The 57671-nt window shown below is 36.2% G+C and carries 49 protein-coding genes, 11 tRNA genes, 2 rRNA genes, 1 other RNA gene and 1 riboswitch (1 of these 64 running past the window's edge); of the genes, 11 read left to right on the top strand and 52 right to left on the bottom strand.

What is annotated here, in order from left to right; translation table 11 throughout:
- Positions 1-4884, bottom strand: partial view of a diguanylate cyclase gene (locus tag ISU02_RS17080; RefSeq protein WP_323985057.1) — the 5' portion only. It extends 462 nt beyond the left edge of the window; the window shows 4884 of its 5346 coding nt (coding positions 1-4884); the start codon lies at positions 4882-4884; its stop codon lies off the left edge, out of view.
- Between the two features lie 70 nt (positions 4885-4954).
- The gene (locus tag ISU02_RS17075; RefSeq protein ID WP_194703056.1) at positions 4955-5380 is read right to left on the bottom strand and encodes a MarR family winged helix-turn-helix transcriptional regulator; all 426 of its coding nucleotides are present in this window, start codon (positions 5378-5380) and stop codon (positions 4955-4957) included.
- Between the two features lie 225 nt (positions 5381-5605).
- Here ISU02_RS17075 and ISU02_RS17070 point away from each other — a divergent pair, with 225 nt between their 5' ends.
- A complete protein-coding gene (locus ISU02_RS17070) occupies positions 5606-6607 on the top strand; it encodes a M23 family metallopeptidase (RefSeq protein ID WP_194703055.1) in 1002 nt (333 codons plus the stop codon).
- Between the two features lie 10 nt (positions 6608-6617).
- A complete protein-coding gene (locus ISU02_RS17065) occupies positions 6618-7199 on the top strand; it encodes a bactofilin family protein (RefSeq protein WP_194703054.1) in 582 nt (193 codons plus the stop codon).
- A gap of 58 nt (positions 7200-7257) precedes the next feature.
- Here ISU02_RS17065 and ssrS read toward each other — a convergent pair.
- The 4 genes from ssrS to ISU02_RS17045 all read right to left on the bottom strand — a co-directional run bounded on the left by ssrS (position 7258) and on the right by ISU02_RS17045 (position 10001).
- Positions 7258-7433: non-coding RNA, 6S RNA (gene ssrS, locus ISU02_RS17060), on the bottom strand.
- Positions 7434-7462: 29 nt separating this feature from the next.
- On the bottom strand, positions 7463-8371 hold the full coding sequence (locus ISU02_RS17055) for an RluA family pseudouridine synthase (RefSeq protein WP_194703053.1): 909 nt from the start codon (positions 8369-8371) through the stop codon (positions 7463-7465).
- Positions 8372-8387: 16 nt separating this feature from the next.
- The gene (locus ISU02_RS17050) at positions 8388-8975 is read right to left on the bottom strand and encodes a hypothetical protein (RefSeq protein ID WP_194703052.1); all 588 of its coding nucleotides are present in this window, start codon (positions 8973-8975) and stop codon (positions 8388-8390) included.
- A gap of 9 nt (positions 8976-8984) precedes the next feature.
- Positions 8985-10001 carry a threonine aldolase family protein gene (locus ISU02_RS17045; protein ID WP_194703051.1) on the bottom strand — a complete coding sequence of 339 codons (1017 nt, stop codon included), beginning with the start codon at positions 9999-10001 and terminating at the stop codon, positions 8985-8987.
- Between the two features lie 542 nt (positions 10002-10543).
- Between ISU02_RS17045 and ISU02_RS17040 the strand changes: the two genes are divergently transcribed.
- Positions 10544-12451: a type I glutamate--ammonia ligase gene (locus tag ISU02_RS17040; RefSeq protein ID WP_194703050.1), complete on the top strand. Its 1908-nt coding sequence runs from the start codon at positions 10544-10546 to the stop codon at positions 12449-12451.
- Positions 12452-12601: 150 nt separating this feature from the next.
- Here ISU02_RS17040 and ISU02_RS17035 read toward each other — a convergent pair whose 3' ends face one another.
- The 8 genes from ISU02_RS17035 to ISU02_RS17000 form a co-directional block, all read right to left on the bottom strand.
- A complete protein-coding gene (locus ISU02_RS17035) occupies positions 12602-13849 on the bottom strand; it encodes a DUF1015 domain-containing protein (protein WP_194703049.1) in 1248 nt (415 codons plus the stop codon).
- 16 nt (positions 13850-13865) lie between these two features.
- Positions 13866-14786 carry a D-2-hydroxyacid dehydrogenase gene (locus ISU02_RS17030; RefSeq protein WP_323985054.1) on the bottom strand — a complete coding sequence of 307 codons (921 nt, stop codon included), beginning with the start codon at positions 14784-14786 and terminating at the stop codon, positions 13866-13868.
- A 47-nt stretch (positions 14787-14833) separates the two neighbouring features.
- Complete coding sequence (locus tag ISU02_RS17025; RefSeq protein WP_194703048.1) at positions 14834-15904, bottom strand: pyridoxal-phosphate-dependent aminotransferase family protein; 1071 nt, start codon at positions 15902-15904, stop codon at positions 14834-14836.
- 259 nt (positions 15905-16163) lie between these two features.
- Positions 16164-17003 (bottom strand): DegV family protein, encoded by an 840-nt coding sequence (locus ISU02_RS17020; RefSeq protein ID WP_194703047.1) that lies wholly within the window; start codon positions 17001-17003, stop codon positions 16164-16166.
- Between the two features lie 349 nt (positions 17004-17352).
- Positions 17353-17970: a cyclodeaminase/cyclohydrolase family protein gene (locus tag ISU02_RS17015; RefSeq protein WP_194703046.1), complete on the bottom strand. Its 618-nt coding sequence runs from the start codon at positions 17968-17970 to the stop codon at positions 17353-17355.
- Positions 17971-18002: 32 nt separating this feature from the next.
- On the bottom strand, positions 18003-19274 hold the full coding sequence (hutI, locus tag ISU02_RS17010) for an imidazolonepropionase (protein WP_194703045.1): 1272 nt from the start codon (positions 19272-19274) through the stop codon (positions 18003-18005).
- Between the two features lie 3 nt (positions 19275-19277).
- Positions 19278-20171, bottom strand: a complete 894-nt coding sequence (gene ftcD / locus ISU02_RS17005) for a glutamate formimidoyltransferase (RefSeq protein ID WP_194703044.1) — start codon at positions 20169-20171, stop codon at positions 19278-19280.
- A gap of 179 nt (positions 20172-20350) precedes the next feature.
- Complete coding sequence (locus ISU02_RS17000) at positions 20351-20632, bottom strand: DUF1294 domain-containing protein (RefSeq protein ID WP_194703043.1); 282 nt, start codon at positions 20630-20632, stop codon at positions 20351-20353.
- A 177-nt stretch (positions 20633-20809) separates the two neighbouring features.
- Here ISU02_RS17000 and ISU02_RS16995 point away from each other — a divergent pair, with 177 nt between their 5' ends.
- Positions 20810-21481, top strand: coding sequence for an MgtC/SapB family protein (locus ISU02_RS16995; protein WP_194703042.1), 672 nt, complete (start codon positions 20810-20812; stop codon positions 21479-21481).
- A 10-nt stretch (positions 21482-21491) separates the two neighbouring features.
- On the opposite strand, the gene map is transcribed toward ISU02_RS16995, so the two are convergent.
- The 4 genes from map to asnS form a co-directional block, all read right to left on the bottom strand.
- Positions 21492-22244 carry a type I methionyl aminopeptidase gene (gene map, locus ISU02_RS16990; protein ID WP_194703041.1) on the bottom strand — a complete coding sequence of 251 codons (753 nt, stop codon included), beginning with the start codon at positions 22242-22244 and terminating at the stop codon, positions 21492-21494.
- Positions 22241-23431: a response regulator gene (locus tag ISU02_RS16985; RefSeq protein ID WP_194703040.1), complete on the bottom strand. Its 1191-nt coding sequence runs from the start codon at positions 23429-23431 to the stop codon at positions 22241-22243. Before ISU02_RS16985 ends, map begins: the two co-directional genes overlap by 4 nt.
- A 79-nt stretch (positions 23432-23510) precedes the next feature.
- Positions 23511-25466: a diguanylate cyclase gene (locus ISU02_RS16980; RefSeq protein WP_194703039.1), complete on the bottom strand. Its 1956-nt coding sequence runs from the start codon at positions 25464-25466 to the stop codon at positions 23511-23513.
- 206 nt (positions 25467-25672) lie between these two features.
- Positions 25673-27064, bottom strand: coding sequence for an asparagine--tRNA ligase (gene asnS / locus ISU02_RS16975; RefSeq protein WP_194703038.1), 1392 nt, complete (start codon positions 27062-27064; stop codon positions 25673-25675).
- Positions 27065-27246: 182 nt separating this feature from the next.
- On the opposite strand from asnS, the gene ISU02_RS16970 reads away from it, so the two are divergent.
- Positions 27247-28425 carry a GGDEF domain-containing protein gene (locus ISU02_RS16970; protein WP_194703037.1) on the top strand — a complete coding sequence of 393 codons (1179 nt, stop codon included), beginning with the start codon at positions 27247-27249 and terminating at the stop codon, positions 28423-28425.
- A gap of 65 nt (positions 28426-28490) precedes the next feature.
- On the opposite strand, the gene ISU02_RS16965 is transcribed toward ISU02_RS16970, so the two are convergent.
- On the bottom strand, positions 28491-29501 hold the full coding sequence (locus ISU02_RS16965) for a hypothetical protein (RefSeq protein ID WP_194703036.1): 1011 nt from the start codon (positions 29499-29501) through the stop codon (positions 28491-28493).
- Between the two features lie 309 nt (positions 29502-29810).
- Between ISU02_RS16965 and greA the strand changes: the two genes are divergently transcribed.
- Complete coding sequence (greA, locus tag ISU02_RS16960; protein ID WP_194703035.1) at positions 29811-30272, top strand: transcription elongation factor GreA; 462 nt, start codon at positions 29811-29813, stop codon at positions 30270-30272.
- Positions 30273-30304: 32 nt separating this feature from the next.
- Here greA and ISU02_RS16955 read toward each other — a convergent pair whose 3' ends face one another.
- Positions 30305-31558 carry an MFS transporter gene (locus tag ISU02_RS16955; protein ID WP_194703034.1) on the bottom strand — a complete coding sequence of 418 codons (1254 nt, stop codon included), beginning with the start codon at positions 31556-31558 and terminating at the stop codon, positions 30305-30307.
- A gap of 141 nt (positions 31559-31699) precedes the next feature.
- Between ISU02_RS16955 and ISU02_RS16950 the strand changes: the two genes are divergently transcribed.
- Positions 31700-32194, top strand: a complete 495-nt coding sequence (locus ISU02_RS16950) for a GAF domain-containing protein (protein WP_228727860.1) — start codon at positions 31700-31702, stop codon at positions 32192-32194.
- Positions 32195-32340: 146 nt separating this feature from the next.
- On the opposite strand, the gene ISU02_RS16945 is transcribed toward ISU02_RS16950, so the two are convergent.
- From ISU02_RS16945 to ISU02_RS16870, 16 genes are all read right to left on the bottom strand, one after another.
- Entirely contained in the window at positions 32341-33300 is a 960-nt protein-coding gene (locus ISU02_RS16945) for a polyprenyl synthetase family protein (protein WP_194703032.1), read from the bottom strand.
- Positions 33301-33321: 21 nt separating this feature from the next.
- Positions 33322-33849, bottom strand: a complete 528-nt coding sequence (locus ISU02_RS16940; RefSeq protein ID WP_194703031.1) for a Gx transporter family protein — start codon at positions 33847-33849, stop codon at positions 33322-33324.
- Positions 33850-33852: 3 nt separating this feature from the next.
- Positions 33853-34233 carry a NusG domain II-containing protein gene (locus tag ISU02_RS16935; protein ID WP_194703030.1) on the bottom strand — a complete coding sequence of 127 codons (381 nt, stop codon included), beginning with the start codon at positions 34231-34233 and terminating at the stop codon, positions 33853-33855.
- A gap of 234 nt (positions 34234-34467) precedes the next feature.
- Entirely contained in the window at positions 34468-36246 is a 1779-nt protein-coding gene (locus ISU02_RS16930; protein ID WP_194703029.1) for an FAD-dependent oxidoreductase, read from the bottom strand.
- Positions 36247-36450: 204 nt separating this feature from the next.
- Positions 36451-37308, bottom strand: coding sequence for an EamA family transporter (locus ISU02_RS16925; RefSeq protein ID WP_194703028.1), 858 nt, complete (start codon positions 37306-37308; stop codon positions 36451-36453).
- 94 nt (positions 37309-37402) lie between these two features.
- Positions 37403-38209, bottom strand: a complete 807-nt coding sequence (locus ISU02_RS16920) for a ZIP family metal transporter (protein WP_194703027.1) — start codon at positions 38207-38209, stop codon at positions 37403-37405.
- An 83-nt stretch (positions 38210-38292) separates the two neighbouring features.
- Positions 38293-39693 carry a cobyrinate a,c-diamide synthase gene (locus tag ISU02_RS16915; protein WP_194703026.1) on the bottom strand — a complete coding sequence of 467 codons (1401 nt, stop codon included), beginning with the start codon at positions 39691-39693 and terminating at the stop codon, positions 38293-38295.
- Between the two features lie 16 nt (positions 39694-39709).
- Complete coding sequence (cobS, locus tag ISU02_RS16910) at positions 39710-40432, bottom strand: adenosylcobinamide-GDP ribazoletransferase (protein WP_194703025.1); 723 nt, start codon at positions 40430-40432, stop codon at positions 39710-39712.
- Positions 40433-40441: 9 nt separating this feature from the next.
- Positions 40442-41002, bottom strand: coding sequence for a bifunctional adenosylcobinamide kinase/adenosylcobinamide-phosphate guanylyltransferase (gene cobU, locus ISU02_RS16905; RefSeq protein ID WP_194703024.1), 561 nt, complete (start codon positions 41000-41002; stop codon positions 40442-40444).
- Positions 41003-41048: 46 nt separating this feature from the next.
- Positions 41049-41825, bottom strand: a complete 777-nt coding sequence (locus ISU02_RS16900; RefSeq protein WP_194703023.1) for an ABC transporter ATP-binding protein — start codon at positions 41823-41825, stop codon at positions 41049-41051.
- Between the two features lie 9 nt (positions 41826-41834).
- Positions 41835-42878, bottom strand: a complete 1044-nt coding sequence (locus ISU02_RS16895; RefSeq protein ID WP_194703022.1) for a FecCD family ABC transporter permease — start codon at positions 42876-42878, stop codon at positions 41835-41837.
- A gap of 139 nt (positions 42879-43017) precedes the next feature.
- Positions 43018-44274 carry a helical backbone metal receptor gene (locus ISU02_RS16890; RefSeq protein WP_194703021.1) on the bottom strand — a complete coding sequence of 419 codons (1257 nt, stop codon included), beginning with the start codon at positions 44272-44274 and terminating at the stop codon, positions 43018-43020.
- Positions 44258-45352, bottom strand: coding sequence for a pyridoxal phosphate-dependent aminotransferase (locus tag ISU02_RS16885; RefSeq protein WP_194703020.1), 1095 nt, complete (start codon positions 45350-45352; stop codon positions 44258-44260). The genes ISU02_RS16890 and ISU02_RS16885 overlap by 17 nt, the downstream gene beginning before the upstream one ends.
- A gap of 93 nt (positions 45353-45445) precedes the next feature.
- Entirely contained in the window at positions 45446-46402 is a 957-nt protein-coding gene (gene cbiB, locus ISU02_RS16880; protein WP_207736374.1) for an adenosylcobinamide-phosphate synthase CbiB, read from the bottom strand.
- On the bottom strand, positions 46396-47907 hold the full coding sequence (locus ISU02_RS16875) for a cobyric acid synthase (RefSeq protein WP_194703019.1): 1512 nt from the start codon (positions 47905-47907) through the stop codon (positions 46396-46398). The genes cbiB and ISU02_RS16875 overlap by 7 nt, the downstream gene beginning before the upstream one ends.
- A 211-nt stretch (positions 47908-48118) precedes the next feature.
- A riboswitch (cobalamin riboswitch) is annotated at positions 48119-48307 on the bottom strand.
- 46 nt (positions 48308-48353) lie between these two features.
- The gene (locus tag ISU02_RS16870; protein WP_194703018.1) at positions 48354-48803 is read right to left on the bottom strand and encodes a peroxiredoxin; all 450 of its coding nucleotides are present in this window, start codon (positions 48801-48803) and stop codon (positions 48354-48356) included.
- A 393-nt stretch (positions 48804-49196) separates the two neighbouring features.
- Between ISU02_RS16870 and ISU02_RS16865 the strand changes: the two genes are divergently transcribed.
- Genes ISU02_RS16865 through ISU02_RS16850 form a run of 4 tightly spaced genes read left to right on the top strand, consistent with a single transcriptional unit; the run spans position 49197 to position 53096 of the window.
- Positions 49197-49637: an ACT domain-containing protein gene (locus ISU02_RS16865; RefSeq protein WP_194703017.1), complete on the top strand. Its 441-nt coding sequence runs from the start codon at positions 49197-49199 to the stop codon at positions 49635-49637.
- 21 nt (positions 49638-49658) lie between these two features.
- Positions 49659-50894, top strand: a complete 1236-nt coding sequence (locus ISU02_RS16860) for a homoserine dehydrogenase (RefSeq protein WP_194703016.1) — start codon at positions 49659-49661, stop codon at positions 50892-50894.
- Between the two features lie 59 nt (positions 50895-50953).
- Entirely contained in the window at positions 50954-51862 is a 909-nt protein-coding gene (gene thrB, locus ISU02_RS16855) for a homoserine kinase (protein WP_194703015.1), read from the top strand.
- Positions 51863-51872: 10 nt separating this feature from the next.
- A complete protein-coding gene (locus ISU02_RS16850) occupies positions 51873-53096 on the top strand; it encodes an aspartate kinase (RefSeq protein ID WP_194703014.1) in 1224 nt (407 codons plus the stop codon).
- 181 nt (positions 53097-53277) lie between these two features.
- On the opposite strand, the gene ISU02_RS16845 is transcribed toward ISU02_RS16850, so the two are convergent.
- The 16 genes from ISU02_RS16845 to ISU02_RS16770 form a co-directional block, all read right to left on the bottom strand.
- Positions 53278-54222: an aminoglycoside phosphotransferase family protein gene (locus ISU02_RS16845; RefSeq protein ID WP_194703013.1), complete on the bottom strand. Its 945-nt coding sequence runs from the start codon at positions 54220-54222 to the stop codon at positions 53278-53280.
- Positions 54223-54244: 22 nt separating this feature from the next.
- Positions 54245-54553, bottom strand: a complete 309-nt coding sequence (locus ISU02_RS16840; protein ID WP_194703012.1) for a hypothetical protein — start codon at positions 54551-54553, stop codon at positions 54245-54247.
- A gap of 160 nt (positions 54554-54713) precedes the next feature.
- Positions 54714-55733, bottom strand: coding sequence for an oxidoreductase (locus tag ISU02_RS16835; protein ID WP_194703011.1), 1020 nt, complete (start codon positions 55731-55733; stop codon positions 54714-54716).
- A gap of 347 nt (positions 55734-56080) precedes the next feature.
- Positions 56081-56156, bottom strand: a tRNA-Lys gene (locus tag ISU02_RS16830).
- An 18-nt stretch (positions 56157-56174) separates the two neighbouring features.
- A tRNA-Leu gene (locus ISU02_RS16825) sits at positions 56175-56258 on the bottom strand.
- Between the two features lie 3 nt (positions 56259-56261).
- Positions 56262-56337 (bottom strand) — tRNA-Val (locus ISU02_RS16820).
- 108 nt (positions 56338-56445) lie between these two features.
- Positions 56446-56522, bottom strand: a tRNA-Arg gene (locus ISU02_RS16815).
- Between the two features lie 7 nt (positions 56523-56529).
- Positions 56530-56604 (bottom strand) — tRNA-Cys (locus tag ISU02_RS16810).
- A gap of 5 nt (positions 56605-56609) precedes the next feature.
- A tRNA-Lys gene (locus tag ISU02_RS16805) sits at positions 56610-56685 on the bottom strand.
- A 9-nt stretch (positions 56686-56694) separates the two neighbouring features.
- Positions 56695-56768, bottom strand: a tRNA-Gly gene (locus tag ISU02_RS16800).
- Positions 56769-56776: 8 nt separating this feature from the next.
- Positions 56777-56851, bottom strand: a tRNA-Gly gene (locus ISU02_RS16795).
- Positions 56852-56854: 3 nt separating this feature from the next.
- A tRNA-Leu gene (locus tag ISU02_RS16790) sits at positions 56855-56938 on the bottom strand.
- A 3-nt stretch (positions 56939-56941) separates the two neighbouring features.
- Positions 56942-57017: transfer RNA gene (locus ISU02_RS16785), tRNA-Val, on the bottom strand.
- A gap of 72 nt (positions 57018-57089) precedes the next feature.
- Positions 57090-57164, bottom strand: a tRNA-Glu gene (locus ISU02_RS16780).
- Positions 57165-57215: 51 nt separating this feature from the next.
- Positions 57216-57332, bottom strand: a 5S ribosomal RNA gene (gene rrf / locus ISU02_RS16775).
- Positions 57333-57554: 222 nt separating this feature from the next.
- Positions 57555-57671: ribosomal RNA gene (locus ISU02_RS16770) — 23S ribosomal RNA — on the bottom strand; the annotation flags it as partial.

Here is a 57671-nt window from a genome sequence, read left to right as displayed (position 1 = left end):
GTCAGAAGAAATATTACCCGTGAGAATCCCTGCCAACTTATCATATCTATGTCCTGCTTTTACAAGCTTTTCATTCCAACCATTAGACTGATTCCGTCCGTTATTTTTTGAATAATACAGCGCTTGATCTGCCTTCTCCACAAGCTCTTCTTCATTAACGCCATCATCAGGGTAAGTGGAAACGCCAAGACTGACAGTTAGTGGCATCTCCTCCCCAAGCAATTTTTGATAATCCACTTTGAGCCTAATTTTTTCAGCAACTTTTAGACCGTCAGTTGCATTGGTTTCAGGTAAGATGATGATAAACTCCTCGCCACCATAACGTCCAACATAATCAGAGCTTCGTATAGAGGCCTTGAGCAAGTCCCCTATTTTCGTAAGGATTTCATCTCCCTTGCGATGTCCATACGTGTCATTGACATTTTTAAATTTGTCAATATCAAGCATGATCACAGACAAACAGGTATTATTTTGTCTTGAAAGATTGAGTTCTCGTGTAAAGGCGAGCTCAATCGATTTTCTGAGCTGAACGCCTGTGAGCTTGTCAACAGATGATATCAATTTTAAATTATAATTGTCCATCATCAGATAGGTTAAGTTCATGAACGACTTACATTGATTGAAAGACTGCTGATTAAATCGATTGATTACATTATTCGTATCTAGAAACACATATCCAACAGTCCTTTTCTTCACAATGAGCAAATCATCACGGCGTTTTTCAAGCATTTGTCCCTCATGAGCTGATTCATAGATTGGGAAGAAGATAATGCCCTTCTGATCATCCGAAAGCATTTGTACATTGGTATCTGTGTCCAATTTTGAAACGTATATCCCCTCTAAGTCATTGCCAATACTATTGATCAATTTAAAAACATCATAACTTTGAATATCATCTGAAGTTTTTATAATTTCTTCAATATTGTCATTTGCATCTAACATATAAATCATGCCACGTTCAGCTAGTGTCATATGAACAAGATATTTCAGAATCATTTGAAGATTTTTAAGGTCATCTCTTTGAAGGCTCTTAATTAAATCAGTTGGCGATTTGAAAGCGCCCACATGATTCAATTTATAATTTTCATAAACGGATTTTACGAATTTCTTATTCTGATAGAGCAAGTTGAGATGATTTAAATCGAAGTAATCATCAACTGTATCAATTCGATCTTCAAAATAAACTTGATGACCGGACTCACTTTCGAAGTACAAGAAATTTTTTATGATTTTATTGATTTTATTTTTTAGTGCCATCTTGGAATCATCATATAGGATATAAGTTTCTTTGTATTCCGATGCAATTTCTATTGATAAATCTGCAATAATATCCAATGACATTAAATAAAACTTTAATGCATTATATTGATTATTCGCATGGTACTCCTCATCACCCAAAAATTTGTATGCTCTCCAAAGCAATTCTTGTGACTCTTCTCTAAGTTGAGGTATCCTTTCTTTCACATTTATAAAACTATCCTCACCTCGGCAAGCATCCACAAAATCTCTTTTTAATCGCACATGTTTTGTGTTGTAAAAGCTTATGAGTTGATCATCCAATTCTATCAATCTCTCTACTTCAACAAAATCCGCATAATCTATAAAGTCCAGCATGATCTCTAAAAGAAAATTTCGAATGACCATTGCCTCTGTTGGATTCTTTACAGTGGATTCAAGAGCTTTAATAGCGTCATAAGGGACTTGTCTTCTGGAAAATACAATTGAACTTTCTCGATACTTTATGATGAGATCAATCACTTTTATCCTAAAGCGTCTAAAATCATCTTTAAGTGCATCGGCATCAAAATTATAACGCCATTTTTCAACTTGCATCACACTATTCATCGTAATAAAATATTCAAAATGAAGCATATAATAGTCAAATTTGTCAAACTCTTTATTTTTTATAGCATTTATTTCATGTTCAAGTCTATTAATGAGTGTGTGCGTCTTACCGTAATTCTCCGTCAGAAGAGAAACATAGCATAAGTTCATCAAGGATATGATGATCATGTTTTTATCACCAACATTTTCTGCTAGAGAATAGGCCTCCTCAAAATATTTTATGGCTGTTTGAAACTTGCCTTCAATCTTATAGGTTTCTCCAAGATTATTCAAATGCACCGGTATTGTGACGTATTGATTACGGGCGTTTGCTCTACTATATGCTTTTCTAAAGTAATCTCTTGCAGCTATATAATCTCCAAGTTCATCGAGGTAAATCACGCCAAAGTTATTGTATATTTTAATCATATACTCATCATCATTGATCTCCATAAAGACTTTCAGTGCATCATTAAGCGCTTTAAGGCTTTCATCGAATTGGTTTACATGGTGATAGTAACATCCAAGTTCACTTAAAAATGCCCCTGTAAAAAAAAGATTATTTACAGCTTTTGCCTTAGCCAAATAAATTTCTGTGATCTTAAGCACTTTATCCAGCTCACCTTTTTCTGTAAAGCATCGACATAGAAGCTTAGCAGATTTAAATTCACCTTCTAAATAATTGAGCTTTTGAGATTGATCAAAATAATAAGAAATATGTTCTGCCGCTTTATTGATATCGTTCTTATAATAATAGATGTCTGCCAGCTCAAGTTGAGCATCGATATAATCTTCTGGGTGACTGTCCTCAGTTAGTGAAATGAGGAACACGATTTTCTCGTACGCACTGCTAATCTTACCCACGCTGATATAATTTTTGATCAGACTTTTGGAAGTCGTGATGATATTGGTGACATCGTTTAGACGCTCATACAATTGGTTTGCCTGTTCAAGCAAGTCGATCCCCTTGTGACTGTTATTTTTTTCAATGTAATGATTTGAAAAAAGAACACAGTATTGAGCCGCCTTGACGAGGTCTTCAGATGCAATAAAATAATCAATGAGTGCTTCGTTGATTTCATGATATTTTTTGTACCGATTTTCATATATGGAAGCCGCTTTTCGAGAAAGAAGCTTTACTTCATTTAAGGTCAAAGAATTCGCAAAGTGTTTTTTGACTTCATTCTTGTAGAATCCAAAGACATATTCAATATCGCTAATGCGCTTGTTGAGGATCTTCTTGGTTTCCATTTCATATATAAAATAATAAGCGTGTTCTTCATCAATGTCCGCATACTGAAGCAGTACATTCAAGTTGAATGCACTTTTCAAAACAGATATCTTTCTTAAAATTTCTACATGCTCTGGAGCGATGCCTTGAACCAATTTAATGATTTCTAAGTCATTCTCTTCAAAATATTCAAACTTATAACTATCATCCACTTCTTCCAAATGCCATCTTAACTTTTCCTTATCCAAATAGATGATCTTTTCAGACCACAGCTTTCGAACAAGTTTTTTTGTACTGCTTGGTTTACCCATGGATTCAACCATAATTCTATGCGTAAATCTATAAGGTATTTTATCAATGCCCAGCGACTTTTGTACGATTTTACCCGTTTCTTCTAAATTTAAAAAAGGGAGTTTCAAAGCGTGTATGGTTCCCGAAAGATTCTGATAAGACCTCTCCTGTTCGGCGCCTGTAAAGATCAGCATAAAGTTGCCATACCCTTTATGATGCACTAATTGATCAAAAAAATACCTTTCATCTATGTGAATATACTCTTCATTATCCACTAGCAAAACCATATACTTATTATTGCTGTATTCTATAAAGAAATTAAAAGCTCTATTGAGAAGTCTCATCTTCTGGTTTTCTAAATTAAAAGGGCTCACTTCTTTTAAATTCCATTTAACAGCCAGTTCCGGGACTATTTTAACAAGCTCTTGTCCATATTTTTGAATGAGCAGTGGCGAAACATCCTCCTGCGTTAGAATAAATGAGAGGATCTCTTTAATTGCATAAAAGCAATCGTCGCTCGACTTCTTTGCATCGATTGTCACGTAAGCAATTCGATTAAATTTGGCCGTATATTCAAGTTCCTTAAGTACACGAGATTTTCCCATCCCATTTTCACCTTGAATATAGATGCCATTAAAACCATCCATTTTTTTCATTTTATCAAATATGATTTCTTTGCACTGGTTTATAATGGCATCTCGGCCCACAATAATCGTTTTTTCATGTACGCGATCATAGAATTCCGCATCATCATTATCGACTTCTATCCAAATTAATTTAGCCAATTCATCAATAAATTCTCTTATATTATTATGTCTTTCATCTTTTATATGATTAGACGCTTTCAGTATAAACTTGTGAATATCTGTACTGTTTACATTTTTAGATAGCGTTTGTAGAGATTTCAGCGTAAAATCCACTCGATAGTATAAATAATAAAACATCACACCAAGTGAATAGATATCTGCATGGTAATCAACCTCTTCGCCCCACAGTATTTCAGGCGCAATAAATTGCTGGTATCGTTCATGATCCAGCTTTAAAAAATAATCGTTTATATAATTGTTCGCAAGGTCTTTGAGCTTAAGCTTGATCTGCCCATTTTCTCTCAATAGCACTATGGAATTAAAATTGAGATATTTATAAATGACACCTCTGAAGTGCAAAAATCTTATCGCTTTACATAACTGTATAATGACACTATTGATTTCTGATTTATTGAGTTCATAATAGACAACTGTTGTGTTTTCGTCATAATGTTCATAAGTATAAAAAAACTGTTTACGAGTAACCCGACTACCATTGATTGTGTAAATCGGCTTAAATTCGTAAGCAGTCAAAATATTGTCATGAACACAGGTTGAGATATCTATAAAGTTTTTTTCCATCGATTTTACGAACTCATAATTGGATATTTCCGTATCAAATATTCGAATACGTTTAATCTGATGATTCTTTTTAATATCTTCAACCAAATATTCAACAACACTGCTTTCTCTAGTTAAGGTTTCCAAGACATGATATCGATCATTGATCACTTTCAATTTATTGCGCCTCCATTATAGATTGCTTTCAAGTGTCTTACAGCGTTATAGAGGAGAAGAAACTTTATAACTCTACTTTTTCATTGAAAATTCTAAAACTTTCATCGATCCCATTAATCGTCTCTTCACTGAGTTCAGCCATAATTTCAGCAACATATTCGCGCCTTGTTTCCATAACGCTCTTAAGCAAATTATGACCTTTATCAAGAACTGCAATTCTAACAATTCTGCGATCATTTTCATCTTTCACACGTTTAACGAGTTCATTTCTCTCCATGCGATCTAGTAGATCCGTCACTGTACTGCATGCCAAATACATTTTGGAACTCAATTCACCTATGGTTAGATTCTGTTCATAGATCAAGTATTGCAAAGCCTCAAACTGAGGTGGGGTGATATCAACATCATTTAATATCTCTCTTCCCTTTTTTTTGATTTTATAGCATACTCTTCTTAAATTTTCTTCAATTCTGACAGTTCTTTCATCCATTCCCAATAGGCCTCCATTTTTATCTCATTTCAACTCATCTAAAAAGTTGTTTAAAAGTTAATGATAGTGATATCTATATTACATCGGTAATTTTTAATATACTCCTGCATATATTCTATTTTACAGAATAATGGAACTTTGGTAAACTAATTTTTCTGGATTCATTGAATTATTGTAAAGTATTGTGCTAAAATGATGTATAATTTGCTATTTAACGGAGGCTGTATGAATAAAATCAAAGCTTACTTTAAAAAAAATAAAGTAACCATTATGATCATTCCCAAATCTCAGAAGAGCATCAAGCAATGGCATTTTAACCTAGCACTTGCATTTTCAATTTTAATTCTACTCATCCTCGTTAATCTTGCTTTGCTTACCACCACCGTATCCACTCGACTCCATTCTACCATTTTAATGGCGCAAAATGCCACTTTAAAGAAAAATATCACCATAAAAGATGACCAACTGCAGTCACTTGAAAATATAGGAGACCAACAACTTGAAGAGATTGAGGTGTTAAAAAATACTCTAGGAGATACTTTGGGTTACTTTAATTCCAGATTGAAAGAAATGGATACTGTAAACCAAAACGTCTCTCAACTTGTGGCCATGTTCAACAAAGAAACAAATTCAAATGTTGCTGCGCCTATCAGTCGTTCTTTTAACCGATTTATCGATACGACCTCTGATGTACAGTTGCCCAGAGAAAATTTATTGCTGAGTCAAGCTGAATCCTTGATCAATAACGATGAAATTTCGGAATTAATTCTCGATCAGGGCAGTGAATACTCAGAGCTGATCACTTCACTTCAATCTCAGATTGCCTATCTGGACTGTCGGCCTGATCAATACCCTACTGAAGGCATCTTATCTTCTAAATTTGGATTTCGGAGTGATCCAGTGACTGGTAAAACGGCTAGCCACAAAGGTATTGATCTAGCAAATGCAAGCGGCACAAGTGTGCATGCTGCTGGTGACGGGGTCGTCATCTATGCTGGCTGGAATGGCAGTTTTGGCAATGTCATCATTATTGATCACGGTTATAGTTATAAAACGGTTTATGGTCATTTAAAGGAAATTAAAACAAGTAAAGGTAACACCGTCACTAAAGGCGAGCTTATTGGAACAATGGGCTCATCTGGTAAGAGCACTGGTACACACCTACACTTTGAAGTGCGATTTAACGGCACACAAATCGATCCACTCAAAATACTAAAAGAAAACTAGGAGGTTCTTTATGTTTCCAAAAAAAGAGGTTGAATTTAAGTTTGACATTATCATTGGTCCGAGTTCTATAATCAAGGGAGATATTGAAAGTGAAGGCAGTATACGAATTGACGGGAAAGTTCTTGGTGACGTCAAATCGCTTGGAAATATTATTGTAACCGAGGAAGCTTATATTAACGGTAGTTTAACCTGTATAAATGCAGATATTTATGGTATTGCAGAAGGCAATGTTAAAACAAAAGGTAAAATCAATCTTTATCACAAAGCCTCTCTCAAAGGCGATATCATCTGTAAAAGCTTCAACACTGAAGAGGGTGCTACTTTCAAAGGGAACTGTTTCGTAGATCCAGAAGAAGAAATCATCATCGAAGTAGATGCCATGATTTCAGAAAAAAATATAGATACGATCAATAACAATCTCATTGACTTTAAGAAGACACAAGCCAATAAGAACAGAAACGATAAATCAGACGGCGATAAACCGAATAAGGAAAATCTTGCCTCTAATAGTGCCAATAACAACAATAATAATAATAACCATAGTAATAGTAACAATAATAATAACCATTCAAATCAAACTAAAAAAGCATAAAAAAAGCGACAATGTCGCTTTTTTTTATGTTTTTTATTTATGCACTTTATCTTTAAGTAATCTGCCCAGAATGCCGTTACCCGATAAATCTCACACCACACCCCAACTAGGTGGGTGGACTATCTTCTGTTTTTGACTTCTACCAAAATGCAGCTTGTCATACGCAGCAGAACACGTTCTCCCTACGATCAAACAGTGGTTGAATTTATCAGGTAACCAACACCCCAGAACACTTAACTCATTATACCATGAAAGTCGCCAAATTACAAATTTCTAAGCACTTCAATCAGTTTGCGAATGTCCTCTGGCAAAGATGCATTTACCACGATCCTTTCATTGCCACGCGGTTTTCTAAATGACATTTCAAAACAATGCAGTGCCTGTCTATCAATCCAGTCAGAGCATTTTCCATATAGGTGATCTCCAACAATACCATGACCGATATGTGCCAAGTGTACTCTAATCTGATGCGTTCTCCCCGTTTCCAGCTTGACTTTTAAAAGTGAATACCCATTAAATCTTTCGGCCACTTCATAATGTGTAATTGAAGGTAATCCATCCGGTCTGACTACTCTTAATATATCGCCATCTTCTGCTCTTTCAATAGGTGCATTTATAGTCCCTTTATCCTCGCTGACAACCCCTTCAACCACAGCATAATATATTTTATCCACCTCATCCTTTTGCATTTGTTCTGAGATGAACTGCTGTGCATAGGCACTTTTGGCAATCAGCACGATGCCTGAGGTATCACGATCCAAACGGTTTATAAAACGCGTCTTAAAATTCTGATTGCTCCTATATTGATAATATGAAATGGCATTGGCAAGAGTCCCCTCTGGATGTCCCTTTGTGGGATGAACTACCAGAAAGGGCGGTTTATTAATCGCCATCATATCTGCATTTTCAAAAGCTATATCAATCTCTATCGGGTTAGGCTCAAACGTGTTCTCATCATGATCAAGCATCAAAGTAATGATATCTCCTTTGCTCACAATCTGATTGACAGATGTCTTCTTTTGATTGAGCAATATATTGTGATTACTTTTACATTTACGAATTAATCGGCTGGAAATGTGCATATGTGACGCAATAACGTCGATTACTTTCAAACCCTTTTCTTTTGATTCTACTTGGTACTCGAGCTTTAGCGTTTCCTCATTTATAAACATGATGCTCCTTTTTATGCTAAAAATTATATCTCAATAATAAATATGAACCGGTTTCTAGTTCTTTGATAATAATGTAATGTCTATACTTATAAGACGCAATCTCTCTAATGCGATCTTCTTCAACCGATTTTACAAATTCAACGACATCCACATTTGTTTTTTTCCAACCACATCTGAGCAACTTGGAAATACTTTCAGGCGCCAACAACTCTAATGGCAAAGAACCGTAGACATTGCCATATATAATTTCATGCGAAGACCAAAATTCATTATGCGTTTCCATAGCCCCAGATTCAAGGAGCTCCTCAGATCTCTCTTTTGCAAAATATTCAATTTCATTACCTTCATAAACATCGACAAAATGCATGGGTTTGTATAAAAATTCTATGGTATTAATGATTTTATACTCGTTATTCGTACGTGTTACCGGCTGGATTATAATCTCATCTTCTTTAACATGTGTTGACCAATAGTCTGTTTTTATTTGACTAGAAATATTTTTAATCAATCTAACATACATATCAACATCTTCAGTTTCATGTGAAATTAAAGCATCTTCAAGTCGGCCAACCGCTTCTTTGAGATCTTCTATATTATAATTCATCGCTTCCCCCTAAATATATTCTTTAATCGCTTCGACGAGGAGATCAACAGCCTCTTTATCAATCCAATAATTGGTTACAAATCTATATTCGCCATTTTCTGGTCCATTAATTTTTAAGCCCTTCTCATTTAGTGCACAGACAAACTGCTCATCAAGTGTTCTGTCAAATTTTACAAAGACCATATTGATATCTAAACGGTTACTCAACACTTCAATGCCATCTATCTTACTGAGCTGTTGAGCCAGATACTTTGCATTTTCATGATCAATTGACAAATGATCCACCATATCTTCAAGAGCAACGATCCCTGCTGCGGCTAGAAATCCAACTTGTCTTAGCCCGCCACCCATTAATTTCCTCATTTTTCGGGCCTTATCAATAAAAGTTTTTCCACCTACAAGCATAGAGCCCACAGGCGCACATAATCCCTTACTCAGACAGAACATAATAGAATCTGAGTACGCCGCTATTGCTCTTGGTTCAACCTCAAGCGCATGCGCTGCGTTAAAAATTCTTGCTCCGTCCAAATGTACTGGCACATGATGCTTTTGAGCTAACTCATAAATGGACGCCATCTGTTTCAATCCTATAACTGATCCACACGAGTGTGCATTTTCAACACATATGAGCCCTGTATCGGGATAATGAATATCTTCTTCTCTTATCATATGCTTTATTTCAACGGCACTCATATTGCCATTATGGGTTTGAACTTGTCTAAGTTGAACACCTGAAATAACCGCTGCAGCTCCAACTTCGTGCATCATAATATGACAATCATGTCCTAATATGACTTCATCACCTCTTTTAGTATGCGTTAAAATGGCAAGCTGATTTCCAAAAGTACCACTTGGAACGAACAATGCCGACTCTTTATCCAATATTTTAGCGCTCATTGCCTCTAATTGTTTTACAGTGGGATCATCCTCATAGACATCATCACCCACAAATGCCTTTGCCATCATTGCTCTCATACGATCTGTAGGTTGCGTTACTGTATCACTTCTAAAGTCATAATATTTCATAGTGTGTCCCGTCCTCTATTACGTTTCTATCCGTCTATCTAAAAAGACTACCTAGATTATACCATAAAACCATTTTCACTGGATAGTCTTATACAGAAAGAAAAAATATTGTACATACTCTACCTCATTTTTATAATATAAAGTCTTTTATAACTTTAATGAACCGATAAAGAATCCGAATATTAAAATTTGTAACCTAAAAGGAGATTTTTTTATTAGATAAAACTTTGAAAAAATCAGAATTTTTTTAAAAGTTACAAACCACCTATATTTGCAATATCTTTACGCTTTCACACGTTTTAATTTAGAGCTCTTTTAGATCAAAATACTTTTATATCTAACTTTTTCTATGAGACAATTTAATAAAATAAACGAACATTCAGCCAATTTTAATATTATTAATTTTTGATAACACTCACTTGTACCAATTATAATACAACATTTACACGTCTTTATGATCCAAAATAAATCTTTACATTTTTTTCTCTTGTGTTATAATAATTCATTATATCAAGGTGTCAGAACCCAACAAGGAGGAATTTATGAAAGACTTGCTTTATATCATTAAACCCGAAGACAAGATAAAAGATAAATTATCTGCATTATTACTGGATCACCCAGAAATTCAATTTGTTTCATTAATAGCTGTGGATTTTGGTAACAATCATACTGATGAAAAAGTCCCTGTTAGTCAATTGCTTGACGACGTAGATGGCTTTTTAAAAAATGGTATTCAAACAGATGGTTCATCCGTTTATTTACCTGAAATTGCAACTATAAATAATGCAAAGGTAGATTTAATTCCAGATTTAACTGCAAATTGGATCGTTGACTACAATTTTAGTAATTTAAATGAAGACGGTAAACCTGTGGGTACATTATTGATTCCTGCCTTCTTAATTCATGATGATAAAGAGGTTTGTTCAAGAAGTGTCTTAAAAAATGCAGTATCTAATTTCAAGACAGAAATTATTGCATTATTCACTGATTATCCTGAATTGCTAGAAGAATATCCTGCGATTTCAAAAGCAGACGATATTGACGATGTTGTGTTGACAAGTGCTACAGAGTTAGAATTTTGGGTAAAAACACCAGATACAAAAACAGATATTGAAAAGCTCGCTGCATCTCAAAATTTAAAAGAACAATACTGGAAGAGAACTTACGGTCAGGTAAGAACATCTCTTGAACAGTCTCTTGAAATGCTTGAATGCTATGGATACGAGCCTGAAATGGGCCATAAAGAAGTTGGCGGTGTTGCTTCTAAGTTAGCGGGGACAAATGTTTTCACGCACGTTATGGAACAACTTGAAATCGATTGGAAATATGACAAAACATTACTTGCTGCCGACAAGGAATTAATCGCAAAAAACATCATCAAAGATGTCTTTGAAAAAAATGGTCTAAGCGTTACATTCCAAGCAAAACCACTTGAAGGTGTTGCTGGTAGTGGTGAACATCACCATATTGGTGCAGCTGTTGTCCTTAAAAATGGCAAGACGGTAAACCTCTTCACACCAAAAGTGATGAAAGAAAACTTTATGAGCAAAATTGGTTACGGTGTTTTAATGGGCCTTCTTAAAAATTATGAAGTAATCAATCCTTTTGTTTCTTCTACTAATGACAGTTTAAATAGACTTAAGCCTGGTTTCGAAGCACCTGTTTGTATCGTTTCTTCTTTAGGACATAGCCCTGAAGTGCCTTCACGTAATAGAACAGTACTTGCAGGCCTTGTTAGAGATATAAACAACCCATATGCAACACGTTTTGAACTCAGAGCACCAAATCCTAACTCAAACACTTACCTTCTATTAGCTGCAGTTTGCCAAGCTGGATTAGATGGTATCAAAGCGAACTTAAACTCTAAACTCAGCTTAAAAGAAATCGAAGCAGGTTTCAATAAAGCTTGTGGAGAGGATCATTACTATTTTGATAAGGATAGAGCTTACAGAAGCGAAGAAGATGTATTCGAAGACTTCACTGCTGAAGAAAGAGATAGTATGTTTGGTATCCCACCTAAAACTGTTTATGAGAATTTAGTTGCTTTTGATAAATATACAGACAAAGTTGCTTTATTGACTTCAAATGATGTTTTCACACCTAAAATTATTTCTTCTTATAGATCTTTTATGTTATCTGAATGGTCAATCGAGCTAAAAGAGCGACTCATTCCAACTAATATAAACACCATCAGACGTTTCAAAAAGTTGCATGGCAACGATGAGATTTCTGATCTTGATATTGTGAACTGGGAAAAAATTAAATCGTTGAAAACATATTTAATGAAGGATTCTCTATCAGCGAAGTCGCTCTTCACTAGAATTAGAGAAGCTCTTGATGCAAACGATTTCCAATTGGCTTCAGATCTTCAAATAGAAATGAATAATTCAATGACACTTCTTACAAAACTCTACTTAGACTACAAGAGAAATCTGATCATCATTGAATAGTGAGCATTTGCATCCAGTTTTGTACTATTTTTTATAAATTTTAAAATTGATAAAAAGAAAAGGGTAACATCTGCATGAACTTCGTTCATCCCAGTGTTACCCTTTAAATTTGATCTGCTCTAAAAAATCATACCTTTTAAAGTAGAAGTATTAAAATAAGCGATGTACAAACAAGCCACTTCTCAATTTAGGTTCAAACCAAGTTGATTTAGGAGGCATTACTTCCCCAGCATTTGCAATATCGATCAAATCATCCATAGTTGTTGGGTACATTGAAAAAGCAACAACAAAACCATTGGATACTCTCTTTTCAAGTTCTTTTAATCCCCTGATACCGCCAACGAAATCAATTCGATTATTCGTTCTTGGATCATCAATGCCTAATATTGGATCTAGAAGATTCTTTTGAAGAATGGACACATCCAGTCTATCCACAGGATCATTTTCGTCATAGATGCCCTTATGCGCAGTTAGTTTATACCAAGCGCCATCAATGAACATACCAAAAGTTGCTCGACTCATAGGTTTATAGGGTTCATTTTGTTCTACTTTTTCAACGTCAAATTTATCAGCAATAAGTTGCATAAACTCATCTTTAGTATGACCATTTAAGTCTTTAACAACTCTATTATAATCCATGATGAATAAGTCTTCATCAGGGAAAATAACAGACATAAAGAAATTGAATTCTTCAGTACCATCATAATTTGGAAACTGTTCTCTTCTTTTCAACCCTACTTTTACAGATGAAGCGGATCTATGATGTCCATCTGCTATATAGAGGTAGTCAATACCATCAAATATTTCTGATATTCTGCTTATCAATGATGATTCATCCAATTTCCAGACAATATGCGTAATGTCATCTTCACTCGTAAAATTATAAACTGGCATATGGAATTTAATCCAATCATTCACAATTTGATTGATTTCATCATTTTTTCTATACGCTAAAAAAATAGGTGCTGTATTCGCATCACAATGATCAAAGTTGTTGATTCGATCCACTTCTTTAGCAGGTCTTGTGAATTCATGCTTCTTAATTACATTATTCATATAGTCATCAATAGAAGTACAACCCACCAAACCCGTTTGAACTCTTCCATTCATAATTTGTCTATAAATATAATAAATAGGTTCATTTTCAGTTTCTAATGTGCCCTCTGCAATAAATCGATCTAAGTTTTTACGTGCGGTTTCATATACTACAGGATCGTATGCATTTTCGACTTCAGGTAAATCAATTTCTGATCTTACAACATGTAAAAAAGAATATTGATTATCTCCTGCCATTTCTGCTGCTTCTACTCTGTTCATGACATCATATGGTAAAGAAGCTACCTTCGAAACCAACTCTTTTTTTGGTGTTATGCCCTTAAACGGTTTAACAATTGCCACTTTAGTACCTCCAAATTTAATTTAAGTTAAAAAAGTTATTAATAACGTCTATGGTTTCTAGACCAATTCTTTCTTGAGCTTCTTCAGTAGAAGCACCAATATGTGGTGTACATGAAACTTTAGGATGATCTACTAATGCCTGATTTAAGGTAGGTTCCTCTTCAAAGACATCGATGCCTGCCCCAGCAACTTTACCACTGTTAAGCGCCTCTAAAAGAGCCTTCTCATCAATAACACCGCCACGAGCAGTGTTAATCAAGTAAACACCATCTTTCATGAGTTCGAATTGCTCTTTCTTAATCGTTGGTCCTTTAGTCTTATCATAAGGAATGTGCAATGATATATAATCGGACCGCTTTAGCAGTTCCTCTAGAGTTAAGTACTCAAACTCTGGATATTTCTCTGACTTATTAAATAAATCTGTATAAACAACCTTCATTCCAAGTGCTTGTGCTCTCATAGCAACTTCATGAGAAATTCTGCCCATACCTACTAGTCCCAAAGTTTTTCCGTTGATTTCTGTACCTTTGTAGTGTTTTTTATTCCACTCGCCTTTTTTCATCGTTACATTTGCTGCATGGATATGACGCGAGAGTGCAAATATATGACCAATTGCAAGTTCTGCAACTGCAGCACTACTTGAATTAGGCGTGTTTTTAACCGTAAAATCATTTTTCTCAGCATAGAGGTGATCAATATTATCAATACCGACACCAGCTCTAATCATAAGCTTTAAGTCTCCACCTTTAACCTGCTCAATCAATTCCTTTTGAATTTTTGTTGCCGATCTAACGATGATAACATCTGAATTTCTCATTTTTTCCACCAATGCATTTCCATCATAATGATTAGTGTCAACGATATGTCCTTGGTTTACAAGTATTTTTTCTGCATTTTTGTCTATCCCATCATTTGCTAATATTCTCAAACTTCCCACTTATGAGCCTCCTAAAAATATAGAATCCTTCAAAATTAATCAAAAATTTATAAACCTAAGATGTCTTCAATCTCTTTTAATAGAACTTGAAGATCTTCCATTTTAGTATCTGCCATATGAGCAATTCTAAATGTTTTTTCCTTCAACGTGCCATAGCCATTTGAAATCATATAACCTCTTTTGCCGAGTTCTTTATTTAAATCGGCAACACTGATGCCTTTCGTATTTTTAACAGTTGTCAAGGTGTTTGAAGCGTATTGTTCTTCAGCTAACATTTCAAAATGTTTATTGGCCCATGCTCTAACCACTTTTGCCATCTCTAAGTGTCTAGCAAATCTATTTTCAAGACCCTCTTCTAAGATCTTATCCAATTGATAATCCAGAGCAAACATATGTGCTAGAGAAGGCGTTGAAGGATATTGATAATCTTTTTTCTGAATGCATTCATAGAGTGCTAGCAAATCAAAATAAAGACCTCTATGAGGAACTTCCTTAGCAGCTTCAATGGCCTTGTTTGAGAACGAACAAATTGAAAGACCCGCTGGCAAGCCTAAACATTTTTGAGTTGAAGTAATACAAATATCAACACCTAACTTATCCACGTCAATTTTCGTTCCACCCATTGAACTTACTGTATCTAAGCAAAAAATAACATCTGGATACTTGCTCACAACCTCAGCAATGGCTTCAACAGGATTCATAATCCCAGTGGAAGTTTCATTATGTGTGATGGTAATCAAGTCATATTCGCCTGTTGAAAGTGCTTTTTCGACCATTTCAGGTGTTGTAGGTTGCCCAAGTTCCGATTTAAAAATATCTGCAGGAACATTATTAGCAACTGCCATTTCATACCATCTGTTTCCAAATGCACCTACAGAAAATACAGCGGCTTTCTTTCTTGTACACGATCTAATGGCACCTTCCATTAACCCACTGCCTGAAGAAGTCGATAAAAGGATTTCATTTTCAGTGTACATTACCTTTCTCATCTTGTCAGAGATACTTCTTTGCAATGCAGAGGCATCCTTTGTTCTGTGTCCAATTTGCGGTGTTGCCATTTTCAAGAGTACGTCTTCACTTACGTCAACTGGTCCTGGAATAAATAATTTTTTATGCATTCAAATCACCTCAAAATATATTATTAAATCATGTTAATCATAACATTTAATCTAGCCGATGACAACATTTGTCCCAGACTCTTTCAAACATTTCATCTTAATTTATTTTAATAACTCAACTAAACACACAAAAAGACATTAACACTAGATATAACCTAGTGTTAATGTTTTTCGTTTTCAATATATACACCAAATTCAAGCCCGTTTTTCAAGCCTTTTTAGGTGGCACTATCTGGTCTTTATTTTATAAAACCACTTCTTATAAAGCAACAATTACACCGTTGTTGTCTGCATAAAGTGAAGACAATCCTGCACACTTTAAATTAAAAATTTCTTCAACACCTGGGGTTTGACTGAGGGCATCCACAATTTGATTTGCGCGCTCAAAATTTCCCACATGTGTAACCGCAACAATTTTCTTACCATTTTTAAGGATTTCCTCTTGAAGTATCTCTATTAGTCTTTGATAGGCTTTATTGGATGTCCTTACCTTTTCACAGAGTTTTATTTCTCCTCGTTCTGTCGCGCCCATAATAGGTAATATTTTCAGTGTAGAGGCAATTATGCCCTTCCACTTCGAAATTCTACCATTCTTAATGAGATTATCTAAAGACTCCGATATGAAATATACATGGGTTTCATCAATGTACCGTTCTACAATTTTTACCAATTCCTTTGGAGACACATTCTGCTTTTTAACTTCATGAATTTTACGTGTTATCAGTGTTTCAGTGGCAGCAGCTCCCAAAGAATCAAATACATGTATGAATTTTTTACCAGGATTTTCACCCTCATAGATCTTTTTTGCAAGCATGGCGCTGTTATATGTGCCACTGAGTCTAGAAGAAATAGCGACCACATAGATCTCATCTTCCTCTCCTTCGAAATGTGCCATAAAATCATTCGGAGACGGACAGGCAGACTTGGGGAGAGCAGAAGCTTTAACCATATTATCTACGAATTGATCCACATCTAAAGAGGCATCATCCACATATTCAACCCCATCTATATACAATTTGAATGGCACAATATCAACAGGATATCTGTCTAAAAACGCTTGGTCAATTTCGTTACTACTATCAGCAATTACTTTATACATAGTTTCAACTCCTATATCTGTTTCAACAACCTTATTTATTGAACTCTCTTTATTATACGCCACAAATTGCAACATTACAAATCTTGTTGTTTTAACAACATTTGAGTCATCTCCGATGCCCCAAAACGATTTTCGCTGACGCTGCTTGAGGTTGAACATTCCTCAGCGCAGCTTTCGGCTCAAATCTTGCATACAACAACATTTGTGTCATCTCCGATGTCCCAAAACGATTTTCGCTGACGCTGCTTGAGGTTGAACATTCCTCAGCGCAGCTTTCGGCTCAAATCTTGTTGTTTTAATTAAAAAAACCACATTGAATGTGGTTTTTTAACTAAAATCTCTCTAGGAACTATAAATCTGAAAGACCAAGTATGCGTGTTTCTTGCTCTATTGCCAATTTTTCAAGTGCTTTTACTTTATCCGCGGTATCTTTCACAAAGGTCTCATCCTTAATAGAGCCCAAATTAATTTTCACGTTGTAGAGTGCTGAAAGAATTGCTGTTCTCGCCATCATTGCAGAGACAAGCGCGTCCGTTTGGGCATTTTTATTACCCTTTTGAACCAATATTTCAATCAGTTCAAATAATTCTGTTGTCTTTTCAGCGACTTCTAATGGTACACTGGCTGCATAAATCATACCTTCTTGGATCAATCTGCTTCTTTCCGCTTTTTCAGCATCCGTTTCTTTTGGAAGTTTATATGCCTTCATGACTTTATCAAACGAATTGGCATCTTTATCAATCAACAATACAAAATCCTGCTTAAAGACACTCATTTTTTCCGCGATTACTTTCATCTCATCTGAAACATCTTCATAATTTTTTTTGCCAATGGTTAAATTTGCAACCATTCCAGACAACGCAGACGCCAAAGCAGATGATAATGCTGCTATACTCCCGCCACCTGGAACAGGATCACTTGATTCAGTTTTGTCAAGAAATTCTTGTAAATATAAGTCTTTTAACATGCTCTTCTCCTCTGCTACATTTATTATACTGATTATAACGGTTGATCGCTGTATAGGTCAATGATTTTAATACCGTTTTTGATCACTTTTTCCACCGTGCTTACTGCAATATGATAAGGTATAAACTTGTAAGATGGGAATTCGTGAATCACTAAATCAGCGCGCTTGCCCACGTCGATGCTGCCAATTTGGGCAGCTCTCCCAAGAGCCGCAGCACCATTAATGGTGAGTGCTGTTATGGTTTCTTCAACAGTCATACCCATTTGATTTGTTGCCAAAGCAACAAGCAGTGGGATGGATTCTGTAAAACAACTTCCTGGATTAAAGTCTGTTGCAAGCGCCACAATGCAATCTGCATCAATCATGGCTCTTGCCCTGGCATAATCCTCTTTTAGACTAAAGGCAGTACAAGGCAATATGGTGGTTACAACACTTGCCGCTTGCATGCTTTTAATGCCTTCATCAGAAGCTTGAAGCAAATGATCTGCAGATACTGCTCCTAATTCAGCCGCAAGCTCCGCACCACCCAATCTTACAATTTCATCTGCATGAATTTTGAGTTTAAGCCCCATAGCTTTTGCCGCACTTAAAAACCGTCTGCTCTGATCTACAGAGAAAACGTTCTCTTCACAAAATATATCTGCAAAAACAGCAAGATCTTTTTCCACGACCACAGGCAATACTTTTTCGATCATATAGTCGATGAATGCATCCGGCGTTTCCTTATATGCCTTAGGACGGGCATGAGGTCCTAAAAAGGTCGGTACAACATCCAGTGAATGTACTTCATTTAATCGTTTCATCACTTCAAGTTGCTTGATTTCAGTGTCTAAGTCAAGGCCGTAACCGCTTTTACCTTCCACTGTGGTCACACCAAATCTCGCCATGCTGTTTAAACGTCTTACACCTGATGCATAGAGATCCTCAAAAGTGGCATTTCGCGTACCTTCAACTGAGTTTATAATACCGCCGCCTTTGGACATGATCTCCATATAGCCTTGACCTTTAAGCCGCCAGTCATATTCATCTTGACGATAGCCACCAAAGATAAAATGTGTATGTGAATCTACAAACCCAGGCAAGACACACTTGCCTGTTGCATCTATAATTTCATACCCCATCTGCTCATAACTCGAAAGCTCTATTTTATCCTGAGTGATCTTTTTTATCAGACCTTCTTCTACAATAACAGATGCATTTTCTATGATTTTCAAATCGTTCATCTCTGAACCCGTTTTCCCCTTAAACCCGCTACAAGTCACAAGTTCAGAGGCATTCAGAATGATCATATTTCCCTTTTTCATAGCCTACTCCATAATTCTTTTTTCAAGGACTTGTTCGTGAGAAAAATCTTCTACTCCAAGATAGAACTCAGCCGTTCCAATTAACGCATCCATAGGTACCAATCCGATAATTTCACTGCCCACAATTGTAACCCCATATCTCATGGCTTCTACTCGGATGAGTTCAAATGCTCTGTAAAGTGGTGTTTTGGTGAAATCTGTCATATTCATAGAAACTTGAACGATCCCTCGATCTTCAAGCTCGATACCAATGGCCTTACAGTATCTCAATCCGCCACTTAAATGTCTCACATTTTTTGCGATCTTATTTGCAATCTCAATATCGTTTGTATTCAAGTTGACATTAAATGCCACAAGCGGCATTCTAGCACCTATTGCTGTAATCCCTGCCGTCTTATGAATTGCTACACCAAAATCTGGCTTCCACTCTTCCTCTTTAACCTTTTCTGCCATGCCTTCAAACTGGCCTTTTCTAAGTTTTGCAAGGTTTTCTCTATGAGGTGCAGACGCCGATTTTTCATATAGGAAACTTGGCAACTCATAAGCTTCGTAAAGTGCCTGTGCAACAGCTTTAGACAGTTCAATACACTCATCCATAGTCACATTTTTAATTGGAATAAATGGAATGACATCCACAGCACCCATTCTAGGATGTTGACCTTCATGCTTTGTCATATCAATTAAACGAATTGCAGTCCCTACTGCTTCAACAATTGCAGCTTTCAAAGGTTCAGGTTCACCAACTAATGTTACAACAACTCTATTATGATCTTCATCATTACTATAATCTAATAGTTTAAGTCCATTTTTGCCTCGAAAAGCAGAGACAATTTGCTCTATTTTGTCTAAATCTCTGCCTTCACTAAAGTTTGGTACACATTGAATGATTTTATTCATGCTACTTACCTCCAAATATATTTATTGTCTACAGTATATGAAATGGTCGTCTATTTAACGTCCACTTTGATCATTTACTTGCTTGTGATTCTAAGATCCCACTGTAAACCAAATATATTTTCATAATTTAACCTCATCTACACACGATTGTACCCATTTTACAAGTTACATCATTCATGCTACTGAACAGGCGTATGCCATATTATATAAAACAAAATCCCCCAATATAATAAAATCGTCGTAGGAATTATAATTCTAAAATAGCGTTTTGAAAGCTTATGTTTGAACAGAAGCATTCCCATCAGGCTGCCCACGCCTCCTCCAATTGCAGATATGCTGAGAAGAGTCACTTCTCTTATACGCCATTTGCCCTTAACTGCAAGATACTTGTCCATCCCATACATGATAAAGCTCATCACGTTAACAACTGTCAACGCCACAAAAATATATTTCAGATTCATATGTGCCTCCTTGATTTATACTCAAATCACCCTACGTTAAAATATAATTTTCTATACTTCATTTTTTCTTCATGATTATTATCTATATATTTAGAGTATAAATAATAGTATAATTAGTTTTATACTTGTTTTTCAAGTTTTTTTACTTTATTTACTTATATTCTTTTGGAGGGCTTTATGATTGTAAACTATGAATCCATCATCAAGATACTCTTTGCGACTTTTATAGGCGGACTCATTGGCTTTGAACGTGAAGTCATCAACCGTCCAGCCGGCTTTAGAACACATATTTTAGTATGTGTCGCTTCGGCCATCGTCATGGACGTCAATATTTTGTTGGCGGCAACAAATATTAACATGGACCCCACAAGACTCGGTGCTCAGGTCATTAGCGGCATAGGTTTCCTAGGTGCAGGAACGATCATTAAGGAGGGTCCCACTGTGAAGGGGTTAACCACTGCTGCCAGTTTATGGTCTGTGGCATGCATCGGTTTAGTCGTTGGATCAGGCTACTATCTGATTGCATTAATCACTGCCATCATCATGCTAATAACACTTAAAACGTTTTCTCAAATTGAAAAAAAGTGGACAAGAGCAAAGCGTTTATTCACGTTGCTTATTACCACAGACGAAGCTCCAGAACGCCTTGGAACAGTCACTTTAATTTTAGGCAAGTACAACTGTCGCATCCACAAGGTAACCCTCTCGCACGAAGAAGCGGTTAGCCATACCCATATTGAAATAGACTATATCACGCCATATGGCATTAAAAACATGGATATCATCCATAAATTAGAGTCCTTGGAAGGCATCTTGAAAGTTGAACTTAAACAGGAAGAAACCTCTTAAAATTCTAAGGCTAAAGCGTAATGATAGCGGGACCATCTTCTTGGACAATGATCGTATGTTCAAACTGGGCAACGAAGCCACCATCTATCGTTTTTAACGCCCAGCCATTTGAACTGTCTCTCACCATGTTGGAACCGTTTGAAATAAAGGTTTCGATTGCCAGCACTTGTCCAAGTTCAATTTTGTCGTTTTCACTTCTGCAGTAGTAGTTAGAAATTGCTTGTGGGGTTTCATGAAGTGCCCTGCCGATACCATGTCCAGTTAAATTCATAATCACTGTATAGCCATTCTTTTTGGCCGTTTCAAATATGGAAATGCCAATATCGTTAATTTGATTGCCCAGTTTTGCAGCAGATATGCCTGCGATCATTGCCTCATAAGCAACGCGACACAGATTTTGCTTCACCGTATGAGACGCTATAGGGTCACCTACAACGATGCTTTTTCCAGTGTCTGCATAAAATCCATCCAGCACAGCAGAGACATCCACATTGATTAAATCACCTGATTTTATTTTATAATCATCTGGGATTCCATGTGCTACCGTTTGATTTACACTGATGCATGTATATCCAGGAAAATGATAATCTATCATTGGCGCAGATTTTGCGCCGTATTTTTCCAGTATACGGCCTCCAATTTCATCGAGTTCTCTTGTTGTCATCCCCACTCTAACGCTTGAAACCATAGCATCTCTTGTCTTTGAAACAATTCTTCCAATGCACTCTAAAGCATCCCTCTCGGCTTGGGTTTTTACGATCATAAATTTCCTCTATTCAAGACAATCACAAATGTTGATCCATTACCGACTTCAGTTTCTACACTTATTTGCCCTTTGTGCTTATTCACAATAATATCTTGAGCAATACTCAAACCGAGTCCAGTGTGTTGATCCATCGATTTCGTCGTAAAAAAAGGATCAAATATTTTGCTGAGCACATCGTTTTCTATCCCTGGGCCATTATCTTTAATAAAACACAGCACATGCCTTTCATTTTCAAGTGTCGATATTTCGATTAGACTTTCGTTTTGATCTTTCAATACATTTATAGCGTTCAAGATAATATGCATTACGGCTTGCTTTAATTGCGCCTTATTGCAATATACCTCCGCATCACATCTGTATTTTTTAGTGACTTTTTTTATGGACTTGAGTTCATAATTTAGAATAAATAAAACCTCGTCTATGAGATCATTCAGTTTTATGTTTTCATAATCATCTTTACTGTTATCTCTTGTAATATTGCTCAAAGAAGCAACTAACTTTTTAATCTTATCTATATTGAGTTCGCAACTCATTACCGTGGCATCTATTTTTTGCTTGGCATTATTGAGTTTCTCCTCTGATGCCACATTGCATGATTTTACGATGCCAGATACGCAAAGCAGTTCATCTTCAATATGCCCCAGGGGCAAACTGATTTCATTTGTAAGACCAGATAGCAATTCTCCAACAGCAACCATTTTTTCCTTTTCAATAATATATGACTGTGTATCTTTAAGCACTTGGTTGACATGTATCAGCTCTAAATTCTGTTTTTCTAACAGATTCAGTGCACGCAATAGCTTTTTATCATTTTCGATTTCTTTGAGCACAGAGCGCACTCTTGAAGTGAATTCGATTTTATTAAAAGGCTTTTGAATATAGTCAGTTGCACCGAGTTCAAAGCATTCTTTTAACACTAAAAAATCATCTACTGTTGTCAACATAATGACTTTGATGTCTCTGATCCAATGGCGCTCATTAAATATTTTTAAGAGGTCGATACCACTTAACCCTGGCATTATAATATCAAGTAAAACGAGATCCACTGTATTTTTTTCAAGAATATCAATGGCCTCTTCACCACTAAGCGCTGTTATAATTTCCTTAACAACGTGATTTTCAAGCAATGTATCTTCTGCAATTTTAATATTCATTTTGCTGTCGTCCACAATCAATATATTCATTTTTCATTTCCTTTCGTCACTCGTACTCAGTTAACGATTACACCTGTCACATGTCGTCTGGAGTTCGTTTAGTTGCGCCTTATAATTCGTCGTCCCTGCTCATCATATGCTCATAATTAACAACTTGATTCCTGCCATTATTTTTACCATGATATAGGGCGTCATCGGCCATTTTCAAAATTTGCCTAATGTCATATTCAGAATCATAGGACTTCAACCCAATTGTCAAACTGATGTAAATAACATGCTGTGTCAAATCACTTTTAAAAGGATGTTGTGAAACCATTTTTCTTATGCGTTCCGCAACAAACACACCTTCTTCCTCAGTCGTATCTTGGAGTAATATGGTGAACTCTTCACCACCCCATCTCCCCACCACATCATAGGGTCGAGCTGATTTTTTTAATAGGACCACAAGTCCCGACAAGATTTCATCGCCAACCATATGTCCATAGGTGTCATTCACATTTTTAAAAAAGTCAATATCACATATCAGTATAACAAATGGCGTTTTTTTACGCTTGTAGAGACTGACACTTTGATCTAAGATTTCATACATACCTCTTCGATTAAAAGTTTGAGTCAGTAAGTCGGTCTTAGATAAACCTTCCAGTTTGCTTTCCATTTCTATACGGTCGGTTATTTCGTTGCCCGTGGTGGCTATATAATCTAAAGTGCCGATATCATCTCTAATGCTGAACATCGATAGTGTGTATACATGCTCTTTACCTAAACTGTCCATCAAAATAACATCTTTTTTTATAAAGAAACCATTGATCACTTCACTTATCGCTTCATCAATAAACATCTTAAGCTCTGGGTCATGTGACCACCACGCAGAATTTGGAAAATACTGTCCTCTAACATCTTCTATATTTTTCCCAATCACATGCAAAGCTTGCTGATTGGCATAGACGATGTTCCCATTGGCATCTAAAATGATGGCATATGAAACGGATTGATCAAATACGTATTTAAATTTTCTTTCACTTTTTTCCAGAGAAGCATTGATATTGACTGTTTTAAAATAGAGACTTAATATGATGATTACACCAATTAAGGAAAAAATAATTGGCATAATTTTACTTGCTACAGCAATATAGAATGTCATTCTATTTACAATCACATAGACATCAAAGGGCACATTTTCAAGTGGAATGATCGTAATAAAATAATCGCCATTTGTAAAAAGTTCTCCTTTTTTCTTTTCAACTTCATACAAATCAATGCCGAATTTAGAACTTAAATATTCATTCGTATTTTGATATTTTCCTTCAATAATATTACTATTTGTTGCAACGACTTGATCATACTCATTGATCAATACATAATTCATCATCTCATTGGATTCATATTTTATTAGGTCTGACAAGCCTTCCAACGTGTAGTCAATGGATAGTGCACCCATAAACTGATCCGCTTTATATATTGGCATGGAAATAGTAATCATGGCGCCTTTACCCAACTGATCTTCATAGACTTTAGTAAATTTAATTTCTTTATCAGGGTTTATTTCAGGCGTCACAATTTGAAAAAATTCAAAATCATATGTTATTGGAATAACAGTTTCAGCTTTGGAGGTAGTTTTGGGATAAATTGAAATAAAATTATTTTGGGACAAGTAATAAATCCATTCAATGTTGGATAAATTTTCTTTTATTCTGATAAAGGATTGTTCGTTGATTAAAATATCTGCAATCTCATCCTTTGTGCTATGCTTTAACGTTTCATTCTCCTTGATCCCCATTACTGATATTGATTTTCCAACGATCTCATAATTTTTACCATCGCTATACAACTCTTCATCAAAAAAATGATGATCATGAGTCATGGTGCTCGTCAATTGAGTGCCCAATAATTCGAGTTCATGAACGGATGAAATCATGTGATTCTCTAAATTTTTGCTGATATAAATACTCCTCAAAGCCATTTCGGACTTTTCTTGTATGTAAGCGCTATTGAGCTGAATGATACTCGCTATAATCAATAAAATGATTAGAATTATATTGGCAAGACATTTATTGTTACACCTCATATGAATCCACCTCCACTTATTTATGCTCTTATTAATATATACACTGTTTATCACTGATAAAATCATTATTTTAAAAAAATAGAATCATTTAATTTTATGTACAATAAAAAAGAGAGCCACAGTCATAACTTTTTCAAGTTTTTGACCACAGTTCTCTCTTAAAGCTTTTTATTTAATGGCATGCACTCATTATTAGACTGCAATCACTAAAATTCTGCATTTTTTACTGTTCTCGGAAATGGAATCACATCTCTAATGTTTCCCATGCCCGTTAGATACATAATCATGCGCTCAAAACCCAATCCATACCCAGCATGTCTTGTCCCGCCGTATTTTCGCAATTCAAGATACCACCAATAATCATCTTCATTCAGGCTCAGTTCATTAATTCTGCTCAAGAGAACATCCATTCGCTCTTCCCTTTGGGAGCCCCCTATTAACTCACCTACACCTGGTACCAATAGATCCATCGCTGCAACTGTTTTTTGATCATCATTGACACGCATGTAAAACGATTTAATCTCCTTTGGATAGTCAATGACAAACACTGGTTTCTTGTAAATTTCCTCAGTTAGATAGCGTTCATGTTCCGTCTGCAAATCAGCACCCCAGAATACGGGGTATTCAAACGCCACACCGGATTTTTTTAATGCTTCAACAGCCTCTGTATAAGTCACTTTACCAAAATCAGATGTCGCCACATGATTTAAGCGCTCCAATAAGCCTTTATCAATTCTACTGTTAAAGAAATCCATTTCTTCTGGACAATTTTCCATGACATATGAAATGACATACTTCACCATATCCTCTGCTAAAGCCATATTGTCATTTAGATCCGCAAAAGCGATTTCAGGCTCAATCATCCAAAACTCTGCCGCATGTCGTTTTGTATTTGAATTTTCAGCACGGAATGTCGGCCCAAAAGTATAGACATCTCTAAAGGCAAGTGCAAAAGTTTCCGCTTCAAGCTGACCACTCACCGTCAAATTCGTCTCTTTTCCAAAAAAATCTTCTGCATAGTCAATTTTACCGGCTTCAGTTCTTGGCGATTCATCAAAGTCTAAAGTGGTCACTTTAAACATTTCACCAGCACCCTCAGCATCACTACCGGTTATGATCGGCGTGTGAACGTAAACAAAGCCTCGATCTTGGAAAAATTTGTGTATGGCATAAGCCGCCACCGACCGTACTCTAAATACAGCAGAAAAAGTATTGCTTCTAGGTCTCAAATGCGCAATTGTGCGCAAGTACTCCATGGTGTGTCTCTTTTTTTGAAGCGGATATTCTGGCGTTGAAAAACCTTCTACGATAATTTCTGATGCCTTAATTTCAAATGGTTGTTTTGCATCAGGTGTCAGTACAAGCTCACCTTTTATAATAAGTGCAGATGCTATAGAAAGCTTAGCAACTTCATCAAAATTACTTAAATTTTCCTCAAAAACAATTTGAACATTCTTAAAAAAGCTACCATCATTAAGCTCAATGAAACCAAATGTTTTTGAAGATCTACTTGTTCTAATCCACCCAGACACTTGTATTGTTTTTTCAACAAAGTGTTCTGGATGATTATAAACTTCCCTTATTAATACCGATTTCATATTTTCCTCCAATTTTTTACTATATGCTTCAATTAAAAAATAAATTCTTTCATTGCCTTATAATTAAAGGTTTTCACCATATAAATTATAATATATGCCATCCATTAAGTCAAAATATAACATTGATATTTTAAGACTTTTCTTATACTATAATTCTATAGCATTCATATGGGAGGCATTAAATGGAGAGAATAAATATTCTGCACATAAGTGCATCACTTTTTTTACTTTCTTATTTTTTCAACGTTTTTATCTATGGCAGTAGTGACAAGCTTGTCAAAGCAAAGTATTTTGATATTATTCCATTCATTGCAATCATCGGTGCATCCAATTTAGCACTCCTATTCAGTGATTTTTATGTTTACAAGCTTGCGCTTTTCATACTCTTTTCTGTTCAATCTCTGTCTGCCATCTTCAGTAGAATTATTGAAAATAGTGTTGCCCACCTGCTGGCATATATTTTGAGTATTTGTCTACTGCTCATGATTCAATTTAACATAATGATTCCCATTCAGTTTTTAAATATTGCAAACATATTGTTGATTGGTATAATCATCATTATCCAATTTCAAAATTACAGCCAATATAAAACACCTATGCATAAAGAAATTTCAGAAATCTACCTCATAGCTCTTATTGGCGTCATCATTATCAGCTATGGCGCCTCATATTTTTTAATTAACTTTGGCCTATTGATCTACGCTGTTTTTCAACTATCTGAGATCTTTATATTGTTGAAATTTTACAAAAAATCTCGTGCTTCTATTGACGGTCGACTCTCCGATCTCGAAAAAAGATTTGAGCGAACCGTCGAATTTGAAGCAAAAAAACGCACCTCATTTATGGCGGATAAAGTAGAATATATCAAAGAAAAATCACAAAAAGACCCAATGACTAAAGCTCTGAACCGAAATGGTCTAACCTCAATCATAAACGATTTAGTCAACGATAGTTCCGTTAAAATATTCTCTATTGCAATGTTTGATATCGATAACTTCAAGAGTATAAATGATACTAAAGGCCATATGGTTGGCGATGAGTGTCTCAAATATCTCTCTTATGCCTTTATGATCAACAATCGAAAAACAGATTTTCTAGGTCGCTATGGCGGCGATGAATTTGTGCTTGTAATGCCACATATCAATGCACCAGCTGCACTTGAAATTGCAGAAAGAATGCGCTTGGAAATTCAAAACAAATCTGCACCTAAATTCACAATTTCAATGGGCATTTCAACTTATCCCTATGATGGCAAAACTTTCTCATCACTTTTAGAAGTAGCTGATCAAGGCCTGTATGCAGCAAAAGAAGCTGGAAGAAATCAAGTTAAGTATAAAGGCAATGTGTTTACAAAAGGTTAAACGGAACAACATTTGAGCCATCCCCTTATCATTAGAAAAAAGTCTACGGATAAGGGGATGTTTTTTCATTCAAAATTATAAATCATCAAGCGATCTCCATACGGCTTTAAAGTATATGTTATCGTATTTACAATAGACTGCCCCTCCCCAATATCATACTGTTCCACGACTTCGATTATAACGGCCTCTCCTATTGTCTTTCTTGTTTTGGCCTTAAATTGGATGAAGTGAAATGTTCCAACGTCCACTGCCTTTAACTGATCAATTTTTTCACGTGCTGGTGATTCAGGCATCACGTAATCAGACAATTGATGTTCTTCCAATTTTATTTTTTTTTCATAATTCTGATTGAATCCTAAAATCAAATCATGCTCCGCCAAAGTTGTCTCTTGCTCCGCAATATCTGTAAAAGCATCCGCTTCATTTTGAATTACAGTCACTTCAGCTTCTGAAAAATCAGCTCTATCCAGTTCCCCGTCTTTCTGCAAATGAAATCCACTAATTGCCTTTACATTTTTATAGGCAATTTCTTTAGTGAAATCCGTTACGCCAAGTCCCTTTTTAAAAACTCTAAACTCAGTGTAATCCTTTGCCGTGTACTTTACTTTTATCTCATCAAGCGCTTCACTTATGTAGACGATTTCAGCAGTCATTTTTGTGGTCTTATTGTTGAACATCACTGCATCAAAATACCATGTATGCCCCATTTCAAGGGGAAGACTCAAAATCTCAACAACTTGAAAGTCAGAATCATTTAATCTATTGTTATTAAGCTTTTGAATAACGCTTTGATCAGTCACTAAAAATTCATAGTTAAAAGTATAATCTGCCGACGTATTTCCAATAGAATTATCTTTAATTTCTCCAGAGGCGTCAATCTGGTATTGGCCCTCAAAAATGGCATGCTCTATTTTTTGAATTTCATGATAATATTGCCCTTCTCCATAATAGTTTGCAGGTTCTGAAATCATGTAAGATACAAGTTCCGAACTGTAATCGGCCTGCGTCTTAAGACCATTACATGCAGTCAAAAATAGTAGGTTCAACAAGATCACGAAAACGATCTTTTTCTTCATTCTTTTGTCCTCATCTAGACCATAGTTAAAATTCACAATTCATTATATCAAAAAAAACACGCCGTGACATCCACGGAATACTTTCAATATTTTTTTGAATTCATTACGGCAGAAAACTCTTTTTTTATGCACTTCAATCTTTTTAAGAGTTCCTTATTACAGCGCTCCATTTGATTTCGCAGTCTTTTTCCACATTGCACCGACCTTCCAGAAAAAATAATTTGAATATGTAAAAAAAATGTAATTTACAAACAACTTGTAATTTGATACTATATAATATGTTCAAACTATTTTAGGGGAGATGGCGGTATGAAGAAAACTTTATTAACTGAAGCTGCACTAATTAAACTACAAAAAGAATATGATGAGCTTATACTCAAAAGACATGAAATCTCTGAAGAAATTAAATTAGCACGTGGTTTTGGAGATTTGTCGGAGAATGCAGAATATCACGCGGCGAGGGAAGCTCAATCTCATAATGAAACTGAAATACTTAAGTTGAAAGAAATTCTTGAAAGTTATGAATTAGTTCAAGCATCAACCGAAAAAGATGCTGTAAGCATCAATTCAGCTGTTAAGATTAAATATTTAGATACTCAAGAGGTTGAAACAATTGAAATCGTCACTAAAATTGAATCTGATCCACTTGAATCTAAAATTTCAAATGAATCTCCCATTGGCAATGCTCTTATGGGAAAAAAAGCAGGCGCTAAAGTTGAGTTCTTATCACCTAATGGTCCTGTAAGTATTGAAATTCTTGAAGTAAATTAATTTTCGGTTCTAAATAGACTATTGTACGCTCATTATTTTGAAGTGCTGTAGTCTTCTTTTTTGTTTCCAAACACTTTATAGAGGATAAAAGTGCCACCAAGATAACATATGATGGTTACATAATAAGGTGCATTATAACTCACCGTATACATAATAATCCCCCCAAAATAGATTCCCATTGATCGGAACAAGTTATTAGTAAGTGAAACCAAACTACTCATATAAGTGCGCTCATCTTTGCCAATAAGGTCCATGGATAAACTCTTTATGATTGGATTGGCCATATTCATTAGAGAGGACCTAAAGAAAAATGAGAGTGTTATGATATAGATGCCCTGTGGCATTGAAATCGATATTAAAAATGGCACCGATAAAAGTTGACACCATATGACCGTCCTAACACGCCCCCATTTCCTGGATATTATAGGCACAAGAAGGCCGCCAAGAATGGTTCCTACTTGACTGATCGCCATAATTGTACCGACAATGCCATCCATGACATTTAAAGCGTATTTTAAATACATGCTAAAAAAGGGCACAATTAAACCTGCTCCAAAACCTACAAATGCCACTTGCAACAAATAGAGCAACGCTTTGCCTTTACAGATTTCACAATACCCACTTACAATATTAAATCCCGTCTGCCTAAAAGGTACAGTCCTTTTTTGTGCAGTCATGGATTCACCTGAAAAATACGCAGTCATCACAATCGGAATGACAATAAGAAGTGTTGCGCCATTTAAAACCAATAAATTGCCTATTTTTTCACTAGAATGTTTCGCGAGCAACTCCGAAAGATGTCCTAAAAAGAAACTTCCAAATACAAATGCTATATTCTGAATCACAAAAGCGGCACTGAATGCAGTTACCTTATGTCCATCACTGGAATTTTCATATAAAATCGGCGTTTGAAGAACCATTAATGTCGCATGTCCAATACCAAAAAAGAATGACGCAAATTGCATAATCCAAAATGTCCGTGTATTAATCATCATCAAGCCACAAAATAACATGATCAGCAGACCTGCCCTAAGGGCATTTTTTTTGTTATATTGCTCTGTGAGCACTGCTATAGGTATGGCGCCAAAGGCAATGCCAAGCGTTCTTAAAGATAGAATTTGACCCACGGCCTCTTCATTAAACCCCATATTTTTCATGTATATTCCGACCAAGACATTATAAGCCGCAACGGATACGCTTGCAATGAGTATAATCCCTAGAAATATTTTGACATTTGAATTACTTTCTTCAAAATATGATTTATAATTTTCAAATATTGATTTCACTATAACCACCCAAATCATTATACCATATATTTCGTTATACGAAAGATTTTTTTAATCACAAACTCTACTAAAATTTGAGATTGAAATAAAACGAAAATTTGATTATACTGAAATGGATTGAAATGAATGAGGAGGTATCATATGGCTTGTATCTATCCAAGTGATAGTCAGGAACCAGAATTATTATATCCGTATATTTTAGATAATATAAAATCGTTTTTAGAGGGTGAGACCGATTGGATTGCCAATGCTGCCAACGCTGCCGCCACTATAGGCTTCCTACTGCACGACTTAAACTGGGTAGGGTTTTATCTCAAGAGAGATAATGTGTTGAAACTGGGGCCGTTTTGGGGCAAACCAGCTGTAACAACGATTCAAATTGGCAATGGGGTCTGCGGCACAAGCGCTGAAACTGGAAAAACCATAAATGTGAAGGATGTTCATCAATTCCCAGGACATATTGCATGCGATTTATTTTCAAATAGTGAACTTGTAATCCCACTATTCAAAGGGGGACAACTTCTTGGCGTCCTTGATATCGACAGCCCTGAAATTGGTCGTTTTAATGAAGTGGATCAAAAATACTTGGAAGAAATTGCGCTCTATCTTGCGGAAACCATCCAGTGGCCCCAATAAGAATATCTTCTAACTGAAGATTTGAAAATACCCTGCTCCAGTGATGCATAAAGCATACTCTCTATTATGAGAGCCCAATATATGATAAGAGCTATAATCATATTCATACCATGATTATAGCTCTTATTGTGTTTAAACCGTCTCATTTAATAATCACGGTCTAATAGTTGTTTTGAAAATTGCTTTAATACACTTTTAGCTTCACAATCTTCCAGTGTATCTATTCGAGCAAATGCACGTTTTGTATACTTCATTGCAAGTCTCTTAGCTGAGGTTAATCCACTGTTGCGCTTCACAAAGTCAATTAATTCTTTTCTCGTATAATTTGACAGTTCAACAGGTTCTTTTTTCAACGCAAATAAAATCGGCACTGTGAAATAGCCATTATTAAAATCAGAGAGTATACTCTTACCTATTTTCTGATTATTTTCGTCAAAATCCAGCAGATCATCGATAATTTGAAATGCCATTCCAAGTTCATAACCAATTCGACCTAAGTTCTTCGCCAATTGTTCATCACAATTACTTTCAATGGAACCCACATATAAACTGACAGCAAAAAGTGCAGCTGTTTTCCCAGAAATCACCTTTAAATAATTTTTAATGCTCAACGCTCTGAACCTGTTTTGATACTGCATTAATTCACTTTCACAGATCTTAGAAATTGCCTGCGAAAGACGTTTGACGTTATTGGGATCAAAGCGCTCATCATTGAGCACATTAATAGATTTTGCCAACAAGTAATCGCCTGTATATACAGCCATATCCTTCCCATACTTGCTTTGGATTGAAGGCATATTACGTCTTAGCTTTGCTTCATCGATAATGTCATCATGCACAAGTGTTGCCATATGCAATATTTCAACAGCTCCAGCAAGCTTTTGTATCTTACTGGCATCATAATGACCAAAGTGCGCACTTAATACAACTAAAAAGGGTCTCAGCATTTTACCTGAGTTGCCCATAACATCATCAATGATCATTTGAACATCCGTAAATTTAGAATGCGTTTGCAAATTAATATTGCTTTTTACATGTTCTAATTCATCTAGTAAAAATTGATAAAGTGCTTTTGCACCTTCTTCTACTTCCAAATTAAAGGACATTTTACCTCCTTTAGTTTTAATTTATCTGATAAAATTTGTTTTTTGCAAATATTGTATTAATGCTCTAGCCACAATCCCGACAAAAATACCAGTTGGTATTGCTATAATTAGCAAAAAAGGTAAATATGTCAGTATCAACACATTATGAATAATAATTGCTGCAACAATCAATTGCCCCATATTATGTGAAATAGAACCAATGATGCTGATACTTATTAAACTGAGTTCATCTTTAAAAACTTTCAATAATCCTGCCATCGCAATTAGACTCAAGACACCGCCTGATAAACTGTATAAAAAACTGGAAAGTGATCCAAAAGTTGCGGCTGTCAGAAATACCCTCAATAAAACAACTGCAGAGGATTCTTTAAAGTTCAAAAAATAGATGGCTGTTAAAGTTATTATATTAGCTAGCCCCAACTTCGCACCTGGTACTATAAAAGGAATTGGAAGCATCTTTTCTATATAACCTAACACCATCCCTTGTGCTACTAAAACTGAAATCAGAACCAATTTTCTTGTGTCCACTGCTCCTTTAACTTTACGCATTTATTACTCCACTATATCATCTAATTCATTAAGCATCTCATTAGACACAATCTCAACAGTAAATTTATGAGGCAAACATACAATAATTTCGCCTGGTTTGCTAATAGCTCCTGTTTTTACGCAGATCAAATCATGGCAATTGGCTTCCGTCACAGAAACCTCTCCATTTTTGATCTGAACGACGTTGACTTCATCTTCAGAATCTAAGACATATGTTTTTTGCGTTTCATGAGTAAAGGCATACTCTTTTACAACGACACCTTTATGCTTAATGATAACTTTTAAATTGCTCTCATCATTATGCTTTATAGCGTTTACAATCCCATAAGAAATTATACCTACGATTAAAACCACTAAGATTAAAATCATATCGTTTTTTTTCATTTATTATTCATCCTTTATAGTTAAACCGTTAGAAAATCGTATCTGCAAAGCAGATACGATATATGATTAATTTCATCAGCGAAAATGAGTTTAGAGCATCCAAAACTGGCTCATATGCCGCTACATATATTCGCTTTTATATAACTTAGAGTTGATATGGACACCATAAGACAATACATCTATTGTGATTTCAAGACGATTTTCTCATTCGCCCACACATCGAATTCTGCATTTTTAGTGGAAATACAGATATGATTTTTTAGCAAAGGCTGTGCCTTTCCACCACCTTTTGAGAACTGGCAAGATATAGTAGTCACATCCAAAAGTACTCCCGGCACCGGCAATCATAGCGATTCCGCCGAAAAAGTACCATAAGATAGAGGCGTCAGACATACCCGTCAGTGTAATCGCCACAGTCATTCCTGTTGTAGCAATAGCAGATATAAATGTAAATAAGCCTGCTATAAGCATTAGACCAAAAGCGATCTCTGCGAAGACCATCATGGTTTGAAAACCAATGGCATGAGGTGCAATGATCTTATCGATCATCCACTGCACGACACCAGGAACTTCCTTTAATAATGGTTCAGCATATGATGCGCCTTCTTCAACCACTTCACTGGCCTGCGTCACTGCATCTGAAGCAATCATCTTTGCGCTGACTAACCAACCGTCATTTATTTTATTTAATCCTTCAATGAGCCACATCGTTCCTAAAAACATTCTAAACGGCACCATCCAAAAATTAGGTGATGATTTAGAAAAATGGCCACCTAAGAAAGAGCGATTATTTTTAATATGGAAAAATTCATGTCTCCAATATTCAAAGAGTTGAGCTACACCACTCACCGTAAGCAAATAATAGAAATTGACTAAATGTTTGACGAGCATTGAAAAGAATCCAGATAATTTTAAGCCATTGTTATCAGACACACAGTATCTAGAACCGACAGATACCATAAACCCATGATAAACTTGCTTGTGTGATTGGAGTGGCTTCTCCTGAATTAAATTGGCAATGTTTTCAGCTGCCGTATGACCGGATTGCTCCGCTGCTTCCACAATTTGAGGTAATAGACCATCCTGATCTTCATAATGCGTGTTGTCACCAGCGACAAAAACATTTGGATACTCTGCAGTTTGCATGTACTCATTGACATCCACTCTACCGGCTCTACCTGCTTTTAAACCCAACGAACCCACAAAATTATTGACTTTTATACCTGCACCCCAAATTAAGGTATTACAAGCGATAACGCGTCCATCCTTTAATTCAAATTTATCAGGCATTACGTTGACAATTGCTGCATCTTTCAACAAAGTAACACCAAGTCTCTCAAATCGTCTTTCAACTTTTTCAACTTGACGATCATCTTTTAACGTATTTAATATTCTAGACGTCGCTTCAATATTATAAATCGTAATCTCATCTTTATTGATTTCATACTTCTCAGCAAGATGTTTTTTGGCCTCTCCGAGTTCACCAGCCATTTCCACGCCGGTAAAACCTCCACCAACCACTGCAAAAGTAAGCATCTGACGTCTGACTTTTTCATCTTCTTCAATGGCTGCCAGTTGAAACATTTTTTCAACTTGACTTCTGATCTTAATGGCATCTTCATATGACCACAGTGTATACGCATATTCATCAATGCCTGGAATACCAAAAGAATTTGTACTTGAACCGAATGCAATGATTAAATAATCAAAATCAAAAACTTTTCTTGTGGTACTTACTTTTTGATTTTCAAAATCAATCTTTTCAACTTGATCGGTAACCACATTGACTTTTCTGCCACTAAAGATGGTTCTCAAGTCGATGCGTATTGAATCTGGTTCTGTCCTATGCCCTGCTACTTCGTGTAGTTCAGTCATAAGCGTGTGGTACGGATTTTTGTCGATCAAAGTGATCTCAACATCTTCATTTTTTTTAAAAATCTTATGAAGTGTTTTTCCAGCCTTAACGCCGGCGTATCCACCACCTAGAATTAAAACTTTCTTTAAATTTGACATATCTTCCCTCATTTCTTTCTTGACTGACGCTGACATCTTTTTAACAATTGATGTCTCTATACGCCGTCAAATTTTTTATTTCATATCCTCAAAATACATTATACCAAAAATATCCGACTAAGTAACTTGGTTTTTTTCAAAATTTTATAAATTGTATTTAAAATTCATTCATATTTACACGTTTGGATGTCTTAAATCATACCCTTACTGAATTAAGTATAAACTTAAAACCGTTATTAGCACCGCAATTTTGTCTTTTTTCTCCAGCGTTTCTCCAAAAAAGATTCTGCTCACCACGATGACAATCAAAATACTGCCAGCACTATATGCAGGAAAAACCACTGTGGCCGATTTATATCTTAACGCCTCTATCAGAAAAAAGGATGCAAAGTAATTTGGAACGCCAACCATGGCGCCTATAAGAAGCGCCTCTTTTTTCACTTGAATCTTTTGGATCAAAATAATAGTGAAACTCAGCATAAAGGCCGTTCCAAAAACAAATAACAAAAACACAGGTTTCAGAGTTATCGGCGCATACTTTTGAAAAATTTTGTTAAAAAAATCGCCAAATCCACCAAAAATGAAGAGCAAGAGTAAAGTGTATGACATCCTACGCTTAGACATTTGTTCTACCTTTGGGTGTATATTTACCATAATAATCGCCAATAAAGCTAAAAAAATACCTCCCCACTGAAAAAGTGTCGGGTATTCACGCCAAATGACAATTGAAAAAATCATTGGCAATAAAATGCCTAGCTTTCCAAACATGCTTGCAAGACTCGCACCGGATTCGTAAACACTTTTTTGATAAAAGATAAAACTTAATAAAAAAAAGATGCCCGTTAAAATGCCTATCGATATTACAAACTTCCCACCTATTTCTGAATGATCTGATGAAAACTCAAATACTCCCAAAGTATTTTTTGTAACGATGAAATATATGGCAATACAGCTTGCAATAACGTAATTCATCATACTTACAACATATCTGTTACTGTTTGATATCTTAAATAGAAGCACGATAGAAGCGCTGCATATTGTCGCTAAAATTAAGTAAATCATACCAAATCCCCTCATTTTCTTGCTATTTCATAAAAAAATACATCCCAAAGAACTTCACCTTGAGATGTATTATTAGACATTTAGCGCATAAGACTTAACCTAGTGCCACATCTAAAAGCATCATTACTGTAAAACCAACCATTGCCCCCATTGTTGCAAGATCTGTATTTTTTTCACGTTGTGATTCGGGAATCAATTCCTCCACAACAACAAATATCATTGCACCAGCTGCAAATGAAAGCGCATATGGCAAAATGGCATGCATAGAAACAACCAGCAAAGCACCAATAACACCTGAAATGGGTTCAACAACACCGGATGCCTGTCCATATAAAAACGCCTTTCTTCTTGAAAAGCCTTCTCTCCTAAGTGGTACTGAAACCGCCGCACCTTCAGGAAAGTTTTGAATACCAATACCAACAGCGAGAGCAATAGCACCGCCTAAAGTGGCTTCAGGTAGTCCCACTGCCAGCGCACCAAAGGCAACGCCAACGGCAAGTCCTTCAGGTATGTTGTGAAGCGTAATTGCAAGTACAAGCAAAACACTTCTCTGCCAACTTGTTTTAACGCCTTCAGCTTCTTCTATTGGAAATCCATTATGAAGATGGGGCAATACTTTATCAATTAAAAAGAGGAAAATGCCCCCTCCCATGAAACCAACAGCAGCTGGAATCCATGGAATCTGACCGCTTCTTTCTGCCATATCAATTGCAGGATTGAGCAGCGACCAGAAACTTGCTGCAATCATTACACCAGCAGCAAATCCGAGCATAATATCAAGTACTTTCCGGTTAATCTCTTTAAAGAAAAAAACAACGCTAGCACCTAATGCTGTAACGAACCATGTAAACAAAGTTGCAAGCAAAGCTTGCAAAACGGGTGAACTTCTTATTACATCCATATTAATCCTCCTGTTCTCATAATTGTATTTACACTTATGCCCTAATAAACAATCATTAAACAAGTTTTCTATGCTTTTAGATATTACATTTTATTAACCGTCCATAAATCTATTAAAAATGCCAAGAATTCTAAGTTGCTGTAAAAATGATTATGTGCGTAAGTTGCCAATGTATGCTCTCTAAAATAACCACAGGCCCAAGACTTAGATCGTTTTGAAGCTTCAATGATCTTAGTGGTTGGCTGATGCTCCACTAAGACAGATTTATGAAACTCATGCGCTCTATAGGAAATATCATAAGAACTACCAAAGTGTTCTCGATCATCAAGCGATAATTTCGCATGAATGTGTCCAAAACGTTGCAGTTTTTTAGTCATGAGTGTATTGATATCAAAAAAACCAACCATTTCAAAAGGCCAACCATCTAAATCTTCAATGAGATCTGTCAAATACATTAGCCCGCCACACTCTGCGTAACAGGGCATACCTGCCTCTAATTTTAAAAAAAGCTGCTCTCTAAAAGTACGGTTCGCACTTAATTGTGCTGCAAAGACTTCTGGGTATCCACCTCCAAAATAGAGTGCATCCACACGTTCTGGCAAATAAGGATCTTGCATGGGTGAAAAATACTCTATTTTAACCCCAAGTTCTTCTAACGTCTCCATATTCTCATCATAATAGAATGAGAAAGCTTGATCTTTGGCAACACCTAGTGTCAGAGATCCTCTTAGCGTCAAAGTCTTCTGAATCTCATCTAACAATGACGCCACGCTTTCAGGTGTGTCATAGACTTTTTCCACATATTCAAAATCTGAATAAATCGCATCCAAATCCACTGTTTTTTCAAGCTGTTCAGCAATCAAATCTACTTTGACACTTAAATCCAAAATTTCATCAGCTTGCAACAATCCCAAATGTCTACTCTCTATTACAACATCATTGTGCTTTGGCAGATAGCCGTAACATTTTATTCCAGTATGGTTCTCAATTGCATTTTTTAACATCCCGTAGTGGTGTTCAGAATTCACTTGATTTAGAATGACCCCTTTAATACGCGTCGGTGTTTTAAACGCCGCAAACCCTTTTACAATTGCAGCTGCACTAAGCGCCATGCTACTGGCATTAAACACGAGGAGAACGGGTAATTCCAATAAATCAGCAAGATATGCAGTGCTCCCTTCAAAGGAATCGACACCATGACCATCATAGTATCCCATAACACCTTCAACCACCGTTATATCCGCATTGACATTTCTTTTGTTAAATAGGTATTGAATCGTCTCATCAGGGACCATCCATAAGGGCAAGTTGTATGAAGACGTGCCCAAGACCTTTCTGTGAAACATTGGATCTATATAATCTGGTCCTGTCTTAAATGGCTGAACCATCAGTCCGCGATTTTTAAATGCTTGCATCAACCCTATCGAGACTGTTGTTTTCCCTGAGCCGCTTGATGCGCCTGCAATAATGATACCTTTCTTCACTTACATGTCCTCACTTTTAATATAATATTGTCGCTATCAGAAGAAAGCACATTTGACACACTTCCACAACAAAGCCTATCGTGTCGCCTGTCATCCCTCCAATTTTACCATGTATCCACTTCATTAAGAAAAATGCCAAAATAAACGTCATTGCAACCATTGCTAGCCCTTCAAACCCCAATGCAATAAATGCAATGATCAAATTGATTACTAAAATCTCGATGGAAGTTTTAGGCGTATGACTGTTGATCAGTACTGTGCCCATTCCCGGTGATACTCTTGCATAATCACTATAACCCGCCGTAAAGGCCGCAGCGCTTTTACCGACAAATGGCATGAGCAAGATCAATATCGGCATCACCTCAGAAGCACATTGATAAAACACCAAAAAATAGAGAATCAAACCGATTACACCAAAACTGCCAATTCTAGAATCTTTCATAATCTCAAGTATGCGTTCTTTTTCTCTGCCGCTGAATAAGCCATCCATTGAATCTGCCAACCCATCAAGATGAATCCCTCCACTTACAAGCAGATATACTAAAATCACTAGAATCCCTCTGACACCATGCGAAGTGTTCTGAAGCAACCAAAGCGGCACTGCCGAAATTCCGCCAACTATGAGTCCAACATAGGGAAAGTATACAATGCTTTGCCTATAGAGATCATCTGAATAAGCCACCCTATGTCCAACAGGAATCCTTGAAAAAAAAGACAACATCAATAAAAACGCTTTCATATGCACCTCCTACTTAATTTTCATAGGAATACCAGACACCGTAAAATAGACAGAATCTGCTTCTGAAGCAATTTTTTGATTGATTCTGCCTGCAATATCTCTAAAGAAATTGCCCATTTTATAGAAAGGCACAAGTCCTAATCCCACTTCATTAGAGACAATCACTATGTTCAAATCCAATTTACGCACTGTGGCAATTAATCGATCCACTTCGTCTTGAATTTTTTGTTCCAACTCATTGACAAAAATCATATCGACCATTTCAAAATCAACTTTTGGCGCCATCATCAGATTCGTTACCATTACAGTAACACAGTCAAAAATAATACCATCAGCTAATTTGACGCACTCTTGGTTGAAGTGCTGATCAAAATCTCTAAACGCCTCAATTGTAGTCCAAGTACTCGGTCTACTCTCTCTGTGTTTTCTAATGCGATCCTTCATCCCATCATCAAAAGGGACTGCTGTGGCAACATAGACAATATTTTCGCCAAAATCCTTCACCTTCTGTTCTGCAAATGTACTTTTACCACTTCTTGCACCGCCTGTTACGAATATAATTTGACCCATCTTACCTCCTGAAATACGGTTGTTACACACTGAGCATCCAATTTTATCAGATGGGAACAATCATAGGATTTTCAAATTGATCCATTTTTACAATTTCCACATCTACTTCATAGACTCTTCTGATATTCTCTTTTGTCATGACCTCAAAGGGCTTGCCGATTTCCACAATCTCACCATGATTCATCAAGATAATGTAGTCAGAAAAACGAGTTGCCAAGTTGATATCATGCAATGTTGTGATGATAGTAAGGTTGTTTTCTGCATTCAACATTTTACACAATTTCAAGATCTCAAGTTGATACTTAATATCCAAATGTGAAATAGGTTCATCTAAAAGCAGTATTTGAGGTTCCTGTGTCAACGCTCTGGCAATCATAACACGTTGTCTTTCACCACCACTTATACCCTTGATCGTCTTGTGTTTTAGATGTAGTGTAGATGTCTTCTTCATGGCTTCCGTGGCAATTGCAATATCCTCAAGTGTTTCAGATTGAAATTTTTTTATATATGGAAATCGGCCCATAAGCACAACATCTTCCACATTAAAATCAAACTCCGTGTTGGCACCTTGATGTACAACTGCCATTTCACGCGCGAGTTCTTTGCTCTTAAAACGCTCTACCAACTGGTCACTTATGACTACTTTACCTTCATAAGGTTTTAAAAGATGACAAACATTTTTTAAAAGCGTGGTCTTGCCAGAGCCATTTGGTCCTAAAATACTGACAAAACTGCCCTTGGGCACATGAAGATTGATGTACTTTAAAACATCTTCTTCTGCATATTTAAATTTCAAATTTTCTATTTGAATCGCTGCAACCATGTTGTCCTCCTATACCATATTCTTTTTATTTTTATTGAGCAAATATAAAAAGAATGGTCCACCAAATACTGCAGTTATAATACCCACAGGAATTTCCATATTAGACACTAAACTTCGGGCCAAAGTATCTGAAATCGTAAGGAAAATGGCCCCACCCAAAAAAGAAACAGGCAAAAGTGTTCGATGGTCAGCACCGAACACAATTCTAACTAAATGTGGAATAATCAAGCCTACAAAACCAATAATACCACTCACTGCAACGGAAAAGGCAACGAGAAAGGATGCATAAATCAATATGAGTTTTTTAGTGAGTTCCACATTTACCCCCATATTTTTAGCATCTTCTTCTCCCATGACGATTGCATTTAAATCCCTTGATTTCAACATCAACAGTATAAATCCCACAAATGATGGCAATAAAATTTTAGCGACTTGCTCCCAAGATGCTGCATTAAAGCTACCCATTGTCCACGTAACAATCCTCGCAATGTCATCTTGATTTAAAATCATCACAAGTGAAATAATGGATGTCAACAGTGAATTCATGACAATTCCAGCTAAAAGAATACTTGTTGTCGATATTCTCGTACCAACCCTTGCAAGTGAATAAACGATAAAAACCGTTCCTAACGCACCTAAAAAAGCCAAAGTAGAAATGGTTCCAAATCCAAGTAGGTTCGTCGTTAAACCAAATGCAATTCCCATAGTAGCACCAAATGCAGCACCAGATGAGACACCCATGACAAACGGATCTGCCATAGGATTTTTAAAAATGGCTTGGAATGAGGCACCCACAATAGATAATACGCCACCAACAATACTTGCCATGACAATTCTTGGCAAACGGATATTCTCAATGATAAAGATATGTGAAGCCTTAATCGCGCTGATATCACTTGGCATTCTTAGTTGATGCACAAAAACACGAAAAACATCACCTATAGGGATCTTAACAGATCCCTGAGTGATGGCAAATAAACTCACTAATATTAACAGACAGAACAGAATGCCAATATACAATCGATTCCATTTTCTTCTCTCGATAAAATTCATAATTTTTCCCTATAAGTGTACAATCTTATTTCACCAACGCATAGGTTGCGCCTTCTTTGATGATTGACATAGCCATTTTATTTTAACTATAAAGAGCTTCTTAACCCTTGTCTTCATTCAATATTGGATCGTTCAAAAACTAATAGTTCAGCTGATTTTCATATTCTGGGTAGAGCTCATGTATGAGCTTTTTCAACCCTAAATCAATCACTCGAGGACCCGGTCTAGAAAATACATTGCTGTCAATTTTAATATAATGATTATTTTTGAGTGCACTTAAACTCTCATAGTTATCACTTTCTATCATTGTATCATAATTATAGCTTTCTCCAATCAAATAGCTTGGATTGTGTTCAATCAATTTTTCTAAACTATATGACCAGCCCTTGACATCCGTGGCCACATTAATACCACCTGCGGCTTGTAAAACTTCATTGATGAAAGTCCCCTCTCCAGCAGTATTTTCTTTTTTTCCAGTACCCACAACATAGTAAACGGTTTTGCGTTCAGATTTTGGAATTAAATCAACAGTCTGATTGACACGATCTTCTTTGAGCTTAAGCGTTGAAACCAAGGCCCTAGCCTCATAATTGTGATCTACCAGTGCCCCTAGCTTCGAAATAAAAGTATATATTTCATTAATTTTACTTGGTGACTTTTGAGTCAATATCTGAATTTTGGCGCTTGCCAAAGTTTTGAGAACATCTTCATTCATATGTGTTGCCGCAATCACAACATCAGGTTCCAAATCTAGTATCCCCTCTAAATCCGGTTCATAGAGAGATCCCACAGTCTGAACATCCTTGGATTCTAAAGGATAATCACAATAGATTGTTCTGCCCACAATCTTGTCCCCTGCACCTATTGCAAATAAAATCTCTGTTACAGAAGGCGCTAGCGAGACAACTTTTTTTGCAGATTTCTCAAATTTATAGTGCACATCACCATCACCAATCACAATTGGAAACTTTTCATCTCCCATTTTATACAGGGTGACCTGATTCGTTTTTGACGTCCATCCCACTTTGTAATGAATGGTTTCAAAGAAAAACTTCATAGGAATGTATGGCATGCCGTTTCGCGTATAAATTTTAGAATCCAACGTCATGCTTGCATCATTTACAATTACCTTGTTTGTGTCTCTATAAAACGTAAAGCTGACATCACTGTTTTTAACGACGATTGTTTGACCCTTGACTTCAGTGCTAAAGCCAAACGCCTCTAAATCTTCAGTGGCAATATAAGCCCTGCCATTTTTTATTTCTGTGGTCATCATCCGTTCTTCACCATTGACATTGACAGGTGATACAGATGATGCAAACGATAACGCATTTATGCCAATAGACATTATTAAGACAAGTAACAAACACCCTAATTTTCTAAATTTTGTATTCACTAAACACCTCCTGAATGGCATCCACCATCAACCTATTTTCATCTCGCTCTCGTATTGCAATTCTATAGTATGGTTTGCCAAGGCCCATAAAATCTTCACATTTTCTCAAATAAATTTTACGCGCCAGCATCTTATCAAAAAAAGTCAAATGCATCAACTCTGGAATTTTGATCAAAAAATAGTTGGCTTCCCCTTTGTAATAAAATAAGCCTTCAACCCTAGATAAAGCCTCTGAAATAAAATCAGATTCTTCCTGACACCATTTTTTTATACGCTTAATATGATCCTCTTGATCCACTAAAAAAGGAATGGCTTTAAGTGCAAAGGCATTTAATGACCAAGGTTCTTTATAGCGTCCCATTTTCTTTATCGTTTCAAAATCACTTAATCCGTAGCCAATTCTCAACCCCGGTACTTCAAAATTTTTAGTCATAGATCTCAATAAAAAAACGTTCTTTAAATCAGATGCTTCTAAATTACAGGCTCTAAGTTTATCAGACGATACAAAATCCAAAAAAGACTCATCTATGAAAATTTTAAAATCTGGATTATTGACACCTTCAATTATTTTTTGAATAAAATCACTTGAATAAAGATGTCCTGTGGGATTATTAGGATTGCATAACACCAGCAATTCTATTTTTTGTGTTAAAATTCTTTCAATAATTTGCGTCAACAATGCGCTATGATGTACATCTATAGATAACAAGCTTTCATCGGATTTGACGAAATCAAGCAGTGAAAAAGAGTGAACTTCAACTTGATTCAATTCAAGTGCACGTCTATATTCTGTAAAGGTGGGTTCAAGTATGAGTGCCTTTGAGACACCAATGCTTCTAGAATAGAGATATATGAGTTCAGTTGCCCCATTACCTAAAATAATCTTTTCAGAGTCATAGCCTGTTTTGCGAGCAATGGCATCGCGCGCTGAAATACCATCAATTTCAGGGTAATTTCGGAGTTCATCAAATGTGCTGAACATCAATTCTTTTAACCCTTCTGGATACGAAAGCGGTGGAATATTGACACTAAAATCCATCATTCCCTTCGACCCAAAATATCCTCCATGAAAATTCATCTTGCCTCCTACTCTTAAATACCCTCTTTAAACAGGTCATCCAAGTTCATGATAATAAATTGATCTCAGAATCAACTGAACAATCAATCTGAATTAGACTAAAACAGTCAAAAGGATTCCCAGTAGCAATAAAATACTCTCTGAAACATACATAACCTTTACAGATTTATCAATATCGACAACATCAAAATCTCTCAATTTGTCGCCTATAGTCGGCTTATAAACCGTTTCTCCAAAATAAACATTTGTGCCTCCAAGTTGTATGTCTAGCAGTCCTGCAGTAACGGATTCCGGATAGCCACAATTAGGGCTTTTGTGATTTCTATGATCTCTCATCATCACATTTAAACCATTTTTAAAATTCAATTTCAAAACAGCTCCTGCCATAAGCATAAAAATAGCACCTATCCGTGCGGGTATGAAATTCAAGAGATCATCTGTTTTTGCAGAAATCATACCGATTTCTTTGTAAGGTGCCTGTACATAGCCCACCATTGAATCCAAGGTGTTGACACTCTTATAGATCAATGCAAATACCACTGCAAACGATATATTATTGTAGACGAACAGACTGCCCACGAGCATATAAAAAAGAGGCGCTAAAATGCCATCCACAGTATTTTCAGAGACCGTCTCAATAATACCTCTTAAAACTTGTTCTACTGTTAAAGTCTCCGTGTCTCTTCCCACTAAATAACTCAATTCTTTCCTTGAAGCCTCAACTTGATTCTTTTGAATCAAATTCTTGACTTTAAAAGCTTCATCTTTTAAGCATTTACAGGCAAGACAAGTATATAATAAATAAATATTTAGAATTCTTAAAAAATAAGGGTGGCAAACAGACACAGCCAGTGCGTATAACGCCACAACCGATGATACGGTTAAGATCATCAATACAAACCCGCCAATATAGAGGTTGCTTGAAAAACGTCTAATCTGCTTTTCAAACGTACTGATTAACCACCCTATAAACCTAACTGGATGCGGCCAATTAGGAGGATCACCTACTAACCAGTCCAATAGGACTGCAATTCCAATATCGACTAACAATCTAATGTCCTCGATTCATCCAAAAATTTTTGAATTAAAGTCATGTTCATATATTTTTTTACATGCTCAGCCAAACGATTATATTCTCTATCCTTAAGCACTTCAAACGATTCTCCAAAATCATCAGATGTAATGCCCTTTTGCGCTCTGATTTTATTTAAAATAGCGCTTCTAAAATTATCATTGTCAAATATGCCATGAAAATATGTGCCCATAACGCGACCTGTCTCATCTATTGCACCATCCAAGTCGCCTTTACGATTAAGGGCAAAAGGAACCACGTCATCGCCGTTTGCAATCGTTTCTCCCATGTGTATTTCATAGCCTTTTATGTCCATTTGCTCGGTTTCAAGGCCAAAATAATTATTTTGAATTGTAGCCTCACTTTGAACGGTTGTCTTTTCAATGGCCATAACCGTTTCTACATTCAGCAGGCCAAGGCCATTGATCATTGTATCAACGGATTCCACACTATCTGGATCTGAAATACTATTGCCCAGAATTTGATAACCGCCACAGATGCCAAAAATCGGCTTTTCTGCCTTATGAAATCTGTATATTGCTTGATTGATTTTATGCTTAATGACAAATTGCATATCAAAAATAGTATTCTTGCTCCCTGGAATAATGAGCAAATCACAAGCCTCTATTTCACTTTCTGTTGTAACGTATTCAAGGCTGACATCTGGTTCCATATCAAATACAGTAAAATCACTAAAATTGGACATGTAAGGCAATCTGACAACGCCTACTTTTATAGGTTTATCCGATTTCATAAATAAGCGCTCAGATACACTGTCTTCATCGTCAATTTTAAGTTGCTCTATAAAGGGAATAATCCCCACACAAGGTATGCCAATCTTCTCTTCAATCATTTTAACCCCTGGCACTAAAAGCTCGACATCCCCTCTAAATTTATTAATGACAAACCCTTTAATACGTGCTCTTTCAGTCTCTGAAAGCAACATGTAAGTCCCATAGATCGATGCAAAGACACCACCCTTATCCACATCGCCAATTAGGATAACATCCGTATCTACAATTTCTGCAAGCCCCATGTTGACAATATCTCGACTTCTAAGATTGATCTCAGCAGGAGAACCAGCACCTTCTATAAGGATCAAATCATAATTTTGATTCAATTTGTTAAAAGCAGTTTTAATGTGTGGCACCAAAAAATCTTTCCTGGAAAAGTATTCACTAGCCTTCATATTCTTATAAACTTCACCATTTAAAATGATTTGCGATCCCACGTAACTTGTAGGCTTTAATAAAATCGGATTCATGGCAACATCAGGTTCTATCCTAGCAGCCTCAGCTTGAACGACTTGAGCACGTCCCATTTCCTTGCCTTCTCTTGTGATAAAAGAATTTAAGGCCATATTCTGTGATTTAAAAGGCGCCACACGATGCCCTTCATCGTTTAAAATTCTACACAGGGCAGCTACAATCAAACTCTTGCCCACAGTTGAGCCAGTGCCCTGAAACATCAATTTTTTTGCCATAATATCCTCACTTTTATTTTATAGTCTATTCTATTTATTGTCACAAATCTACGTCACTTGCTATTGATCCAATGGATATCTACGATTTAAATCCATCTAAATTTATTCAATTCAAATCTGCTCATAAAAAATGCTTATAAAAAAAACACACGCAGAATTGCGTGTGTTGAATGTATGTTCAATCCAAATCACCCGACTTCCCTCCGAAGTAGATTCTTCTTAAATCAAGGCAGGTTTCCTGGCTCATAGATCACTTTACTATCCATCCTTCCCGATTTCTCAGTGGATTTATTGGAGTTCATCACTATATACAGTAGCGGGGGCTGCAGAGGATTTCAACCTCTTTCCCTCTTAGCTAAAATTTCAAATAAGAGTTAGCACCTTGATTAAACGATTCAATTTTCTACTTCATTATACTGGGGGTTTCAAGGAATGTCAAGTCGGGATTACTTTTGTAAATAATCCAAAACAGCTCTAGCGTGTCCTTTTGCCTTGACGCCTCTAAACTCTGTTATACATAAAAGGCCTTCTCTGAAAACAAAGGTGGATCTCTCCGTGCCTTTAACAAGTTTTCCATACATTTTTTTCTCTTTGATGACATCAAAACTTTTGTGAAGTATTTTTTCTTCATCTGCAATCAAATTAAAGGGTAAATTGAACTTCTCTTTAAACTTCTCATGAGACTTAAGCGAGTCTTTGCTAATACCATAAACTTCATATCCAAGAGCTTTGAACTCATCATATAGATCCGCAAAATCTTGTGCTTCTAGTGTACATCCAGAAGTATTGTCTTTAGGATAAAAATAGAGAATAAAATTTTGATCTAAAAGTGCCGCTTTATCAACTTGTCCTCCTCCTGTCATATTTAAGGTGAAATCTTCCTTCAAGTAACTCATATATAATGCCTCCTAATTTAAAATCTTTACATACATCAATTATATACCCGATTCTTCTTAAAACATTACAAAATTTGAAATTCATCAAAATATAACAAATTCAAACTCCTTCACTTTCAATTCTATTAGCCCCATATTTTTGAACGCGAACAAGACGATTTTGTCAGTCTATAATTATGCTTATAAAAGAATTTTCATTCAAAATAAGCCATCTATAACCATCAAAATTAGAGCAAACTCATGCTTCATTCGTTTTAGGTTCAAGAATGTTCTGAAATAAAAACATCAAATTTATTCTGCATTTACCTTGTATACAATATCTGAATGTGCTATAATCCTTATTAATATCAATCGGCGAACAATTGTCCGCCTATAGAGCACATGGAGGTTAACATGGATAAAGGAAAATTTTTACTCATTCACATTGATGTTTTACCTGAGGTCTTCATAAAGGTTGTTGAGGCAAAAACACTTTTAAAAGAAGGAAAAGCTACATCTGTTTCTGATGCAGTAAAAAAAGTGGGCATTAGCAGAAGTACTTTTTATAAATATAGTGATTATGTTTTCGCACTTGGCGATGGCGTCATTGGAAAAAAGGCCACTGTATCCATGAACTTGGATCATCATTCTGGACTGTTGTCAAAAGTGCTCGATTGTATTGCCTATAATAATGGTAACATCATGACCATTAGTCAAAGTAGTCCAATCGACCAAATGGCCAACGTCACCATTACCATTGACATATCTGAAATGACCAACTCATTCACAACACTTTCCAATGACTTAAAAAAAATTGAAGGTGTTCATAAATTTTCTTTACTTGGTATTGAATAAGCGGACTAGGGGGTTCAAACTATGAAAATTGCGTTACTAGGATATGGGACTGTAGGCTCTGGAGTCTACGAGCTCATAGAAAAGAATAACGAAAGTATACAGGAAAACTTTTCAAAAGATGTACGCGTTGAAAGAATTCTTGTGAATAACTTAAATAAATATAAAACACATAAGGCCTTTAATATCTTCACAAATAGTTTTGATGAGCTTATAAAGGAAGATTTTGATATCGCAATAGAGACTATCGGAGGTATATACCCTGCTTACGATTATCTTGAATACTTTTTAAAAAAGGGGATTCCAGTTATAACTGCCAATAAAGATTTGATTGCTGAAAAGGGACCTAGTCTCTTGGAAATCGCAAAATCAAATAATACGATCTTAAGTTTTGAAGCCAGCGTAGGCGGTGGTATTCCAATTTTAAAACCACTTCAAGAATGCCTAGCAGGAAATACTATAAAAAATATCAGTGCTGTGATCAACGGTACAACCAACTATATTCTTACTAAGATGTTCAACGATGATATTTCATATGAAGCAGCACTTGAACTTGCACAGGAGATGGGCTTTGCTGAATCCGATCCGACTTCAGATGTTGAAGGCTACGATGCCATGAGAAAATTAGTTATTCTCTCCTCTATTGGTTATAAGAAAAACATCAAATGGACAGATTTGCCAATTGAAGGGATTTCTAATATTTTAAAATCTGATATAGATTATGCACATAGTGAAAACTACAGAATGAAGCTCATGGCCTTTTCAGAGGATATGGGAGATGGCATCTATGGTACTGTTAGACCTGTTTATGTGACAAGTCAATCTAAGTATGCCAAAATTGATAACGAATACAATGCTGTCATTCTTGAAGGCGATGCTGTTGGTGAACTCATGTTTACCGGTAAAGGTGCGGGTAAGTTCCCCACTGCCAGTGCTATACTAGGTGATTTACTCGATATCGTTCAAAATAAGAAAAAACATCCTTCATATCACTATCAAGACAGTGTACACATTCATCAGTACTACCCTAGAAAATCAAAATGGGTCATTCGTTTAACGAACGGCAAGCTTCACGAATTAACAAGATTATTGTTTGAATCCTTTTCTTCAAATGCAATTAAACTTTCCAAAGATGCAAATTCAGATATACTTTATGTACAACTTGTGGCAGAAAATGAAGAAACACTGCTTCAACAATTAAATCAAATTGCACATACTGCAAATTGCAAGTATAAGCACTTCCTCGTGTTCGATAAATAAAGACAACAATAAATGATCAAAAAAATATAATTTAATGGGTTTTATTGGAGGCATATTAAATGATTAAAATTAAAGTACCGGCGACCTCAGCAAACATTGGGCCCGGATTTGACACTCTAGGTGTTGCTCTAAATTTATTCAACACGATTACTGTTGAAAAAACCGAAAGTACACAGCGCTCTGTATTGTGGAAAAATGGCGTAATTGAAGTCGCAGATGAAGAAAACTATGTCAAAGTAACCCTCGATCAAATTCTAGCTCAATATGGATTTGATCAAATAGGTTATAAACTCATCATAGGCGATTGCCAAATTCCTATTTCCAGAGGTCTTGGGAGTTCAGCCGCTTCCATTATCGCCGGTATCTATGCAGCAAATTATTTAATGGATTTTAAACTCAGTAAAGAGGATATCATACAACATGCAACTGAAATTGAAGGTCATCCTGATAACGTCGTCCCAGCTATTTTAGGAGGGATGGTTATTTCTTGTATAGATGAGGCTTCGCATAAAATTATCCATTCAACGGTACAATTTCCAGACGAATTACACTTTAAAGTATTTATACCAGACTTTAGAGTGAGTACAAAAGATGCTCGAAAAGTGTTGCCTAAAGAATATTCGCTGGCTCAATGTGTTAACAATATTTCAAGGGTCAGCATGCTTATAAATGCCTTAAATACAAAAGATTACGATCTTTTGAGATTTTCTTTTAAAGATGAAATTCATGAACCCTATAGAATCAAACTCATACACCAAGCAGACTTGATTATGGAAAAGTTTAAATCGCTAAATACTCTGGGTGCTTTTATCAGCGGAGCTGGTCCTACTCTTATCAGTTTGGTAAAAGCCGATGATACTGAATTTGATGCTATCATAAATCCTTTTCTTGAAACACTTCAACACACATGGACTCTAAAATCCTTAACTGTTAATAACAACGGAACAACTTACGAAATATTAGAATAAAGAGGTGCATATGAATCAAATTATCATTCAAAAATATGGAGGCAGTTCTGTCGCAAATACAGAGCGCATACAGCATGTTACCTCTCATATCATTGAACAAAAAAAGAAAGGTTTCAGCCCAGTAGTCGTTGTATCTGCAATGGGTGATTCCACCGACCATCTTATTGAGCTCGCCAAAAGCATCACCCCTAACCCCTCTTCTAGAGAAATGGACATGTTGCTTTCAACAGGAGAACAAATTTCAATTTCCTTGCTTGCCATGGCCATAGAATCAAAAGGCTACAAAGCCATTTCATTAACAGGTTATCAATGTGGTATTCAAACAGACCCCATTTACTCAAAAGCTAAGATTAATGAAATTAATACAGAGCGTATTATGGCAGAAATTAACGCCGACAAAATTGTCATTGTGGCCGGCTTTCAAGGTATTAACTCAAATGGAGATATAACCACTTTAGGCCGCGGGGGATCAGATACAACAGCAGTAGCCCTTGCAGTTGCATTAAATGCTGAATTGTGTGAAATATATACGGATGTTAAGGGCATCTATACAGCAGATCCTAGAGTTGTAAAAGATGCCGCTTTGATGCAAAGTATAAGTTATGATGAGATGCTTGAACTTGCAAAACTTGGTGCCAAAGTAATGCATCCTAGATCTGTAGAACTTGCACGAAAAAATAATATGAAACTCGTGGTAAGATCCTCTTTTGAACTGGATCATCACGGTACAATAATTAAAGAGGTGAAACAAATGGAAAAAGCACAAGTTAGAGGCGTAACTTTGGACGATAATATTGTAAGGCTAACCGTGTCAAATGTTCCAGATAAACCTGGTATAGCATATAAGATGTTTTCTGCACTGGCTGCACAAAATGTACACATAGACATGATTATTCAAAATCTTAATCATGATGATCTCAATGATATCTCCTTTACAATTCCTAAAGATGAACTCTATAATGTTAAACCGACCATAGATGCTTTTGTACAAGAAGTAAATGCGAGTGAACTGCTCATCAGAACAGATGTCGCTAAATTATCTATTGTTGGTACTGGTATAACTTCTGATGCAACCATAGCTTCAGGTCTCTTTGGAGCTTTGTATCAGTTGGGTATCAATATAGAAATGATCTCTACCTCTGAAATTAAAATTTCGTGCATTATAGATGAAAAGCAAGCTAATGAGGCTCTGTCTGAAATTCATAATTTCTTTCAACTCAATAAAGTTTTATAAAAATTAACGCCATTAAATTAGCTCAATTAAAAAATTCACCTTAATATAAAGGTGAATTTTTTTTGCTTGCAATAACTGTACTATTCTATTTTATATTGATCGCATACGAATCATTCCTATAGAGTATTAAATAACGCTACAGATCATTTAAAAATACAAATGATTTATCCGCTCCATTATTTCATAAATAGTATTGCTCTATTTGATCGATTTTTGATAAGAGATCCGATAAATAATTTATCGTTTCAACATAAAAATCATTCGAGACATATTTTGCCCAGCTGCTCAAATCAATGCCCAATCTTAAAAGATTAAACTTGAGTTCCTCATTAAAGCTTGAATCAATCTTTAATATATCCTCATATCCCATTTTAAAGGGCTTAATTAACTGCGGCGCATTGAGAAAGTATTTTCTATATAGCCCAATGATATCAAAATATTCATTAAATACAACGCATTTCTCAAAGTCCAAAATTGTATCTAATTTATAAGTTTCATTGGAAAAACTCACAATAATATTCCTACCATCAAAATCTCTATGACATAATCTTCCAACATTGAGTTGTCTTATATGCTTGTATTCATTTCTCAGCAGATCAATTGCAGCATTAAGTATATGATTTTGGTCTTGATTATGATGCAAATTATTCAAAATGAGACGTTCTGTATCATTTATAATAAAATCCTTGTAATGCTCTAGAGCACTCTGTTTCTGAGGCACCCAATCCCCAAAATAGTCGAATAGTTCAACATTATGTAATCGGGCCATTTCTCTGCCCATATCAAAAAATAGCGTATTGAGATTAGCCTCTGATATGCTCTCATAACACTGTTCCAATAACTGACCTTCAACAAAATTATAGACAAGCCATTCAATGCCATTGTCTAGAATACCCTGATCAATAATTTCTAAATGAGCTTGTTTAAAAAAAGAAAGTGCATTTATTTCACGTGTTCTCTTCAATGGCTTATAATAAAATTTAATAATCCACTGCGCCGTAGATGTATATACCTTAAAAACTAAATTTCGATTTAAATTATGATTTCCACAAGGTAAGATATTCACCTTAGGTTGATATAACTTTTCTTTAAAAATTTGACCAATATCATCATATGTCACATTCATAAAATGCCCTTCCGTTCTATTGTCAATAAATAATGACCTTCCAAAATACCACAACTAACAAAATTAAAAGCAATAACCCGTTTTTCCAAAGTGAAACTTGATCTTTATATATCCACTTTAAAGCTGCCCAACTCATTAAAATCACAACAAATAGCTGCATTCCTGGTATATAAATACCTTTTTCTCCTGGTGTATATGCAGGTAAATTATATTTTATTAGTATTCTTTCAAGAAAAGTATCTCCACTTGGCAAAGATAAGCCGATAATCATACTTGTCATGGTTAACATATAAACAGATAAAGTCAATATTAGTGTATTTCTTTTTATCATACAGCCCCTCAGATTTAAAATAATTTCTATACAATTTTCGAATTTCATACTCTATTATTATAGACTATTTACTTTATGACATCAATTCTCAGATTTTTGAGGTTCACCTTTCTATAGGTGTAACCCTATACATTTTTCTATCTACTTCCTATCTACAAGTTTATAAATGCCATCCTTCTAGAAAAGATTTATTAGAAGCTAGTGGGCGTCCAATGCCAATAAGATCGCAGATACACCCTTCTAGTAGTTTTTCCGCCTTTTCACGTGAACGAATACCACCTGTACAGTCCACCAATACATTGTGCTTATGAACCACATCGCGCATAGCTTTGGAATATGGCGCAAAATAAGCCGTGTCATCATCATTTACACCTATGCCATAAATACAATGGTTCCCTGATACACTTAGCCAGTCGATTCCCATTTTCGATAATTCCTCTGCGACCCAAATACTCTCTTTCAAAGTCAATCCGTTTTCCAGCTCACCCGGCATCTGATCGGATGCTCCCAATCTAACAGATAGCGGCACATCGCCTATAGCTTTTTTTACTGTTTTGACTATCTCGAATAGTAATCTTGAACGATTGCCAAGGCTCCCTCCATAGGCATCTGTCCTGACATTGGTTAATGGACTTAGGAACTGGCTTATTAGGTATCCATGGGATGCATAGATCTGAACACCTCCATTAAACATAGAGATCTCAACAGCACGACGAGCAGCATCTGCAAAAGCCTTTATGATTTCATCTATTTCACTCAATTCTAATGCACAAGATTCTGCATCAACATTAGATTTTCTAGGTGTTGGCAAGCCTGAAGGGGAAACGAATTTAAAATTAGGCGTATCAAGTAATGCAGGTGTTATTACTCTTGAACTAAAATTAAGTTGTGCAACAACAGGAATCTCTTTCTCACGAAATATTTTCGTCAACTCTCTTAATGCCAGAGCAGAATCATCATCATATAGAGAAGGTTGTTTTAACGCACTTCGTCCCCAGGGATGCACGATAAGCTGTTCTGCAACAACAAGTCCTGTTCCCGAGTTTGCATATCCCTCGTAAAGCTCTAATGTCTTTGCCGTAGGATTACCATGATCATCCCAGTAATTGGTAACCATTGGCGCTGCAATAATTCTATTTTTTAGTATAATATTTTTTATTGTAAGATTTTCAGTTAACATGACTACACCCTATTACGTAGGATTGCCTCAAACCAAGCAATCTTTTATTTTGTTATTGTTTTCTTCTGCTTTACATAGATTATATCAAATTATGCTTTACCTGTCCTATGATTATATAATTTCTCAATCTATACGACATGATAATCACTGAGATTACCTCCCTATAATCACAACTGTTTTTTGCAAAAAACAGCATTTGAGCCATCTTGCGATGTCTCAAAATGAATTTGGATGACACTGTTTGAGGGTGAATACATCTCATTATATCTTTTGGCTCAAATCTTATTGTTTTAAAAAAGAAAAAAGCTGCTATAAACGAATTATAGCAGCTAAGTCCTTAAATAGTATGGTGATCCATCCGCGACTCGAACGCGGGACCCCCTGATTAAGAGTCAGGTGCTCTACCAACTAAGCTAATGGACCCTAATATATATGTAACCTTGGTGCGGGTAGAGGGACTTGAACCCCCACGTACAAGACACTAGATCCTAAGTCTAGCGCGTCTGCCAATTCCGCCATACCCGCATGTGGTGGGAGTTATAGGGCTCGAACCTATGACCCTCTGCTTGTAAGGCAGATGCTCTCCCAGCTGAGCTAAACTCCCATGTTGCATTTTGATTCACAGAACTACTTTAGATGTCATCTGATCTTTGATTAAAAAAGAACTGTTAAGATCATCCTTATAATCGTAACAGCTCAACATCAAGCTAGATGGCGCGCCCTAAGGGATTCGAACCCCTAACCTTCTGATTCGTAGTCAGACACTCTATCCAATTGAGCTAAGAGCGCACATTTTTGGAGGCGACGACCAGATTCGAACTGGTGAATAGAGGTTTTGCAGACCTCTGCCTTACCACTTGGCTACGTCGCCTTATATGGTGATCCATCCGCGACTCGAACGCGGGACACCCTGATTAAAAGTCAGATGCTCTACCGACTGAGCTAATGGACCATGCCTTTATGGAGCGGGTGAAGAGAATCGAACTCTCACAACCAGCTTGGAAGGCTGGGGCTCTACCATTGAGCTACACCCGCAAAAAAAATGGAGCGGAAGACGAGATTCGAACTCGCGACCCTCGCCTTGGCAAGGCGATGCTCTACCACTGAGCCACTTCCGCGTTTGGTGCGGGTAGAGGGACTTGAACCCCCACGTACAAGACACTAGATCCTAAGTCTAGCGCGTCTGCCAATTCCGCCATACCCGCATATGGTGGGAGTTATAGGGCTCGAACCTATGACCCTCTGCTTGTAAGGCAGATGCTCTCCCAGCTGAGCTAAACTCCCATGCTTCCATTTTTAGTCTTGGATGACTTTCGATTTTTCACTTGAAACCATTCATTTGATCCATCAAATAAGTGGTGACCCCTAGGGGAATCGAACCCCTGTTACCGCCGTGAAAGGGCGGTGTCTTGACCGCTTGACCAAGGGGCCATAGGCTCCATATGCAAACAATCAATACTAGATGCCAAAAGCATACTAGATAACCAGCAACGTTCTACTCTCCCAGGCAGCTGCCCGCCAAGTACCATCGACGCTGGAGGACTTTACTTCTGTGTTCGGTATGGGAACAGGTGTAGCCCCTCCGCCTTCATCACTGGATTATCTCGTATGAAAATGTATAAGTTTACCAACATGCCTCCTGCGTTTACTAGGTAAAAGCTATGTCGGCTTGAGATTCTCGCAAGTGAGAACTCATTGCTGGTTCGCATCTATCAAAGATAGATTACAGACTTGTACATTCAAAATTGCATATATCAGATCAACCGTTTTGTTCTTTTGTGGTCTTTCCCTTTTACAGTTTTCACTTGTGAAAACTAGTCATTGGTCAAGTCCTCGATCTATTAGTACCTGTCAGCTGAATGCATTACTGCACTTACACCTCAGGCCTATTACCATATTATCTACATGGGATCTTACTCCATTAAGGATGGGAAATCT

Source organism: Fusibacter ferrireducens (assembly GCF_015352425.1).
Taxonomy (GTDB): Bacteria; Bacillota; Clostridia; order Peptostreptococcales; family Acidaminobacteraceae; genus Fusibacter_A; species Fusibacter_A ferrireducens.
The sequence above is the reverse complement of the archived record's forward strand: the minus strand, read 5'-3'. Positions and strand labels throughout refer to the sequence as shown.

Bases quoted from the DNA above. Each gene is read 5' to 3' on its own strand.
- ISU02_RS17055 (WP_194703053.1), bottom strand. From the start codon at position 8,371: ATGTTTATAAATGAGGAAACGCTAAAGCTCGAGTACCAAGTAGAATCA.
- ISU02_RS16835 (WP_194703011.1), bottom strand. From the start codon at position 55,733: ATGTTAACTGAAAATCTTACAATAAAAAATATTATACTAAAAAATAGA.
- ftcD (WP_194703044.1), bottom strand. From the start codon at position 20,171: ATGAATAAAATCATTCAATGTGTACCAAACTTTAGTGAAGGCAGAGAT.
- ISU02_RS17045 (WP_194703051.1), bottom strand. From the start codon at position 10,001: ATGAAATATTATGACTTTAGAAGTGATACAGTAACGCAACCTACAGAT.
- ISU02_RS16920 (WP_194703027.1), bottom strand. From the start codon at position 38,209: ATGGATGTAATAAGAAGTTCACCCGTTTTGCAAGCTTTGCTTGCAACT.
- asnS (WP_194703038.1), bottom strand. From the start codon at position 27,064: ATGAAATCGGTATTAATAAGGGAAGTTTATAATCATCCAGAACACTTT.
- ISU02_RS17075 (WP_194703056.1), bottom strand. From the start codon at position 5,380: ATGGATGAAAGAACTGTCAGAATTGAAGAAAATTTAAGAAGAGTATGC.
- ISU02_RS16970 (WP_194703037.1), top strand. From the start codon at position 27,247: ATGGAGAGAATAAATATTCTGCACATAAGTGCATCACTTTTTTTACTT.
- ISU02_RS16925 (WP_194703028.1), bottom strand. From the start codon at position 37,308: ATGATTTACTTAATTTTAGCGACAATATGCAGCGCTTCTATCGTGCTT.
- ISU02_RS16860 (WP_194703016.1), top strand. From the start codon at position 49,659: ATGAAAATTGCGTTACTAGGATATGGGACTGTAGGCTCTGGAGTCTAC.
- ISU02_RS17025 (WP_194703048.1), bottom strand. From the start codon at position 15,904: ATGCATAAAAAATTATTTATTCCAGGACCAGTTGACGTAAGTGAAGAC.
- ISU02_RS17020 (WP_194703047.1), bottom strand. From the start codon at position 17,003: ATGTATAAAGTAATTGCTGATAGTAGTAACGAAATTGACCAAGCGTTT.
- ISU02_RS16895 (WP_194703022.1), bottom strand. From the start codon at position 42,878: ATGAATTTTATCGAGAGAAGAAAATGGAATCGATTGTATATTGGCATT.
- ISU02_RS16940 (WP_194703031.1), bottom strand. From the start codon at position 33,849: ATGCGTAAAGTTAAAGGAGCAGTGGACACAAGAAAATTGGTTCTGATT.
- ISU02_RS16950 (WP_228727860.1), top strand. From the start codon at position 31,700: ATGGCTTGTATCTATCCAAGTGATAGTCAGGAACCAGAATTATTATAT.
- greA (WP_194703035.1), top strand. From the start codon at position 29,811: ATGAAGAAAACTTTATTAACTGAAGCTGCACTAATTAAACTACAAAAA.
- ISU02_RS16935 (WP_194703030.1), bottom strand. From the start codon at position 34,233: ATGAAAAAAAACGATATGATTTTAATCTTAGTGGTTTTAATCGTAGGT.
- ISU02_RS16995 (WP_194703042.1), top strand. From the start codon at position 20,810: ATGATTGTAAACTATGAATCCATCATCAAGATACTCTTTGCGACTTTT.
- ISU02_RS16845 (WP_194703013.1), bottom strand. From the start codon at position 54,222: ATGAATGTGACATATGATGATATTGGTCAAATTTTTAAAGAAAAGTTA.
- ISU02_RS16965 (WP_194703036.1), bottom strand. From the start codon at position 29,501: ATGAAGAAAAAGATCGTTTTCGTGATCTTGTTGAACCTACTATTTTTG.
- ISU02_RS16900 (WP_194703023.1), bottom strand. From the start codon at position 41,825: ATGGTTGCAGCGATTCAAATAGAAAATTTGAAATTTAAATATGCAGAA.
- ISU02_RS16870 (WP_194703018.1), bottom strand. From the start codon at position 48,803: ATGAGTTACTTGAAGGAAGATTTCACCTTAAATATGACAGGAGGAGGA.
- cobU (WP_194703024.1), bottom strand. From the start codon at position 41,002: ATGGGTCAAATTATATTCGTAACAGGCGGTGCAAGAAGTGGTAAAAGT.
- ISU02_RS16985 (WP_194703040.1), bottom strand. From the start codon at position 23,431: ATGAATATATTGATTGTGGACGACAGCAAAATGAATATTAAAATTGCA.
- ISU02_RS17000 (WP_194703043.1), bottom strand. From the start codon at position 20,632: ATGAATCTGAAATATATTTTTGTGGCGTTGACAGTTGTTAACGTGATG.
- ISU02_RS17015 (WP_194703046.1), bottom strand. From the start codon at position 17,970: ATGTTAAAAGACTTATATTTACAAGAATTTCTTGACAAAACTGAATCA.
- cobS (WP_194703025.1), bottom strand. From the start codon at position 40,432: ATGAAAGCGTTTTTATTGATGTTGTCTTTTTTTTCAAGGATTCCTGTT.
- ISU02_RS16865 (WP_194703017.1), top strand. From the start codon at position 49,197: ATGGATAAAGGAAAATTTTTACTCATTCACATTGATGTTTTACCTGAG.
- ISU02_RS16945 (WP_194703032.1), bottom strand. From the start codon at position 33,300: ATGTCCTTTAATTTGGAAGTAGAAGAAGGTGCAAAAGCACTTTATCAA.
- map (WP_194703041.1), bottom strand. From the start codon at position 22,244: ATGATCGTAAAAACCCAAGCCGAGAGGGATGCTTTAGAGTGCATTGGA.
- ISU02_RS17050 (WP_194703052.1), bottom strand. From the start codon at position 8,975: ATGAATTATAATATAGAAGATCTCAAAGAAGCGGTTGGCCGACTTGAA.
- ISU02_RS16840 (WP_194703012.1), bottom strand. From the start codon at position 54,553: ATGATAAAAAGAAATACACTAATATTGACTTTATCTGTTTATATGTTA.
- hutI (WP_194703045.1), bottom strand. From the start codon at position 19,274: ATGAAAAAGGGAAATATGATCATTCTGAATGCCTCTGAACTTGTGACT.
- ISU02_RS16885 (WP_194703020.1), bottom strand. From the start codon at position 45,352: ATGAATTTTCATGGAGGATATTTTGGGTCGAAGGGAATGATGGATTTT.
- ISU02_RS17070 (WP_194703055.1), top strand. From the start codon at position 5,606: ATGAATAAAATCAAAGCTTACTTTAAAAAAAATAAAGTAACCATTATG.
- ISU02_RS17065 (WP_194703054.1), top strand. From the start codon at position 6,618: ATGTTTCCAAAAAAAGAGGTTGAATTTAAGTTTGACATTATCATTGGT.
- ISU02_RS16930 (WP_194703029.1), bottom strand. From the start codon at position 36,246: ATGTCAAATTTAAAGAAAGTTTTAATTCTAGGTGGTGGATACGCCGGC.
- ISU02_RS16980 (WP_194703039.1), bottom strand. From the start codon at position 25,466: ATGAGGTGTAACAATAAATGTCTTGCCAATATAATTCTAATCATTTTA.
- ISU02_RS17040 (WP_194703050.1), top strand. From the start codon at position 10,544: ATGAAAGACTTGCTTTATATCATTAAACCCGAAGACAAGATAAAAGAT.
- thrB (WP_194703015.1), top strand. From the start codon at position 50,954: ATGATTAAAATTAAAGTACCGGCGACCTCAGCAAACATTGGGCCCGGA.
- ISU02_RS16875 (WP_194703019.1), bottom strand. From the start codon at position 47,907: ATGGCAAAAAAATTGATGTTTCAGGGCACTGGCTCAACTGTGGGCAAG.
- ISU02_RS16850 (WP_194703014.1), top strand. From the start codon at position 51,873: ATGAATCAAATTATCATTCAAAAATATGGAGGCAGTTCTGTCGCAAAT.